General features: G+C 73.4%; 58 protein-coding genes and 2 tRNA genes (1 of these 60 running past the window's edge). 31 read left to right on the plus strand and 29 right to left on the minus strand.

The window, feature by feature from the left end:
- Window positions 1-160 precede the first annotated feature (160 nt).
- The gene (locus tag WIS52_RS20670) at window positions 161-1,150 is read right to left on the minus strand and encodes a 2-hydroxyacid dehydrogenase (protein WP_349299963.1); all 990 of its coding nucleotides are present in this window, start codon (window positions 1,148-1,150) and stop codon (window positions 161-163) included.
- A 143-nt stretch (window positions 1,151-1,293) separates the two neighbouring features.
- On the opposite strand from WIS52_RS20670, the gene WIS52_RS20675 reads away from it, so the two are divergent.
- Window positions 1,294-2,103 carry an IclR family transcriptional regulator gene (locus tag WIS52_RS20675; protein ID WP_349299964.1) on the plus strand — a complete coding sequence of 270 codons (810 nt, stop codon included), beginning with the start codon at window positions 1,294-1,296 and terminating at the stop codon, window positions 2,101-2,103.
- Between the two features lie 8 nt (window positions 2,104-2,111).
- On the opposite strand, the gene WIS52_RS20680 is transcribed toward WIS52_RS20675, so the two are convergent.
- The gene (locus WIS52_RS20680) at window positions 2,112-3,434 is read right to left on the minus strand and encodes an enolase C-terminal domain-like protein (protein WP_349299965.1); all 1,323 of its coding nucleotides are present in this window, start codon (window positions 3,432-3,434) and stop codon (window positions 2,112-2,114) included.
- Between the two features lie 113 nt (window positions 3,435-3,547).
- On the opposite strand from WIS52_RS20680, the gene WIS52_RS20685 reads away from it, so the two are divergent.
- The gene (locus WIS52_RS20685) at window positions 3,548-4,495 is read left to right on the plus strand and encodes a LysR substrate-binding domain-containing protein (protein WP_349299966.1); all 948 of its coding nucleotides are present in this window, start codon (window positions 3,548-3,550) and stop codon (window positions 4,493-4,495) included.
- On the opposite strand, the gene WIS52_RS20690 is transcribed toward WIS52_RS20685, so the two are convergent.
- Complete coding sequence (locus WIS52_RS20690; RefSeq protein ID WP_349299967.1) at window positions 4,449-5,351, minus strand: hypothetical protein; 903 nt, start codon at window positions 5,349-5,351, stop codon at window positions 4,449-4,451. The two genes, WIS52_RS20685 and WIS52_RS20690, sit on opposite strands and share 47 nt — an antisense overlap.
- A gap of 52 nt (window positions 5,352-5,403) precedes the next feature.
- Between WIS52_RS20690 and WIS52_RS20695 the strand changes: the two genes are divergently transcribed.
- Entirely contained in the window at window positions 5,404-5,571 is a 168-nt protein-coding gene (locus WIS52_RS20695; RefSeq protein ID WP_349299968.1) for a KOW domain-containing RNA-binding protein, read from the plus strand.
- Window positions 5,572-5,583: 12 nt separating this feature from the next.
- On the opposite strand, the gene WIS52_RS20700 is transcribed toward WIS52_RS20695, so the two are convergent.
- The 4 genes from WIS52_RS20700 to WIS52_RS20715 form a co-directional block, all read right to left on the minus strand.
- Window positions 5,584-6,750, minus strand: a complete 1,167-nt coding sequence (locus WIS52_RS20700) for a mandelate racemase/muconate lactonizing enzyme family protein (protein WP_349299969.1) — start codon at window positions 6,748-6,750, stop codon at window positions 5,584-5,586.
- A gap of 69 nt (window positions 6,751-6,819) precedes the next feature.
- Window positions 6,820-7,698 (minus strand): LysR family transcriptional regulator, encoded by an 879-nt coding sequence (locus WIS52_RS20705; protein ID WP_349299970.1) that lies wholly within the window; start codon window positions 7,696-7,698, stop codon window positions 6,820-6,822.
- A 16-nt stretch (window positions 7,699-7,714) separates the two neighbouring features.
- Complete coding sequence (locus WIS52_RS20710; RefSeq protein WP_349299971.1) at window positions 7,715-8,665, minus strand: aminoglycoside phosphotransferase family protein; 951 nt, start codon at window positions 8,663-8,665, stop codon at window positions 7,715-7,717.
- Window positions 8,666-8,935: 270 nt separating this feature from the next.
- A complete protein-coding gene (locus tag WIS52_RS20715) occupies window positions 8,936-9,133 on the minus strand; it encodes a hypothetical protein (RefSeq protein ID WP_349299972.1) in 198 nt (65 codons plus the stop codon).
- Window positions 9,134-9,495: 362 nt separating this feature from the next.
- Here WIS52_RS20715 and WIS52_RS20720 point away from each other — a divergent pair, with 362 nt between their 5' ends.
- Window positions 9,496-10,887 carry an FAD-binding oxidoreductase gene (locus WIS52_RS20720; RefSeq protein WP_349299973.1) on the plus strand — a complete coding sequence of 464 codons (1,392 nt, stop codon included), beginning with the start codon at window positions 9,496-9,498 and terminating at the stop codon, window positions 10,885-10,887.
- A 124-nt stretch (window positions 10,888-11,011) separates the two neighbouring features.
- A complete protein-coding gene (locus WIS52_RS20725) occupies window positions 11,012-11,656 on the plus strand; it encodes a hypothetical protein (protein WP_349299974.1) in 645 nt (214 codons plus the stop codon).
- A 5-nt stretch (window positions 11,657-11,661) separates the two neighbouring features.
- Here WIS52_RS20725 and WIS52_RS20730 read toward each other — a convergent pair whose 3' ends face one another.
- The 4 genes from WIS52_RS20730 to WIS52_RS20745 form a co-directional block, all read right to left on the minus strand.
- Window positions 11,662-12,339, minus strand: coding sequence for a response regulator transcription factor (locus tag WIS52_RS20730; RefSeq protein WP_349299975.1), 678 nt, complete (start codon window positions 12,337-12,339; stop codon window positions 11,662-11,664).
- 34 nt (window positions 12,340-12,373) lie between these two features.
- A complete protein-coding gene (locus WIS52_RS20735) occupies window positions 12,374-13,531 on the minus strand; it encodes a sensor histidine kinase (RefSeq protein ID WP_349299976.1) in 1,158 nt (385 codons plus the stop codon).
- A gap of 150 nt (window positions 13,532-13,681) precedes the next feature.
- Window positions 13,682-14,134: a winged helix-turn-helix transcriptional regulator gene (locus tag WIS52_RS20740; RefSeq protein ID WP_349300267.1), complete on the minus strand. Its 453-nt coding sequence runs from the start codon at window positions 14,132-14,134 to the stop codon at window positions 13,682-13,684.
- 281 nt (window positions 14,135-14,415) lie between these two features.
- Window positions 14,416-14,877 (minus strand): ArsI/CadI family heavy metal resistance metalloenzyme, encoded by a 462-nt coding sequence (locus tag WIS52_RS20745; RefSeq protein WP_349299977.1) that lies wholly within the window; start codon window positions 14,875-14,877, stop codon window positions 14,416-14,418.
- A gap of 71 nt (window positions 14,878-14,948) precedes the next feature.
- Between WIS52_RS20745 and WIS52_RS20750 the strand changes: the two genes are divergently transcribed.
- From WIS52_RS20750 to WIS52_RS20765, 4 genes are all read left to right on the plus strand, one after another.
- Window positions 14,949-15,338, plus strand: coding sequence for an ArsR/SmtB family transcription factor (locus WIS52_RS20750; protein WP_349299978.1), 390 nt, complete (start codon window positions 14,949-14,951; stop codon window positions 15,336-15,338).
- Window positions 15,335-16,405: an ACR3 family arsenite efflux transporter gene (gene arsB, locus WIS52_RS20755; protein ID WP_349299979.1), complete on the plus strand. Its 1,071-nt coding sequence runs from the start codon at window positions 15,335-15,337 to the stop codon at window positions 16,403-16,405. The genes WIS52_RS20750 and arsB overlap by 4 nt, the downstream gene beginning before the upstream one ends.
- A 168-nt stretch (window positions 16,406-16,573) precedes the next feature.
- Complete coding sequence (locus WIS52_RS31770; protein WP_379611320.1) at window positions 16,574-16,738, plus strand: hypothetical protein; 165 nt, start codon at window positions 16,574-16,576, stop codon at window positions 16,736-16,738.
- Between the two features lie 28 nt (window positions 16,739-16,766).
- Complete coding sequence (locus tag WIS52_RS20765) at window positions 16,767-17,846, plus strand: serine hydrolase domain-containing protein (protein WP_349299980.1); 1,080 nt, start codon at window positions 16,767-16,769, stop codon at window positions 17,844-17,846.
- 34 nt (window positions 17,847-17,880) lie between these two features.
- On the opposite strand, the gene WIS52_RS20770 is transcribed toward WIS52_RS20765, so the two are convergent.
- Window positions 17,881-17,954 (minus strand) — tRNA-Pro (locus WIS52_RS20770).
- A 182-nt stretch (window positions 17,955-18,136) separates the two neighbouring features.
- Here WIS52_RS20770 and WIS52_RS20775 point away from each other — a divergent pair.
- The 3 genes from WIS52_RS20775 (at window position 18,137) to WIS52_RS20785 (ending at window position 20,667) form a co-directional block, all read left to right on the plus strand.
- Window positions 18,137-18,835, plus strand: a complete 699-nt coding sequence (locus WIS52_RS20775; RefSeq protein ID WP_349299981.1) for a CHRD domain-containing protein — start codon at window positions 18,137-18,139, stop codon at window positions 18,833-18,835.
- Window positions 18,822-19,436 (plus strand): class F sortase, encoded by a 615-nt coding sequence (locus WIS52_RS20780; protein WP_349299982.1) that lies wholly within the window; start codon window positions 18,822-18,824, stop codon window positions 19,434-19,436. Before WIS52_RS20775 ends, WIS52_RS20780 begins: the two co-directional genes overlap by 14 nt.
- 73 nt (window positions 19,437-19,509) lie before the next feature.
- Window positions 19,510-20,667, plus strand: coding sequence for an FtsW/RodA/SpoVE family cell cycle protein (locus WIS52_RS20785; RefSeq protein ID WP_349300268.1), 1,158 nt, complete (start codon window positions 19,510-19,512; stop codon window positions 20,665-20,667).
- On the opposite strand, the gene WIS52_RS20790 is transcribed toward WIS52_RS20785, so the two are convergent.
- On the minus strand, window positions 20,660-21,307 hold the full coding sequence (locus WIS52_RS20790; RefSeq protein ID WP_349299983.1) for an anti-sigma factor family protein: 648 nt from the start codon (window positions 21,305-21,307) through the stop codon (window positions 20,660-20,662). The genes WIS52_RS20785 and WIS52_RS20790 overlap by 8 nt on opposite strands.
- Window positions 21,308-21,327: 20 nt before the next feature.
- Window positions 21,328-21,867, minus strand: a complete 540-nt coding sequence (locus WIS52_RS20795) for a sigma-70 family RNA polymerase sigma factor (RefSeq protein ID WP_349299984.1) — start codon at window positions 21,865-21,867, stop codon at window positions 21,328-21,330.
- A 149-nt stretch (window positions 21,868-22,016) separates the two neighbouring features.
- Here WIS52_RS20795 and WIS52_RS20800 point away from each other — a divergent pair.
- A tRNA-Gly gene (locus WIS52_RS20800) sits at window positions 22,017-22,087 on the plus strand.
- Between the two features lie 242 nt (window positions 22,088-22,329).
- The gene (locus WIS52_RS20805) at window positions 22,330-22,746 is read left to right on the plus strand and encodes a zinc-binding dehydrogenase (RefSeq protein ID WP_349299985.1); all 417 of its coding nucleotides are present in this window, start codon (window positions 22,330-22,332) and stop codon (window positions 22,744-22,746) included.
- 15 nt (window positions 22,747-22,761) lie between these two features.
- Here WIS52_RS20805 and WIS52_RS20810 read toward each other — a convergent pair whose 3' ends face one another.
- Together WIS52_RS20810 and WIS52_RS20815 are read right to left on the minus strand one after the other, a co-directional pair.
- Window positions 22,762-23,154: a MerR family transcriptional regulator gene (locus WIS52_RS20810; protein ID WP_349299986.1), complete on the minus strand. Its 393-nt coding sequence runs from the start codon at window positions 23,152-23,154 to the stop codon at window positions 22,762-22,764.
- Window positions 23,155-23,157: 3 nt separating this feature from the next.
- Window positions 23,158-23,769 (minus strand): TetR/AcrR family transcriptional regulator, encoded by a 612-nt coding sequence (locus WIS52_RS20815; protein ID WP_349299987.1) that lies wholly within the window; start codon window positions 23,767-23,769, stop codon window positions 23,158-23,160.
- Window positions 23,770-23,898: 129 nt separating this feature from the next.
- On the opposite strand from WIS52_RS20815, the gene WIS52_RS20820 reads away from it, so the two are divergent.
- The 5 genes from WIS52_RS20820 (at window position 23,899) to WIS52_RS20840 (ending at window position 29,317) form a co-directional block, all read left to right on the plus strand.
- Window positions 23,899-24,840, plus strand: coding sequence for a CPBP family intramembrane glutamic endopeptidase (locus WIS52_RS20820; RefSeq protein WP_349299988.1), 942 nt, complete (start codon window positions 23,899-23,901; stop codon window positions 24,838-24,840).
- Window positions 24,841-24,978: 138 nt separating this feature from the next.
- Complete coding sequence (locus tag WIS52_RS20825) at window positions 24,979-25,269, plus strand: hypothetical protein (protein ID WP_349299989.1); 291 nt, start codon at window positions 24,979-24,981, stop codon at window positions 25,267-25,269.
- Window positions 25,262-25,465, plus strand: a complete 204-nt coding sequence (locus WIS52_RS20830; RefSeq protein ID WP_349299990.1) for a hypothetical protein — start codon at window positions 25,262-25,264, stop codon at window positions 25,463-25,465. Before WIS52_RS20825 ends, WIS52_RS20830 begins: the two co-directional genes overlap by 8 nt.
- A gap of 115 nt (window positions 25,466-25,580) precedes the next feature.
- Window positions 25,581-26,420, plus strand: a complete 840-nt coding sequence (locus WIS52_RS20835) for a glycosyltransferase family 2 protein (protein ID WP_349299991.1) — start codon at window positions 25,581-25,583, stop codon at window positions 26,418-26,420.
- 131 nt (window positions 26,421-26,551) lie between these two features.
- Window positions 26,552-29,317 (plus strand): AAA family ATPase, encoded by a 2,766-nt coding sequence (locus WIS52_RS20840; protein WP_349299992.1) that lies wholly within the window; start codon window positions 26,552-26,554, stop codon window positions 29,315-29,317.
- A 32-nt stretch (window positions 29,318-29,349) separates the two neighbouring features.
- Here the strand turns inward: WIS52_RS20840 and wrbA are convergent, their stop codons facing one another.
- The 3 genes from wrbA to WIS52_RS20855 all read right to left on the minus strand — a co-directional run bounded on the left by wrbA (window position 29,350) and on the right by WIS52_RS20855 (window position 31,736).
- Entirely contained in the window at window positions 29,350-29,949 is a 600-nt protein-coding gene (wrbA, locus tag WIS52_RS20845; RefSeq protein WP_349299993.1) for an NAD(P)H:quinone oxidoreductase, read from the minus strand.
- 97 nt (window positions 29,950-30,046) lie between these two features.
- Window positions 30,047-30,997, minus strand: a complete 951-nt coding sequence (locus WIS52_RS20850; RefSeq protein WP_349299994.1) for a DUF5996 family protein — start codon at window positions 30,995-30,997, stop codon at window positions 30,047-30,049.
- Window positions 30,998-31,010: 13 nt separating this feature from the next.
- Entirely contained in the window at window positions 31,011-31,736 is a 726-nt protein-coding gene (locus tag WIS52_RS20855) for a flavodoxin family protein (RefSeq protein ID WP_349299995.1), read from the minus strand.
- Window positions 31,737-32,071: 335 nt separating this feature from the next.
- Here WIS52_RS20855 and WIS52_RS20860 point away from each other — a divergent pair, with 335 nt between their 5' ends.
- Window positions 32,072-32,407 (plus strand): GNAT family N-acetyltransferase, encoded by a 336-nt coding sequence (locus WIS52_RS20860; RefSeq protein ID WP_349299996.1) that lies wholly within the window; start codon window positions 32,072-32,074, stop codon window positions 32,405-32,407.
- 100 nt (window positions 32,408-32,507) lie between these two features.
- Window positions 32,508-33,401 carry a universal stress protein gene (locus tag WIS52_RS20865; RefSeq protein WP_349299997.1) on the plus strand — a complete coding sequence of 298 codons (894 nt, stop codon included), beginning with the start codon at window positions 32,508-32,510 and terminating at the stop codon, window positions 33,399-33,401.
- Window positions 33,402-33,405: 4 nt separating this feature from the next.
- Here the strand turns inward: WIS52_RS20865 and WIS52_RS20870 are convergent, their stop codons facing one another.
- The gene (locus WIS52_RS20870) at window positions 33,406-34,590 is read right to left on the minus strand and encodes a low temperature requirement protein A (protein WP_349299998.1); all 1,185 of its coding nucleotides are present in this window, start codon (window positions 34,588-34,590) and stop codon (window positions 33,406-33,408) included.
- Between the two features lie 62 nt (window positions 34,591-34,652).
- On the opposite strand from WIS52_RS20870, the gene WIS52_RS20875 reads away from it, so the two are divergent.
- Window positions 34,653-35,807, plus strand: a complete 1,155-nt coding sequence (locus WIS52_RS20875) for a low temperature requirement protein A (protein ID WP_349299999.1) — start codon at window positions 34,653-34,655, stop codon at window positions 35,805-35,807.
- Between the two features lie 9 nt (window positions 35,808-35,816).
- Here WIS52_RS20875 and WIS52_RS20880 read toward each other — a convergent pair whose 3' ends face one another.
- Window positions 35,817-36,119, minus strand: coding sequence for a hypothetical protein (locus tag WIS52_RS20880; protein ID WP_349300000.1), 303 nt, complete (start codon window positions 36,117-36,119; stop codon window positions 35,817-35,819).
- 340 nt (window positions 36,120-36,459) lie between these two features.
- On the opposite strand from WIS52_RS20880, the gene WIS52_RS20885 reads away from it, so the two are divergent.
- Complete coding sequence (locus WIS52_RS20885) at window positions 36,460-37,638, plus strand: DUF6236 family protein (RefSeq protein WP_349300001.1); 1,179 nt, start codon at window positions 36,460-36,462, stop codon at window positions 37,636-37,638.
- A 37-nt stretch (window positions 37,639-37,675) separates the two neighbouring features.
- Here the strand turns inward: WIS52_RS20885 and WIS52_RS20890 are convergent, their stop codons facing one another.
- The 5 genes from WIS52_RS20890 to paaA form a co-directional block, all read right to left on the minus strand.
- Window positions 37,676-38,896, minus strand: a complete 1,221-nt coding sequence (locus tag WIS52_RS20890; protein WP_349300002.1) for a CoA transferase — start codon at window positions 38,894-38,896, stop codon at window positions 37,676-37,678.
- A gap of 178 nt (window positions 38,897-39,074) precedes the next feature.
- The gene (gene paaD / locus WIS52_RS20895; RefSeq protein WP_379611389.1) at window positions 39,075-39,578 is read right to left on the minus strand and encodes a 1,2-phenylacetyl-CoA epoxidase subunit PaaD; all 504 of its coding nucleotides are present in this window, start codon (window positions 39,576-39,578) and stop codon (window positions 39,075-39,077) included.
- 20 nt (window positions 39,579-39,598) lie between these two features.
- A complete protein-coding gene (paaC, locus tag WIS52_RS20900) occupies window positions 39,599-40,495 on the minus strand; it encodes a 1,2-phenylacetyl-CoA epoxidase subunit PaaC (protein ID WP_349300004.1) in 897 nt (298 codons plus the stop codon).
- A complete protein-coding gene (paaB, locus tag WIS52_RS20905; protein WP_349300269.1) occupies window positions 40,492-40,797 on the minus strand; it encodes a 1,2-phenylacetyl-CoA epoxidase subunit PaaB in 306 nt (101 codons plus the stop codon). Before paaB ends, paaC begins: the two co-directional genes overlap by 4 nt.
- Before the next feature lie 59 nt (window positions 40,798-40,856).
- A complete protein-coding gene (paaA, locus tag WIS52_RS20910) occupies window positions 40,857-41,807 on the minus strand; it encodes a 1,2-phenylacetyl-CoA epoxidase subunit PaaA (RefSeq protein WP_349300005.1) in 951 nt (316 codons plus the stop codon).
- 158 nt (window positions 41,808-41,965) lie between these two features.
- Between paaA and paaZ the strand changes: the two genes are divergently transcribed.
- Window positions 41,966-44,005: a phenylacetic acid degradation bifunctional protein PaaZ gene (gene paaZ / locus WIS52_RS20915; RefSeq protein WP_349300006.1), complete on the plus strand. Its 2,040-nt coding sequence runs from the start codon at window positions 41,966-41,968 to the stop codon at window positions 44,003-44,005.
- A gap of 90 nt (window positions 44,006-44,095) precedes the next feature.
- Here paaZ and WIS52_RS20920 read toward each other — a convergent pair whose 3' ends face one another.
- Window positions 44,096-44,665: a putative immunity protein gene (locus WIS52_RS20920; protein WP_349300007.1), complete on the minus strand. Its 570-nt coding sequence runs from the start codon at window positions 44,663-44,665 to the stop codon at window positions 44,096-44,098.
- A gap of 185 nt (window positions 44,666-44,850) precedes the next feature.
- On the opposite strand from WIS52_RS20920, the gene WIS52_RS20925 reads away from it, so the two are divergent.
- Both WIS52_RS20925 and WIS52_RS20930 read left to right on the plus strand, forming a co-directional pair.
- Window positions 44,851-46,338 carry an alpha/beta hydrolase gene (locus tag WIS52_RS20925; RefSeq protein WP_349300008.1) on the plus strand — a complete coding sequence of 496 codons (1,488 nt, stop codon included), beginning with the start codon at window positions 44,851-44,853 and terminating at the stop codon, window positions 46,336-46,338.
- A gap of 102 nt (window positions 46,339-46,440) precedes the next feature.
- On the plus strand, window positions 46,441-46,800 hold the full coding sequence (locus WIS52_RS20930) for a VOC family protein (protein ID WP_349300009.1): 360 nt from the start codon (window positions 46,441-46,443) through the stop codon (window positions 46,798-46,800).
- A gap of 7 nt (window positions 46,801-46,807) precedes the next feature.
- Here the strand turns inward: WIS52_RS20930 and WIS52_RS20935 are convergent, their stop codons facing one another.
- Together WIS52_RS20935 and WIS52_RS20940 are read right to left on the minus strand one after the other, a co-directional pair.
- On the minus strand, window positions 46,808-47,590 hold the full coding sequence (locus tag WIS52_RS20935) for an SDR family NAD(P)-dependent oxidoreductase (RefSeq protein WP_349300010.1): 783 nt from the start codon (window positions 47,588-47,590) through the stop codon (window positions 46,808-46,810).
- 8 nt (window positions 47,591-47,598) lie between these two features.
- Window positions 47,599-49,038 (minus strand): aldehyde dehydrogenase family protein, encoded by a 1,440-nt coding sequence (locus tag WIS52_RS20940; protein WP_349300270.1) that lies wholly within the window; start codon window positions 49,036-49,038, stop codon window positions 47,599-47,601.
- A 151-nt stretch (window positions 49,039-49,189) separates the two neighbouring features.
- Here WIS52_RS20940 and WIS52_RS20945 point away from each other — a divergent pair, with 151 nt between their 5' ends.
- The 5 genes in view from WIS52_RS20945 to WIS52_RS20965 are tightly spaced (at most 16 nt apart) and all read left to right on the plus strand, a layout consistent with a single transcriptional unit that may run on beyond the window.
- Window positions 49,190-50,686: an ABC transporter substrate-binding protein gene (locus tag WIS52_RS20945; RefSeq protein ID WP_349300011.1), complete on the plus strand. Its 1,497-nt coding sequence runs from the start codon at window positions 49,190-49,192 to the stop codon at window positions 50,684-50,686.
- A gap of 16 nt (window positions 50,687-50,702) precedes the next feature.
- A complete protein-coding gene (locus tag WIS52_RS20950) occupies window positions 50,703-51,653 on the plus strand; it encodes an ABC transporter permease (protein WP_349300012.1) in 951 nt (316 codons plus the stop codon).
- Window positions 51,650-52,498 (plus strand): ABC transporter permease, encoded by an 849-nt coding sequence (locus WIS52_RS20955; protein WP_349300013.1) that lies wholly within the window; start codon window positions 51,650-51,652, stop codon window positions 52,496-52,498. The genes WIS52_RS20950 and WIS52_RS20955 overlap by 4 nt, the downstream gene beginning before the upstream one ends.
- Window positions 52,495-54,261: an ABC transporter ATP-binding protein gene (locus WIS52_RS20960; protein ID WP_349300014.1), complete on the plus strand. Its 1,767-nt coding sequence runs from the start codon at window positions 52,495-52,497 to the stop codon at window positions 54,259-54,261. Before WIS52_RS20955 ends, WIS52_RS20960 begins: the two co-directional genes overlap by 4 nt.
- On the plus strand, window positions 54,258-54,494 hold the 5' end (the start) of the coding sequence (locus WIS52_RS20965) for an amidase (protein ID WP_349300015.1). The gene runs 1,194 nt beyond the window's last position; 237 of the gene's 1,431 nt are visible here — the first part of the coding sequence; the start codon lies at window positions 54,258-54,260; the stop codon falls past the right edge of the window. The genes WIS52_RS20960 and WIS52_RS20965 overlap by 4 nt, the downstream gene beginning before the upstream one ends.

Consider the following 54,494-nt stretch of genomic DNA (forward strand, 5'->3'; position numbering starts at 1 on the left):
AAACCGACCGCGAGATCCGCCGCTGCCTCAAGCGCTACATCGCCCGCCAGCTCCACCGCCAGCTCGAAACCCCACCCACCCGGCCCAACACCCCGCTGACCATTGACAGCCCATAGGAGCGTCGCTTGAGTCCGGCATGCCCGGACTGAAGCGTCATGAGTCAGGCCCCGGAGGGGCCGCGGACGACGTTCCGGAGGGGGCGGTCCTCGGCGAGGGCGTCGACGGCATCGGCGATGTCACCGGCCCGGCCGCGGAAGACCTCCTCGGTGTGCCCGGACTGGTGCGGGGTCAGCACCACGTTGGCGAACCCGCTGAAGTCCAGGTGCGACGGCGGCGGCGCGTCCGGGTCGCGCGGGTTGCGCCACCAGACGTCGATGCCGGCCCCGCCGATCGTGCCCGCGGACAGTGCGTCGTGCAGGGCCTGCTCGTCGACGACCGCGCCCCGGGCCACGTTGACCAGGATCGCGTCCGGGCGCATCGCGGCCAGTGCCGCGGCGTCGACCAGGCCCCGGGTGTGCTCGTTCAGCGGGATGGTCACGACGACCACGTCGGAGGCCGCCAGCAGCTCGTGCAGCTCCGACACCGGGCCGACCTGCTCGACGGCCGCGGGACGCGGCGCGGTCGGGTCCCGGCGCACCGCGCGGACCCGCATCCCCATCGCCGCGGCGAGCTCGGCGACGGCCGAGCCGATCTCGCCGAGCCCGATCACGCCGAGCGTGCGGCCGGCCAGCACCCCGCCGAACGGGTACGTGTCGTCGACGATCACGTTGCGCCACTCGCCCCGGCGCACCGCGGCGTCGCCGGCCGGGATCCGGCGCAGCAGCATCATCGCGACGGTGACGACGTGCTCGGCGATCGAGCGGCCGTGGTGGAAGGTGTTGGCGAGCGCGGCGGCCGGCGGCAGCGCGTCGAGCGCGATCTTGTCGATCCCCGCGCCGGTCACGTGCACCAGCCGCAGGTTGGGCGCGGCCCGCAGCAGGGCGGGAGCGGCGGACGAGCACACCAGGACGTCCGCGGTGCCGGCGTGTCCGAGCGCGGCCTCGCCACGCGCGAAGATCCACTCGTGAGGTCCGGTGCCGGACCGGGTGAGGGTGTCCCGGAACCTGTCCATGATCGGTTCGGTGACCAGGACGCGCAGGCTCTCGCCCATCGATACTCCCTCCATCGGGTTCCACTAGTGTGCATGATGTCTGCATATGAGGACAAGCCGACGGCGCGTCGGTATCCCGGCCACGTCCGTGGACGGCGGGTCGGGGCCTGGCTAGTCTGAGATGTCGGTTAAGGGGGAGTCGGATGACAACGGAACCGGCCGCCGAGGCGGTGAACGGCGTCCGCGAGGTCAAGTCGGCCGCGCGCACGGTCGAGGTGCTGGAGTTCCTGGCCGCGCGGCAGAACCGGCCGGTGCGGCTGCGCGAGCTCAGCGAGGCCCTCGGTGTGCCGCGCAGCAGCCTGCACGCGCTGCTGCGCACGCTGGCGAAGTACGGCTGGGTCCGGGCCGACACCACCGGCACCCTCTACGGCATCGGGATCCGCGCTCTGCTCGCCGGGACCAGCTACCTGGACTCCGACCCCTACCTCCCCCTGGTCGGGCCCTACCTCGACGAGCTGCGCGAGCAGCTGGACGAGACCTTCCACTTCGGACGGCTCGACGGCACCGACGTCGTCTACCTGGCCACCAAGGAGTCCGGCCAGTACCTGCGGCCCTACAGTCGGGTCGGCCGGCGGCTGCCCGCCTACAGCACGTCGCTGGGCAAGGTCCTGCTCGCCGCGCGCGACGGGGCGGAGCGCGACCGGCACATCCCGGCGGCGCTGACCGCGCTGACCCCGCACACGCTCGTCGACCGCGCCGCGCTGGACGCCGACCTCGCCGCGACCCGGGAGCGGGGCTACGGGGTCGACAACGAGGAGAACAGCCTCGGCCTGCGCTGCTTCTCCGTCGCGCTGCAGTACGCGGACCTGCCCACCGACGCGATCAGCGCCTCCATCCCGATCGCCCGGCTCGACGAGAGGCGCGAGCGCGCGGTCGTCGACTCGCTGCGCCAGGTCGCGGACCGGGTCGCCCGCGTCGTCGGGCCGCTGCACAGCGCCGGGGGCTGGGTCTAGCAGCCGCCTCAGCGGACCAGAGCCGGCTGCTTCGGGTCGAACGACCAGCCGGGCAGCAGGAACCGCATCGCGGTCGCGTCGTCGCGGGCGCCGAGCCCGTGCTCGCGGTAGAGCTCGTGCGCGGCCTCGACCCGGTCCCAGTCCAGCTCCACGCCCAGGCCGGCCTTCGCCGGGAGGTCGATCCCGCCGCCGACGATCGGGAACGGGTCGGTGGTGAGCCGCTGGCCGTCCTGCCAGATCCAGTGCGTGTCGATCGCGGTGATCTCGCCGGGCGCGGCCGCGGCGACGTGGGTGAACATCGCCAGCGACACGTCGAAGTGGTTGTTGGAGTGCGAGCCCCAGGTCAGGCCCCAGGCGTCGCAGAGCTGGGCGACCCGGACCGAGCCGGCCATCGTCCAGAAGTGCGGGTCGGCGAGCGGGATGTCGACGGCGTCGGCGCGGATCGCGTGGCCGAGCTGGCGCCAGTCGGTGGCGACCATGTTGGTCGCGGTCGGCAGCCCGGTGGCGCGGCGGAACTCGGCGAGCACCTCGCGGCCGGAGTAGCCGTTCTCGGCGCCGCACGGGTCCTCGGCGTAGGCCAGCACGTCGGTGAGCGACCGTCCGATGCGGACGGCCTCGGCGAGCGTCCAGCCGCCGTTCGGGTCGAGGGTGATGCGGGCGTCCGGGTAGCGCTCCTTGAGGGCGCGGACCGCGGCGGCCTCGTCGTCGGGCGGCAGGACCCCGCCCTTGAGCTTGAAGTCGGCGAAGCCGTAGCGGGCCTGCGCGGCCTCGGCGAGCCGGACGACGGCCTCGGGGGTCAGCGCCTCGTCGTCGCGCACCCGGAACCAGTCGTCGCCGGGCTCGCCGGCGCGGTAGGGGAGGTCGGTGCGGGTGCGGTCGCCGACGAAGAACAGGTAGCCCAGGACCGGCACCCGGTCGCGCTGCCGGCCGTCGCCGAGCAGATCGGCGACCGGCACGTCCAGGTGCTGGCCGAGCAGGTCGAGCAGCGCCGACTCCAGGGCGGTGACGGCGTGCACGGTCACCCGCAGGTCGAAGGTCTGGGCGCCGCGGCCGCCGGAGTCCCGGTCGGCGAACCGGCGGCGGACCTCGTTCAGCACCGCGTGGAACGCACCGACGGGACGGCCGACGACCAGGTCCCGCGCGTCGTCGAGGGTCGCCCGGATGGCCTCGCCGCCGGGGACCTCGCCGACGCCGGTGCGGCCGTCGGAGTCGGTGAGCACGACCAGGTTGCGGGTGAAGAACGGGGCGTGCGCACCCGAGAGGTTGAGCAGCATGCTGTCCCGTCCGGCGACGGGGACGACGCGCAGCTCGCGGACGACCGGGGAACCCATCACGACACCTCTCCGCCCGGCCTCGTCACCGGGCTGCACGCGGCCACGGTAGGCAGCTCCATATATGCACGTCCAACACTTGTTGTGGATGCACCGATGCATAGACTGGATCGATGTTCACGCTGGCCCAGCTCGAGGGGTTCGTGGCCGTCGCGGAGGAGCTGCACTACGGCCGCGCGGCCGAACGGCTCTCGCTGACCCAGCCTCCGCTGTCGCGGCGGATCCAGCTGCTCGAGCAGTCGCTCGGCGTCGCGCTGTTCGACCGGGTGGGCCGGGGCGTGGTCCTGACCGCGGCCGGCCGGCGGTTCCTCACCGACGCGCGGCGGCTGCTCGAGCTCGCCGAGTCCGCGGTGCACGCGGCCCGCCGTGCGGGCAGCGGGGAGGAGGGCACGCTGGTGCTCGGGTTTACCGCGGCGACCGCGTACTCCTCGCTCGACGACGTGCTCGCCGGCTTCCGGGAGGCCGCGCCGCTGGTCGACGTCGTGCTGCGCGAGCAGGTCAGCGGCACCCAGTTCGACGGCCTGCTCTCCGGCGAGCTCGATCTCGGCCTCACCCGCCCGCCGGTACCGCCGGAGCTGGCCTCGCTGCCGCTGTCCCGCGAACCGCTGCGGGTCGCGGTGCCGGAGTCGCACCTGCTCGCCCGGGAGACCGGCCCGGTGGCGATGCCGGCGCTCGACGACGAGCCGATGCTCATGTACTCGCCGATCGAGGCCCGGTACTTCCACGAGATCACCGTTGCCGCGATCCGCCGCGCCCGGATCACCCCGCGCTACGTCCAGTACGTCGGGCAGGTGCACACCGCGCTGGCGCTGGCCGCGGCCGGCGCCGGGATCGCGCTGGTGCCCGCCGCCGCGGAACGGCTCGGCCTGCGCGGGGTCGTCCTGCGCCCGCTCGACGACGACGGCGGGTTCCCGGTCGAGCTCGTCGCGGCCTGGCGGCCGGGCAACGACAACCCGGTCCTGCCGGCGGTGCTCGAGGCGCTGCGCGCCTGGGCCGGCGAGGCGGCTCCGCCGCTCACGAGCGCGAGGCGCCGAGCCGCCCGTGGGCCCGCAGCGTCGTGAGGGCGCCGACGGTGGCGTAGCCCCGCCACTCCAGGGCCGCGGCGGGGGAGAAGCTGCCGAAGTCGACGGCCCACCCGCCGTCGTCGCGCTGCCCGGCGGCCAGCTCGTCCAGCTCGGCCTCGATCACCCCGGCATCCAGCAGGGCACTCGCCGGGCTGCCGGGGAACGGCGCGAAGTCCAGGGCGCGCATCGTCTCGCCCTCGGCGCCGCCGGCGACCGGGACGCGGCCGTCGCCGGGCACGAACCGGCCGAGCCGCTCCAGCAGCGCCGGCGCCTGCGGGTAGCGGTCGTGCGCGGCGTCGAGGAACCGGACCGCGAACGACAGCGCGATCGCGTGCGGCGCCTCCTCGAGGGCGGCGACGGCGTCCAGGCAGTAGCGGGCGGCCCGGTCCAGCCAGGGATGTCCGGCGACGACCGGGTCGTGCGCGGCCACCCGCAGCGCGGCGCCGGCGGTGAAGGCGGTGCTCTGCAGGGTGGAGACGGCCGGGTCCGCGCCGGCCCAGAACGGTGCGCAGGCGGCCCGGTCGGCCACCGGCAGGGCGAACGGCAGCCCGCCGTCGGGCAGGCTCACCGCCTCCAGCCAGTCGCAGAGCTCGACCGCCCGCGGGGTGGTCGCCGGCCCGATCTTGGCGAACACCTCGAAGGCGTGCAGCGCGCCGGCGGGCTGGCTCTCCGGGGCGCGCAGGTCCGGCTCGATCCCCCAGCCGTAGCCGCCGTCGTCGTTGCGGTGGCCGTCGACGGCGGCGAGCACGGCGTCCGGCCCGGTCCGGTCCAGCAACAGCTCGGCGCGGCGACGGTCGAGCAGCCGGCCGTGGCCGGCGAGGAAGGACAGGGCGGCGGCGACGTCCGGGCTCACGGGTGGTGAGGATGGCAGACGGGGTTGCCCGAATCGTCCTAACATCGTCGGTATGGACGAGTTCGCGATCGGTGACACCGTGCAGATCACCGGGAGCCTGATGACCGGACAGGTGGGCACCGTCGTCTACCTGGACGAACCGAACGGGAAGTACCTGGTCCGCGTCGGCGGGTTGAGCCAGAACTACTTCACTGCCGACGAGATCGAGAAGTTCGGCTGACCCGGACCGGGGTCAGTCGTGCAGCGCGCGTAGCACCTCGTGGAACGCCGCCTTCTGCTCGAACCCGATCCCGGGGGTCTCGGTCAGCCCGACGCGGCTGTTCTCGACCACCGCGCCGTCGGCGAACCCGCCGGTGGGCTGGAACTCGCCGGGGTAGGACTCGTTGCCGCCGAGCTTGAGCGCGGCCGCGATGTGCAGGGAGAACTGGTGCCCGCCGTGCGGGATGCAGCGGCGCGAGGACCAGCCGTGCTGCGCGAGCATGTCCTGGACGCGCAGGTACTCGGTCAGGCCGTAGCCCAGGGCCGGGTCGAACTGCAGGTAGTCGCGGTCGGGACGCATGCCGCCGTAGCGGATCAGGTTGCGCGCGTCCTGCAGGGAGAACAGGTTCTCGCCGGTGGCGATCGGGCCGCGGTAGTGCTCGGACAGCGTCGCGTTGAGCCGGTAGTCGAGCGGGTCGCCGACCTCCTCGTACCAGAACAGGCCGTAGGGCTCGATGGCCTCGCCGTAGGCCAGCGCGGTGGCCAGGTCGAACTTCCCGTTGACGTCGACGGCCAGCCGGGACCCGTCGCCGTCCAGCACGTCGATGACGGCCTCGATCCGCCGCAGGTCCTCGGCGAGGTCCGCGCCGCCGATCTTCATCTTGACCACGCGGTAGCCCTGGTCGAGGAACCCGCGCATCTCGTCCTGCAGGTCGGAGGTGGTCTTGCCGGGTGCGTAGTAGCCGCCGGCGGCGTAGACGAACACGTCCTCGTCGGGCTCGCCGTCGCCGTAGCGGTCGGAGAGCCAGCGGTACAGCGGCTGCCCGGCGATCTTGGCGGCCAGGTCGAACAGCGCCATGTCGACGACGCCGACGGCGACCGAGCGCTCGCCGTGCCCGCCGGGCTTCTCGTTGGTCATCACCACGTCCCAGGCCCGGGCCGGGTCGAGCTGCCCGTCCTCGGCGAGCAGCGAGTCCGGGGACGCGTCGAGCAGGCGCGGGACGATCCGGCGGCGCAGGATCTCCCCGGCGCTGTAGCGGCCGTTGGAGCTGAAGCCGTAGCCGACGACCGGCTCGCCGTCCCGGACCACGTCGCTGACCACGGCCGCGATCGAGCAGTCCATGGCGCTGAAGTCGATCCAGGCGTTGCGGATCGAGGAGCTGATCGGGACCACGCCCTCGTGCACCGACACAATCTTCATGGCGACCATTGGGCCGCATCCGCGCCCGCACGTCCAAGACCGGAAGACGATCCCGTCGATAGGTGGGGCCTATCGGTCGGTCGCGATCCGCGCGAACTCCTCCGCGGCCGGGCTCGTGCGCCGCGGGTGCAGGACGAGCGCGGTGTGCAGGTTCTCGTCGATCTCCAGCGGGCGCGCGGTGAGCCCGGCGGACTCGGCGAGCCCGCGCCAGGAGTCGGCGACGACGGCGACCCCGAGCCCGGCCAGTACCAGCGGCAGCAGGGCCTCGCGCTGCTCGATCTGCACCGCGACCCGGCAGTCGGTCACCGACAGGATCGTCTCGGCGACCCGGCGCATGCCGGTACCCCGCTGACCGACGATCAGGTCCAGGTCGCGCAGGTCCTCCGGGCGCAGCGCCCGGTCGTCGGCGGGCAGGACGCCGGGATCGCCGGTCACGACGACGAACCCTTGCACGAACAGCGGTTCGGTCCGCAGCCCGGACTCCCGCAGCGGCCCGTTCGACGTCGCGAGCAGCCCGACCTCGGCTTCGCCCTCCCGGACCGCGGCGCACACCTCGTCCGGACCGGTCGCCGTCGCGACCCCGATCTCGACCCCGGGATGCGTTCCGCGGAACGCGGCGACGAGCGACGGCAGCGGGCTCACCGCCTGCGACGGCATCGAGGACAGCAGCAGCCGGCCGCCGCGCAGGCCGTCGACGGCCTCGACCGTGGCCCGCGCGGCGTCGCGGGCCCGGACGAGGTCGCGGGCCGGTTCGACGAGCGCGCGCCCGGCCGCGGTCAGCACCAGCCGGCGACCGGTGCGCCGGAACAGCTCGCTGCCCAGGTCCTGCTCCAGGCGGCGGAGCGCCTGCGAGACCGACGGTTGCGCGACGAACAGCCGGTCCGCGGCGGCGTGCACCGTCCCGGTCTCGACGACGGCGAGGAAGTACTGCACCTGACGGATGTCCACACCGACCTCCTGCGGATCAGCCGGGCACGCCGCCCGCGAACGGCATCGTCCGCCACGCGTCCACCGCGGGCCCGACGAAGTCCACGACGGCCGGCAGCTCGGGAGCCATCGACAGGACGGCGATCGCCCGGAGCATCCCGACCGCGTTGGTGAACCCCAGCACGGCGGGGTCGAGCGGGCGGCTGCCGAGGCGCCGGGCGCCGCGGTCGTAGGCGGTCTCGCACCCGGCACCGAGCCCGGCGACGTCCCACTCGACCGGGCCGAGGGTGATGAGCTCGAAGTCGGCGAAACGGTCCCCGCCCACGCCGGAGTAGATGTTGGCGGGCGGCGAGTCGCCGTGCACGGGCCGCAGGTCGATCCCGGGGAACCTCGCCTCGAACGCGGTGCGCGACCGGACGAGGGGCTCCAGCACGCGCCACTCCCGCCGGGCCCGGTCCAGATCGGCCGGGTCCAGCAGATCCGGACGCCCACCGAGCACGTCCAGGCCCGCGGTGACGAACCCCGGCTGGGCGGCGGACAGGAACGTCAGCGGGCCCGGGTAGTCGCGCAGCGCGGCGTGCAGGTCCGCGGTGCGCTCCGACCGCGCCTCGTAGTCCGGCTCGGCACCGTGGTCCTGGTCGACGAACTGCCAGAAGGTCATCGAGAACCCGTCGCGGCGCACCGGCTCGCACGGCACCAGCGGGCTGGGCGGGAGCACCGGGACACCGCGGGCGTCGAGCCAGCGGGTCACGTCGAGCTCGGAGCGCTGGCGCTCGGCCAGCGCGTCGAGGGTCTCGTCGGGCGGGAGGAACGTCGGGATCCGGGCGACGACCGGGGCGGGGGCGAGATGCACGACGACCGAGAACACGTCGTGCAGCACCGTGGCGTCGGTGACGGTGAGGCCGAGGTCGCGACCGGCTCCGACGGCGGCGTCCAGCGCCGCGGCGGCACGACGGGTGGGCTCTGTCCGCGAGATCGAGTCCGACATGTCCGGAGCGTTCCACGGCCCGGGCGCCCGGCCGACGCCACCCTCGATCACCGTCCCGGGTCACGACCGGTGCCACGGATGGCACCGGCCGTGACCCGGATGGTGATCATGGAGGGTTGCCGGCCGGGCGGCGGCGCGGCCGGGTCGGAGATCATCAGCCCGGTGCTGACCGGTGCCGCGGATGGCACCGATCCGCACCCGGACGGCGATCACCCCGGCCGGTCAGCGCGCCACGCGGCCGGTCGGCGCGCCAGGAGGCGTCTCGGCGCGCTACCCGGCCACTGCGACGGCGGCCCGCCGGCGCGGGAGCTGCGGCCGGCGCTGCCCCGGAACCTTCGCCCGGTCCGGGACGCCGCGGTCCTTGCCCTCGGGCCAGGTGTGCGGTTCACCGGCGTAGCCGTCCAGGGCCAGCTTGCCCAGCCCGAGCGCGGTCAGGGCGGCGAGGGCGATGCCCGACAGGTAGATCATGTGCGTGTCTCGCTTCCGGTCGTCGTGGGGAGCTCGACGCGGCCGGCGAATGGGGGAGCGCGGCGCGTCGAAGGGGGAGCCGACGAGCACACGGCGACGGAGACGTCCTGGGGAGACCCACCGTCGTCGTGCCGCCCACGACTCTGACAAGCGTCTACATCGGCCGCCAGGGATCCCTGCCATCCCGGAAGCTTTCCGCCCGATTCTGAGACGAATGAACACCCAGGCACGACGGTCGGCAGTCCCGGGGTTCCGTGACACCGTTGCGCGGCGTAACTTCGCGCGGGCCCGAACGCTCCCCGGACACCGCGTGACAAGGACGTCGCATGACAAGGACGCCGACAGATGGAGCCGGAGCGACGATGACCTCACGAGTCGACACCGACCGCACGACCGAACCCCTGCTCGCCGACCTGCGCGCCGCGATCCCCGCGGAGCGCGTGCTGCGCAGCGGCCCCGCCTACGACGCGAGCGTGCGGCAGTTCAACGACGCGATCCGCACCCGGCCCGCCGTCGTCGTGCGGTGTGCGGCGACCGCCGACGTGCAGGCCGCGGTCCGGGCGGCCCGCCGGAGCGACGTGCCGCTGTCGGTGCGCGGCGGCGGGCACGACTTCTGGGGGCGTGGCCTGCGCGAGGGCGGCGTGGTCGTCGACCTGACCGGCATGCGCGAGGTCCGGGTCGACGGCGCCGCGCGGGTCGCCGAGATCGGCGGCGGGGCGCTCTCGTCGGACCTGGTCGGCGCGGCCGAGGAGCTCGACCTGACCGCCGTGACCGGCACGGCCGGCTCCGTCGGCGTCCTCGGCCTCGCCCTGGGTGGTGGTTACGGGCCGTTGATCGGGCGTCACGGGACGGCGGCGGACAACCTGCTCGGCGCCGACGTCGTCCTCGCCGACGGCTCACGGACCGTCACCGACGCCGAGCACGAACCGGACCTGCTCTGGGCGCTGCGCGGGGGAGGCGGGAACCTCGGGGTGGTCACCTCGGCACGCCTCCGGCTGCATCCCGGCGCGACGGTCGTCGCCGGGACGGTCCTCTACCCGCTCGCGCAGGCCGGAGACGTGCTCCGCGCGCTCGACGACGCCCTGCACCCGGCGCCCGACGAGCTGTCCGTCGACGTCGGGTTCGTCACCGCGCCGGACGGCAGCCCGGCCGTCCTCGTGTCGCCGACCTGGTCGGGGGACCCGGCCGTCGGGCTCGCCGACGACGGGCCGGTGCACGCGCTCGCCCGGCTCAGCACACCGCTGATGGCCGAGATCGGTCCCGTCCCGCGCTCGGTGACGCTCGACGCCGTCGACGCCCTGTACCCGTTCGGCCGGCGCGGGGCCATCCGTACGCGCACCGTCGCCGGGTGGACGGACCCGCTCGTCGACGTCCTCGAGGAGTCGGCGCGGTCGGTCACCTCGCCGTACTCGGCGATCCTGCTGCACCCGTTCCACGGCGCCGCCACCCGCGTGCCGGTCGGCGACACGGCGTTCGCGGCCCGCGCGCCGCACCTCATGATCGAAGTGGTCGCGCTGTGGGAGTCCGACGACCTCGACGACGACCGGCACCTGGCCTGGGCCGATCGGGCGCACGCGGCGCTCGCCCCGCTCTCGGTGCCGGGCGGCTATGTCAACGTGCTCGGGCCCGAGCACGTCGACCAGGTCGACGCCGCCTACGGCCCCAACACCGAGCGCCTGCTCGCGGTGAAGGCCGCCTACGACCCGGACTCGGTCTTCACCGCCACTCCGCTGCCCGGGCGAGCCGTCCGCTGAGCGGGGAGGACCCCGGGATCCTCCCCGCTCCTACTTCGGTCGGCGAGGTCGATCCTGTCGACCGATCCGGAGGGCCGGGTGTCGTCCCTAGCGTCGGGACCGAACTCGACGACGGGAGAGCACCGTGTTCGCCACCTACAAGCGCAACCGCCGGCTCGCGAAGGTCAAGGCCGGCGACGGCAGCCCGATCCAGCGCTACCGGTTCTGGCAGCTGTTCGCGCGGTCGGTGTTCGCCATCCGGTTGCCGGACGGAGCCGGCGGCGAGCACCTCTACGAGGTCGACGTCCGGCACGGCGCGGACAGCACGTCGAAGCGTCCCCCGGCCGCGCTGTACCGGGACGGCGTCCAGGTCGCCCGCGCCACGCTGCCGGTGACCTTCCCCGTGCCCGGCGGCCTCATCGAGGTCGCGACGAACCAGTACGGCCTCAAGCGCATGCACTACCTGCGCGACGACCGCACCGAGCACCTCCTGACCCCGCTCGCCCACTCGACGGAGGGGCTGCGGGCCAGGTTCGGCGAGCGGTTCCCGTTCGCCAGTGCCGTGCTCGGCGTGGTGGCGGTGGTCCTGCTGGTGGGGGTGCTGGCCGTACAGGCCATGAGCGGGCTGGACGCCCTGACGAACATCGAGGCCGTCGCCGCGCACACCGGCGACTTCACCACCCCGCTGCCGCTGACGTGGCAGGTCAACTTCGCTCTGATCGGTGTCGGGCTCGTCGCCGGGTTCGAGCGCGCCGCGACGATGCGGCACAACCGTCTCCTGGGCGGGTGAGGTGGTCAGCCGTCCGCGTCGAGGCCCGCGTCGTGCACGAGCAGCGCCACCTGGACCCGGTTGTTGAGGTCGAGCTTGGTGAGGATCGACGAGACGTGCGTCTTCACCGTGGCGATGCTGAGGTGGTGGCGGGACGCGATCTCGCTGTTGGACAGGCCGGCGCCGAGATCGAGCGCGACGGTGCGCTCCCGGTCGGCGAGCTCGTCCAGCCGGCGTCGCGCCGCGTCCCGTGCGGTGTCCTGTTCGGACCCGACGGCGACGCGGTCGATGAGCCTGCGGGTCACCTCGGGGGAGAGGACCGGACGTCCGGCGGCGGCGTGCCGGACGGCGAGGACCAGCTCGTCGGGCGGGGTGTCCTTGAGCAGGAACCCGGCGGCCCCGGCGCGCAGCGCGCGCAGGACGTGCTCGTCGGCGTCGAAGGTCGTCAGCACGACGACCTGGGGCGCGTCCGGGCGGCGGCGCAGCCTCTCGGTCGCGGTGAGCCCGTCGGTCCCGGGCATCCGGATGTCCATGAGCACGACGTCGGGGGAGTGCTGCGCGGCGAGCTCGATCGCCTCGGCACCGTCCCCGGCCTCGGCGACGACGTGCAGGTCCGGAGCGCCGCGCAGCATCATGGTGAGTCCGAACCGGACGACCGGGTCGTCGTCGACGACCAGCACGGAGACGCTCGGCTCGGTATTCATGCCGCCTCCGCGGGAGGAAGTGCGTCGGCCCTACTCATGCCGGCCACGGTAGCCGCATCCCGACCTTCCACCCGCCGGCAGCGGTCGGACCGTGATCGAGACGGCCGCCGACGAGCGTCGCCCGCTCGGCGAGGCCCCGCAGACCCTCACCGGAACCCGGCGGCAGCGTGGCCGGGTCCACCGGCCCGGACGGCGGCGCGTTCTCGACCTCGGCCAGCAGGATCTCGCCCGGGTCCCCGGTGATCCGCACCGAGACCGGCGCGCCCGGTGCGTGCTTGCGGGCGTTGGTGAGTCCCTCCTGGACGAACCGGTAGAGGGTCCGGCCGGCGGTCTCGGGGACGGCGTGCCGGCCGGTCAGGACGCCGTGCTCGTCGTCGATCTCGACCGGTGTCCCCGCCTGGCCCGCCTCGTCGATCAGTTCGGCGACGTCGACGACGCCGGGTAGCGGGAGCTCGCCGACCGGGGCCCGGAGCACCCCGATCACCTCGCGCAGGTCCTGCAGGGCCCGGTGGGCGTTGTCCCGGATCACCTCCGCGGCCTGCGAGGTCTCCTCCGCCGTCGCGTTCCGGTGGTAGGTGAGCGCGCCCGCGTGCACGCTGAGCAGCGACAACCGGTGCCCCAGGACGTCGTGCATCTCGCGGGCCAGGGTCTCGCGGGCCTCGTGCTGGGAGCGTTCGGCGCGCAGCCGGGCCTCGCGCTCGGCCATCGTGGCCCGCTCCCGCAACGATGCGACGAGCTCGCGACGGCTGCGGATGGCCAGTCCCCACGCGACCACCGCGACGTGCAGGGTGAGCAGGAAGCCGACCAGGAACAGCAGGTTCTCGTCGGGCACCGGGCGCAGCGTGTAGAAGACCAGGTAGGCCAGCAGGTTGGCCGTGGTCAGCACGGCCGTGGCGCGGATCGAGCAGTGGATGGCCACGGTGAACAGCGCGAGCGTCGAGGCCACGTGGACCGACTCGAAGCCGAAGGCGAGCACGGCCAGGCCCGATGCGATCAGCACCGGGAACCGGCGTCGCCACCACAGCGAGAGGGCGCCGGCCACACCGAGGACGGCGTCCAGGGGCACCAGCCAGGACGGCAGCGTGCCCCAATCGGCCGCGCTGATCCGGAGACCGCTCAGCCCGATCCCCGCCGCGATCGCGATCATGAGGACGTCGGTCGCCCGGGGATGCCACGTCCACGACCCGTTCATGGGCGGAGCCTAGAGCGGACCCGGTGTTCGGTTCCTCATCCTTGTGGCGGTGCCCGCTCCGACTTCGGTCGCGTGATGTCGAACCGCTCGACCGATCCGGACCGGACGACGGCCGCTCGGGCCGCCGGGCCGGCAGCGACCGGCGTCGGGTCAGTCTGCGCCGGCTCGGCTCCGCGTCCCGGCGTACCGCGCACGCATCTGTGTCCCGGCCGCCGGGCCCGCGGTGAAGACGAAGCGCGGATCCGACACGGTCAGGCCCGTCCCGGGGTCGATCACGGCAGGCGTCACCTCCCGGCCGGTCTCGGCGTCGACCAGCACCATGGCCCGCTCCTCGGGCGCGAGCTGCGCATTGCGCCACGCCGCCATCGCGACCAGGACCGGCCGCAGCGACCGCCCGAAGTCGGTGAGCACATACTCGTACCGCACCGGACGCTCCTGGTACGCGCGCTTGGTCAGGATGCTGTTGTCGACCAATGTCCTGAGCCGCGTGGTGAGCATGCTCGAGGACAGCCCGATGTTGACCTCGAACTGGTCGAAGCGGGTGTAGGGCGACTGCTGATGTAGCAGCCGATGTGACTGCTGAAATCGAAGTAACACCGTCATCGACACGACGGAGTGGGTCGGGAGATCGTCGACCGAGTTCAGCTACACGAGCACCCGCATCGGGCAGCAGGTCTCCGACGACACCCACTCGACCGTCCAGGTGAGACTGGACGGGAACTTCCCCGGCGGCACCGTCGTCCTCCGATTCCGGTTCGAGCACGACGGCGGTCGCATCCACCGCCTGACGATCGGGATATGACCGCCTCGGGCGTACGGATCGGCAGGGTTCTCGACGACGATCTCGGGTCCGGGTGACCCCCGGTATCGCCGTCGGGCCCGGATCAGCTGGCCGCGCAGCAGGCTGCCGGGCGCCCGTCCTCGTCGGCCGCGGTGGGGACGGCCATGGCGGCGACGGCGCCGTCCCGGCCGTACCCGGGTGAGTCGTCCGTGACGGCGTAGACCTCCCAGGGCTCGTTGCCGGGGCCGTGGACCCACACCTTGTCCTGACGGGCGTAGCAGCAGGTGGTGTCGTTCTCGACCTGGGTGAACAGCCCCAGTGCGGAGAGTCGTTCGGTGGCCTCCTGGACCTGTCCGGTCTCCTCGACCTCGACGCCCAGGTGGTCGAGCACGGTCGGCCGGTCCGGCTCGCCCTGGATGAGCACGAGCTTCAGCGGGGGCTCGGCGACGGCGAAGTTGGCGTAGCCGGGTCGATGCTTGGCGGGTTCGACGCCGAACAGCGACCGGTAGAACTCGATCGATCCTTCGAGGTCGGACACCCGCAGCGCGAGCTGTACCCGTGACATCGATCCTCCTTGTTTCGACGACTGTCGAGACAGAGGTTGCTCCGTGATTCGATGCTTGTCAAGATAGGCGCATGTCGAAGCAGGATTCCGGGGAGCAGCTCCTCGCCGGCACCGTCGAGTGCTGCTCACCCCTCGTCGCCGAGCCGCTGTCCGGCGAGCAGTCGGCCGACCTGGCGCGGGTGTTCAAGGCGCTGGGGGACCCGGTCCGGCTGCGGCTGCTGTCACTGATCGCCTCGCACGCCGGCGGCGAAGCGTGTGTCTGCGACCTGACCGACGTCTTCGACCTGTCCGGACCGACCATCTCGCACCACCTCAAGGTCCTGCGCCAGGCAGGTCTGATCGTGGGGGAGCGGCGCGGGACCTGGATCTACTACCGGGTCCTGCCCGACGTGCTCGGCCGCCTCGCCGACGTGCTCTCGCCGACCGGCACGCACCGCGGCGTCGGACACCTCGCCCCGTGAGTGCGGACCGCTCCACGGCGACCGGCGACGATCGGGTCGTCGGCAGGCTGTCGACGCTCGACCGGTTCCTGGCCGTGTGGATCGTCGCGGCCATGGCCGCCGGGCTGCTGCTCGGCCGCCTGGTCCCCGGGCTCGCTCCGATGCTCGACGCGCTGGCCATCGACGGCGTCTCGCTGCCGATCGCACTGGGGCTGCTGGTCATGATGTACCCGGTCCTGGCCAAGGTCCGCTACGACCGCCTCGGCACCGTCACCGGCGACCGCAGGCTGCTGATCACCTCACTGGCGCTGAACTGGGTACTCGGTCCGGCGCTGATGTTCGCGCTGGCCTGGCTGATGCTGCCCGACCTGCCCGAGTATCGGACCGGGCTGATCATCGTCGGGCTCGCCCGCTGCATCGCCATGGTCGTCATCTGGAACGACCTGGCCTGTGGGGACCGCGAGGCCGCCGCCGTGCTCGTCGCGCTGAACTCGGTGTTCCAGGTCGTCATGTTCGGCGTGCTCGGCTGGTTCTACCTGTCGGTGCTGCCCGGCCGGCTCGGTCTCCCGGTGGCCGACCTCGACGTGTCCACCTGGGACATCGTGAGGTCGGTCCTGGTCTTCCTCGGTATCCCGCTCGTGGCCGGCTACCTGACCCGCCGGATCGGGGAGCGGCGCAGGGGGCGTGCCTGGTACGAGGAACGGTTCCTGCCGCGGATCGGGCCGTTCGCGCTCCACGGGCTGCTGTTCACCATCGTCCTGCTGTTCGCGCTGCAGGGTGAGGCGATCACCTCCCGGCCGCTGGACGTCGCCCGGATCGCGCTGCCGCTGCTGGTGTACTTCGCGCTGATGTGGGCCGGATCGTTCGCGATCGGCCGGGCGGTGGGGATGGGGTACGAGCGCACCACCACGCTCGCGTTCACCGCCGCGGGGAACAACTTCGAGCTCGCCATCGCCGTCGCGATCGGCGCGTTCGGTGTCACCTCCGGCCAGGCGCTCGCCGGGGTCGTGGGGCCGCTGATCGAGGTGCCCGTCCTCGTCGCGCTGGTCTACGTCTCGCTGTGGCTACGCCATCGCCTCTTCCACTGATCAGGAGTTCCTCCGTGACGCACGTCCCCCGGGGTGCTGTCCGGCGGAGACGATCGATCCCGCGGTCCGCGAGGTGATGGCCGATGTCGGCATCGACCTGGCCGGTGCCGTCCCGGCGACGCTCGGTGTCGACGACGTCGGGGCCGCCGACGTCGTGATCACGATGGGGTGCGGCGAAGCCTGCCCGGGCGGCGCCACCCGGACTGGCCGCTCGACGACCCGGCCGGGCGCGGGGTGGACGACGTCCGGCCGATCCACGACGAGATCGACCGCAGGGTGCGGGGTTCGCTGGACGAGCTGTCGGGCGACACATCCGGTGCGGAGGATCGCTGACCCCACCGGTCAGGGCTAGATTCGGCGTGTGGCCCGCCGAGTCGTGTGGATCCCCGCGGTCACGGCCGTCGCGCTGCTGGTGTTCCTCCTGGCCATGGGCGGCTGGGACGCCCGGTACGTGACCCGGGTGCTGTGGCACCGCGGCTCGGACGTCTCGGACGTCGAGTGGAAGGCGCACGTCGCCGTCGCGCCTGCCGCTCCGCGGCCGTGGCCGACCGGGGACTGCCCGGTCACGGACCCCCCGACCGGGAACGCCCAGAGTCTGGTGATCGTCCACGGTGGACGGATGGTCTGCCAGTGGTACGGCCCGGACAGCGGCCCCGAGCGCCCGGCGCCGGCGTTCTCGGTGTCGAAGACCGTGCTCGCACTACTGATCTCCCGCGCCGTCGAGGACGGCGAGCTGTCCGGGCTCGACCTCTCCCTCGGAGAGGCCGTTCCCGAACTGACGCAGCGGGACCCACGGTTCGCCGACATCACCCTCGCGGACCTGGTGGACATGCGGTCCGGCATCACCTTCAGCGAGTCCGTGCCGTTCCCGTGGGTGAACCAGGACCAGGCCGCCGTCTACTACGCGACGGACCTGCGTCGCACCGTGGTGGAGCGTCCGCAGGTGACGAGCACGCCGGGCCCGTTCACCTACAACGACTACGCACCGAACCTCACCGGGCTCGCCTACGAGCGCACGACCGGTGCGCTCGTGACCGATGCACCGCTGGAAGGGCTGTGGCGGGATCTCGGAGCCCAGGACCCGGTGCTCTGGTGCGTCGACGACCAGGGCTTCCCGTACCACGAGAGCGGGCTGGTGGTGACCGCCCGCGACCTGGCCCGGATCGGACAGCTCGTACTCGACGACGGCGACGACCCCTTCGTCGCCCGCAGCCTCACGCCGTCCGGCGCCGCGACCACCCTGGGGCCGATCGATGTCGGCTATCGCAACGGGTGGTGGGTCCTTCCCGGCGGTGACCTCGCGGCCATGGGGGCGCACGGCCAGATCATGGTCGTCTCGCCGACCACGGACACCGTCGTGGTGCGGATGGGGGCCGACGAGGGCCCCAACATCGAGCTCGCCACCCGCCTGCAGGCTCTCGCCCACCGCTTTCCGACCTGACCCGAACCGGTCCGCTTCTGCAGTTCCTCTGCGGTCGGGGTGGCGGGATTTGAACCCACGGCCCCTCGCTCCCAAAGCGAGTGCGCTACCAAGCTGCGCCACACCCCGTCTGCCGGCGAGTCTAGCCTGCTCCGCCCGTTGGTCCACGCGGGCGGTGGATCAGCGTCCACGGCGCAACACAAGGTCTCCCGGAAGTTCTTCGGCACCCGATCGGGTGATGCGTGAACGCGGCCACACGGGTCCCCGTAGGTACCGGCATCAAGGACGAAGCACCAGGAAGGGACTCCCAGATGCGCCGCAACCTCCCCCGTCTCGCCGCCGTCACCGCGGCGAGCGCGCTCGCCCTCACGGCCACCGCAGGCATCGCGATGGCCCAGGAGACGGAGGTGCCGGAGCCGGACACCTTCACCAGCATGTTCACCGTGATGGCCACGCCCGACGAGGTCATCGACAACGACGGCAACCCGGCGCCCGGCGAGCCCGGCGCCACCGGCGAGTTCAACTTCCGGATCAACAGCGACGAAGAGATCATCTGCTACGACATCACCCTGAACGGTGTGACCGGCGAGTACGAGAGCCCGGCCAAGACCGCGACGCACATCCACGAGGCCGCCGCCGGTGAGCCCGGCCCGCCGCGGCTGGCGTTCCCGAACCCGGAGGGTGAGGGCGACACCCGCACCTCGTCGGGTTGCATGCAGGGCCCGTTCACCACGGGCCTCGAGGGTGACAACGGCGAGGACACCGCCACCGGCTTCACGCTGGCGCAGATCGAGGCCAACCCGGCCGGCTTCACCGGTGACACCCACACCGCCGAGTACGCCCCGGGCACCGTGCGCGGTCAGCTGATGGAGGTCCCGATGGGTGGCGTCGAGACCGGCGCCGGTGGCGCTTCCGACAACTCCGCTGCCTACGCCCTCGGTGCCGCCGGTATGGCCGCCGCCGCGGGTGCCGGCGTCATGCTGGTCCGCCGGAGCCGTGCGCAGGGCTGAACAGCTGCGTGACCGACGCCCGGGAGCCCTGCTGCTCCCGGGCGTCGTCGCGTTGCTGCTCCTTTTCGTCACGGCATGCGGGGCGCCGGCTGCGACCGACGCCCCCGACGCGCCCGAGCCGCCCGCTGCTCCGTCCACACAGGAGCCGGTCGTCGCCGCCCCGGGCGAGGTCGTCCCGACGTCGCTGCGCATCCCGGCGATCGGTGTGGACGAGCCCGAGCTGCTCCGCCTCGGTGTCGCCGAGGACCGCACCGCCGAGGTGCCGGAGGACTTCTCCCGCGTCGGCTGGTTCGACCGCGACGGCAACCCGGGGGCGACCGTCCTCATGGGACACGTCGACTCCCGTGACGGTCCCGCCGTGTTCTTCGACCTGCGCGATCTCGCTCCCGGCGACGTCATCGAGGTCGGACGGAGCGACGGCACGGTGGGCCGCTACGAGGTCGAGCGCACCCAGCAGATGCCCAAGGACGAGTTCCCGACGTTCGAGGTGTTCGGGGCGACGTCCGACGACATCGTGCGGCTGGTGACCTGCGCCGGCGACTTCGACCGCGGCGAGCGCAGCTACATCGACAACCTCGTCGTGCACGCCCGCGCGCTCTGACCACCGTTTCGGGACGCGCCGTGCGCTCCGGTTCCGCGGTCCGCGGCCGTGGTGGGAGGACACTGATCGGGTGATGTCCCCGCGGCCGACAACGGCGTCCGGGCCGGACGGCCGGTCGCGGATCCGCGCCGCCGTCACCTGGTTCGGGCGCCTCCCGCCGCTGCACCTGTTGCTGGCGGTGACCGGCACGCTGCTGCTCGTCGGCGTCGTGATGGTGCTGTCCGCGTCGGCGGGCGGCCGGACCGTGGCCGACGGGATGGTGCTCACCGTCTTCGTCCGGCACCTGATCTTCCTGGTCGGGGGAGTGGGCGCGTTCGCGGTGGGGATGGTCCTCTCGCCGGCGCGGTTGCGGGCCTTCACGCCGTTGTTGCTGTTCGCCTGCCTGGCCGCGCTGGTCGCGGTGCTGATCCCCGGCATCGGGGAGGTTCGCGGCGGCGCGCGGCGGTGGATCTCGGTCGCCGGGTTCACCGTGCAGCCCGGCGAGATCGCCAAGATGGTGCTGCTGCTGTGGGGCGCGCACGTGCTGGCCCTGCGCGGACGCGCGGTGCGGCACGGCCGGTACGCGGTCCTGCCGCTGGTCCCGGTCGCGCTGCTGATCGCGGCCCTGCTGATGCTGCAACCCGCACTGAGTACGACGGTCGCGCTCGGCGTGATCATGTTGGCGCTGTTGTGGTTCGCCGGAGCTCCGCTCGGACTGCTCGCCGGCCTCTCCGGCGGAGCGGTGCTCGGTGCGGTCGTGCTCGGCTGGACGTCGGAGTATCGGCGGGAGCGGATCACGACGTTCCTCGGCGCCGGCGACGAGCTCGGCGCCGGCTACCACTCCCGGCAGGCGCTGCTCTCGCTCGCCGATGGCGGGGTGCTCGGCACCGGCCTCGGCCAGGGCCGGGCGAAGTGGGACTACCTGCCCAACGCCGCCAACGATTTCATCTTCGCCGTCGTCGGCGAGGAGCTCGGGCTCGTCGGCGGCCTCGTCGTCCTGACGTTGTACGGGCTGCTCGCCTGGGTCGGCCTGCGGATCGCGGCCCGGACCAAGGACACGTTCCTGCGGCTGGTGACGGCGGCGACGGCGACCTGGGTGGCCGCCCAGGCCGCGATGAACGTCGGCTACGTCGTGGGGCTGCTGCCGGTGACCGGGCAGCAGCTCCCGCTGGTGTCCGCGGGCGGGACGGCGCTGGTCAGCACGCTGTTCCTGCTCGGCGTGGTGGCCAATGCCGCCCGCCGGCTCAGGTAGCGGTGAGGTCGCCGCGCAGCACGGTCGCCCCCGAGGTGTCGACGACCTTGAAGCCCTCCGCGTCGCCGCGCAGCACCGACGAGTTCATGTTGCAGACCATCTTGCTCTCCCCGGTCCCGATGAACTCGCCCGCACCGACCTCACGCCCGTCCTTCGACTCGACGACCATCCGGTAGGTCGCACCGGAGGCGAAGCCGTCGCCGTCGAGCACGATCTCGACGCCCCAGGTGTGCGGGATCGCGACGGCACTGACCTCCACCCCGGGCTCCATCGCCTGCACGGCGACGGGTTCGCGCGGGATGCCGTCGTAGGCACCGGCCGCGTAGCCGCCGGCGCCGCCGACCAGCAGCGCGACCGCCGCGGCCGCCGCGAGCGTAAGCCGGCGGGGGGTGCTGCGGCCGCGCTCTGCGGCCCGTCCCTCCGCGCGGGCCGCGGCCACGATCCGGTCGCCCAGGTCCGGCGATGGCACGGGTGCGTCGCCGAGCCGGGCAGCGTCCACGGTGGACAGCGGCCCGAGGACCGAGGAGACCTCGGCCAGTTCCGCCCGGCAGTCGGCACACCCGTCGAGGTGGGCCTGCACGGTCGCGGCCTCCTCGGCGTCGAGGCGGCCGATCGCGAAGTCCCCCAAAGACTCCCGCATCGTGCGGTGCTCCTCCTGTGTCACGGTTCCACCCCCATCTCGTCCATCGCCAGCCGCAGTGCCTTGAGGCCGTAGAACACCCGGCTGCGCACCGTGCCGACCGGAACGCCGGCCTCCGCCGCGATCTCCGCGTACGGACGCCCGCGCAGGTAGGCCTCGACGATCGCGTGCCGGTGCTCCGGGCGCAGCCGCCGCAACGCCTCCTCGACCAGCCAGGAGTCGACGAGCGCGTCGTCGGCCGGGCCGATCGAGTCCTTCCCGGACTCGGGCTCGTCGGTGAGCTCGCGACGCCAGGGTCGCACGGTCAGCCGCCGGATCTCGTCGATCACCACGTTCCGGGCGATCGCGAACAGCCACACCCGCAGGCTGGCCAGCGACGGGTCGTAGGACCCGCCCCGGCGCCATGCCCGCAGGAAGACCTCCTGCACGACCTCCTGCGCCCCGCCGTCGTCACCGAGCTGTCGCAGCGCGTAACGGTAGATCTCGGCCCCGTGCGCGCCGTACGCGGCCCGTAACCCGGCCTCGGTGTCGAGGCCCGGCTCCGGCGGTGGGGTCTCCACCGGCCGGAGGCCGCGTCTGCGCGTCATCATGGGTGTCCGATACCTCCGCTACGCCGTGTTCTGGCAGGACATACGTACCCGGGGGCGAAGGTGTTCACGGGCGCGTCGTGGGATACGCTGGCGGGGCACGGCCGGTGACGGCCGGGCATGCGGGCGTAGCTCAATGGTAGAGCCCCAGTCTTCCAAACTGGCTACGCGGGTTCGATTCCCGTCGCCCGCTCAGGTGGTTCTACCAGCGGAAACGGCGCCTACTCCCGGTCTTGGGAGTGGGCGCCGCCGTCGTTCTGTGCAACTGACGTGCAAGAGGCCGTGGCCGGGTTCGCCGAAGCCCCCGGGCCGCAGACGGCGAGACGTTGTGGAAGTCTCGGACCCACCGTGCCGAGCTCGGACAGCCGCAGCCGGGATTCGGCGTGTGCTCCCGCGTCGACGAGACGGTCCAGGAGCGCGCGGGACCGTGGCTTGATGGTGGCCGGCACCGACAGTGCGGCCAAGCGGGACCGTGCGACGGCCAGCGGGGCGAGCTTCGTCGACTACGCCGCCGGGGACGTCGTCGAGCGGCTCCGGGTGCACGCCCCGGACGGGTTCGACGGCGTGGTCGACACGGTCGGGGGCGAGTCCCTGCGCCGCGTCGCCCCGCTGGCCGCTAAGCCGGACATGCTCGTGTCCGTCGGGGACCGGTCGGTGACCGAGCTCGGTGGGGAGTTCGTCCGTCGCCGCCTCGACCGGAGCAACCTCGAACGCGTCGCCGCGTTCATGGTCGACGGGCGGCTCGACCCGGACATCACCGCGACCTACCCGCTCGCGCGGGCGGCGGAGGCGCTGGCGCTCGTCGAGTCCCGCCACGCGTCGGGCAAGCTCGTCATCGACATGCGGCTCTGATCTCGTGCCCTGACCTCAGGAACCCGCGCCGAGCCGGTGCCGGGTGTTCGCCTCGATCACGGCGTCGAGGGCGTCCCGGGCCTCCGCGATCCGGGCGAGATCGGCGGTCAGCCGGTCGCGCTCGTGCACCATGGTGCGGAAGGCGTCCTCGGCGACGCCGACGTCGTCGCTGTCCACACAGGGCAGCAGCCGTGCGATCACCGAGCTGGTCAGCCCGGCGTCGAACAGCTGCCGGATGATCGCGACCCGCGCGACCCCGCTCTCGGTGTAGTGGCGCTGCCCGCCGTCGGACCGGGTGCTGTGCAGCAGGCCCTGCTGCTCGTAGTACCGCAGTGACCGGGCGCTGACCCCGGTCCGCCGGGCCAGCTCGCCGATCCGCATCGTCGCGCGCGGGGGAGTCGTGGGCATCGGTCAGGTCCTCCCGGGGTTCAGGACACAGTCGACGGCCATGTAGAGCGTGTCGGTCTCGGAGGCCAGGACCGACTCGCCGGCCGGCAGCGCCCGCTCGAGTCCGAGTCCGTTGAGGACGGTGAGCAGGAACCTCGCGCGACGGGTGTTGTCCCCCTCGGGCAGGGCGCCCTCGTTGGTCAGCACGGTCAACCAGTACTCCACCCGGCTGCGCACCTGCTGCTCGATCGCGGAGTAGGTGGCCGAGATCTGTTCCGTCGGTTCGGGGACGACGAACTCCTCGACGGCGCGGCGGGTGGCCTCTCGTGCCCGGGCTCCGACCCCGATCTCGGTGAGCACCTGTCCGAGGGAGCCGGCCAGGCGGTCGCGGGCCGGTACCGACGTGTCGGCGATTCGGTCGCCGGGGACCGCGCGATCGTAGATCCGCGTCAGAACCTCGTCCTGCAGTTCGCGCTGGGTCGGGAAGTGGTGCCGCAACGACCCGGTGCTGATCCCCGCCCGCGCCGCGACCGCACGCACGCTCAGGGCGGCCGCCGGGTTCTCCTCGAACATCTCCAGAGCGGCCAGCAGGGCCTTGTCCCGGCTGCTGAGCTTCTGCCGCTCCGCCTCGTCCATCGTCGAACGCTAACACGCCGTACTGGGGCGCCGAGCTGCGCTGACAGTTGCTAGTACGCTGTACTAGTACAGTGTGCTACCGTCGCACTCGATCTACTAGTACAGCGTGTTGGTCGAGGAGGGGCTCCCATGATCACTGACATGAAGCGACGCCGGGGAGCGGCGACCGTGCCGCCCGGCGTCGAGTACCACCGGGTGCTCGCGGGTGAGGAACGCCGCATCGGCCGCGGCATCCTCGCGATCGTGCTCCTGCTCGGAGGTCTGGCCGCGTTCTACGCGGTGCTCCTGGTGGGCGCGGCCGCGCTCGACGCCGCGATCGGGACCGAGGACCGGCTGTCGTACACGCCGCTGGTCCACGCCGCGGGGATGGTCGCGGTCGCCCTGCTCCTCCCGTGGAGCATGTTCATCCAGCGCCGGCTCTACGGCGTCCCCGGCGCCTCACTGCACTCGGTGCTGTCCCGGTTCCGGTTCGACCTCTTCGGGCGGGCCCTGCTCCTGATCGTCCCGGTCTGGGTCGCCGCGCTCGTCGTCGAGCACCTGACCCCGCTGCCGACGGCCGTCTGGACGCACGCCGACGTGCTCTGGATCATGGTGGTGACGCTGCTGCTCACTCCGCTGCAGGCGGCCGGCGAGGAGTACGGCCTGCGCGGGCTGGTCTTCCGGGTCGCGGGCGGATGGGCCCGCGACCCGCGCGTCGGACTCGTGATCGGGGTACTGGTCTCCAGCGTCGTCTTCGCCGCGATCCATTTCTCGAGCGACGGCTGGCAGAACCTCTGGTACCTCGTGTTCGCGATCGGGACGGCGCTGATCACCTGGCGGACCGGCGGGGTCGAGATCGCGGTCGTCCTGCACGCGGGGTACAACACCCTGGCCTTCGTCCTCGCCGCCGCGCTGCGCGCCGACGTCGGGAACGTCGTGTTGGACCGCTCGGCGGGCGCCGGGACGGCGGCCGAGCTCGTCCCGATCGCGGTCATCGTGATCACGACGGTGGTGGTGTGGATCCGGACCCGTCGCGGCCCGGCCCGCACTCCGCAGCCCACCGCCCCGGTGGCCGCGGAGTCCCTGCGGTGACCACGGTCGATCCCGGGTGCGGAGGTGCCCGACACGGTCCGCGATGAGCGGAATGACCGCGATGTGGCCACGTGGCCCGACGCCACGTGGCCACATCGGCGGTCTCGGCGACCGCGTGCGGGGAGGACCGTGGCCCTCATGACGCATCCCGACGAGCAGATCGCGAACAATCGCCGCTTCGCCGACACCGACGCCAAGGATCACGTCCCGCAGATCCCCTCCGTCGGCGAACAGGCAGGCCTACATCGCCACCTGCATCGATCCGCGGGTCGATCCGCCGATGTCTTCGGCCTGTCGTTCGTCGCCGCCGGTCAGGGCGGACTGCTGCCGGCGACGACCCGGCGCGACATCGCGCCGTTGGCGGCCGCGCTGAACGTCGTCATCGACCGCGCCCCTGGAACCCGGTCCCGAGGAGGACGGCATGGCTGACGGCGACGACGAAGGGCGGCGCGACGACGAGCTCGCCGCCGCGGTGGACGAGGCCGTGGCCGACGAGCTGAAGCGCCGCAGGGCCCGGTTCCTCCAGGAGATCATGGGCGCCGACCGGGAGGAGGGTGTCGGCCGCCGGGACGGCGAGCGGGAGGACCGCTTCCTCCGCGGCCTCGACGACGACCCGCCCGGCTGAGCCGGCGCCCACCCCGGCGTCGCCCGAGTGGTCCGGGTCACGACGTCTTGAGTGTGCCGCTGCGTCATGCGTCGTACTGAGCATCGAGGTTCGGCACGACGAGAACGGAGCGACCATGTACCCCAGGCAGCACCACGCACGCAGCGCGACGCGGGCCGGTCCCCACCCGGCCGTGAGCGTCGTCGTCCCCGTGCGCAACGAGGCGAGGAACCTCGAGATCGTCCTCCCGGCGCTCGCCGAGCTGCGGCCCGCGCTGCACGAGATCATCGTCGTCGACGGGCACTCGACGGACGGCTCGCTCGAGACGGCGCGGCGCGTGCTGCCCTCGGTGCGGACCCTGACCCAGACCCGGAAGGGCAAGGGCAACGCCCTGGCCTGCGGCTTCGCCGCGGTGACCGGGGACATCGTGGTCATGTTCGACGCCGACGGCTCCGCCGACCCCGCGGAGATCCCCGCCTTCGTCGCCGCACTCACCGCCGGCGCCGACGTCGCCAAGGGCAGCCGGTTCACCGCCGGTGGCGGCAGCGACGACATCACCCCGCTGCGCCGGGCCGGCAACTTCGGTCTCAACACCGTCGCGAACGCGCTGTTCGGCACGTCCTACACCGACCTCTGCTACGGCTACAACGCCTTCTGGGCGGACCTGCTGCCGGCGCTGGACCTCCCGGCCACGGACGCGCCCGCGCCGGCCGGCGGCATGCTGTGGGGCGACGGGTTCGAGATCGAGACGGTGCTGAACACCCGGATCGCGGTGGCCGGCCTGGCGGTCACCGAGGTGCCGTCGGTCGAGCGCCGCCGGGTGTTCGGCGACACCAACCTGCGGACGTTCGCCGACGGTGCCCGGGTGCTGCGCACACTGTTCGCCGAGCGCCGTCGGCGGTCCGTGGGACCCCGGCCGACCGCGACGCCGGGCGCGACCGGCCCGGTCCGCACCGAGCGCCCCACGGCCGCCTGAGCCCGGGCGCGCGAGGCGGCACACCGGAGAGGAGCGGGTAGCTGTCCGTCCCGGTGACGATTACCTAGTCTGGTGTGGAGGGACCCCAAGGGACCAGACGGACTGAGACGGGAACGACGCTGACGGACCTCGTGGGCCGGCGCGCGGAGCGCAAGGCGGTCGAGCACCTGCTCGCGCAGGCACAGTCCGGGCGCAGCGGGGTCCTCGTCGTGCGCGGGGAAGCCGGTATCGGCAAGACGGCGCTGATCGAGCACGCCCGTGACAACGCGGCCGCGTCGGCGTTCCGGGTGGAGAGCTCGGTCGGGGTGGAGTCCGAGACCCAGTTCGCGTTCGCCGGCCTGCACCAGCTGTGCGCACCACTCCTGGACCGCGCGGACGCGCTGCCCGACCCGCAGCGGACCGCTCTGGGGGTGGCGTTCGGGTTGCACGGCGGTGCCGCGCCGGACCGGTTCCTGGTCGGTCTGGCCACCCTCAACCTGCTGGCCGAGGTCGCCGAGAAAGCGCCGCTGCTGTGTCTCGTCGAGGACGCACAGTGGCTGGACGAGGCGTCCGCGCAGGTGCTCGCGTTCGTGGCACGACGGGTGGTGGCCGAGCGGATCCTGCTGGTGTTCGCGCTGCGCGACCCCACCGACCGGGACGTCCGCGCGTTCGCAGGCCTGCCCGAACTGCGGGTGCACGGCCTCGGCGAGGCCGAGGCCCGCGCGCTGCTGGCCGCCGCGGTCCGCGCGCCGCTGGACGACGGGGTGCGGGACCGGATCGTCGCCGAGGCGCGCGGCAACCCGCTGGCGCTCCTCGAGCTGCCCCGCGGTACGCAGCCGGCACAGCTGGCCGGTGGGTTCGAACTTCCCGACGTGCCCAGCGTCCCGCGCCGCGTCGAGGACGGCTTCCGGCGCCGCTCGGACGACCTGCCCGCCGAGACCCGGACGCTGCTGCTGGTCGCGGCGGCCGAGCCGACCGGCGACGTGGACCTGCTGTGGCGCGCGGCCGCCCAGCTGGGGATCGCGCGCGACGCGGCCGCGCCCGCGGAGACCGCCGGCCTGCTGGAGATCGATACCCGCGTGCGGTTCCGGCACCCGCTGGTGCGGTCGGCGGTCTACCGGGCGGCCGCGCCACCGGGCCGTCGCGCTGCGCACGGCGCGCTGGCCGCCGCCACCGACCCGCGGACCGACCCCGACCGGCGCGCCTGGCACCGTGCGCAGGCGGTGTCGGGCACCGACGAGGACGTCGCCGCGGAGCTGGAGCGCTCGGCCGGCCGGGCGCACGCCCGCGGCGGGTCGGCCGCTGCAGCCGCGTTCCTGCGGCACGCGGCGGAGCTGACCCCGGACCCCGCGCTCCGCGCGAGCCGGGCGCTGGGGGCCGCGCACGCCACGCACGAGGCCGGTGCGTCCGAGACGGCCTCGGAGTTGCTGACGGTCGCCGCGGCCGGGCCGCTGGACGCCCTGGCGGGCGCTCGTCTGGAGCTGCTGCGCGCCCGGATCGCGTTCCACCTGACACGCGGCAGCGAGGTGCCGGGGATGCTGCTGGACGCGGCCAGGACGCTCGCCCCGCTCGACGCCGCGCTGTCGCGCGACACCTACCTGCACGCGCTCGACACGGCCATCATCGCGGGCGGCCTCGGCCCCGGCCGCGGTGTGTCGGAGGTGGCCGAGGCCGCCCGGGCCGCCCCCGCACCACCCGGACCGCCGGGGCCGGCCGACCTGCTGCTCGACGGGCTGGTGACCCTCTACACGCAGGGATACGCGGCCGGCGTCCCCGAACTCCGCCGTGCGCTGGAGGCCTTCTGCGCCGACGATCCGCCCGCCCGGGCTGCCGCCGCCGACGACGACACCCGCCGCTGGTTGTGGCTGGCCAGCCGGACCGCCCTGGCACTCGTCGACGACGAGCTGCTCGTCGTGCTGGCCCGGCGGAACGTCCGGCTCGCCCGCGACGCCGGCGCGCTGGCCGCGCTCCCCGCGGCGCTGCTGTTCCTGTCGTCCGCGTCGGTACTCGCCGGCGAGCAGGGGCGGGCCGCCGAGCTGATCGCCGAGGAGGCCGCGATCACGCAGGTGACCGGGGGTGTGTCACTGCGCTTCGGCCGGCTCGTGCTGGCGGCCTGGCGCGGGCACCGGTCCGAGGCCGTCGAGATCCACGCCGCTGCCGTCCGGGAGGCGACCGCCCGCGGGAACGGTGCCGAGGTCTCACTGGCGCAGCACGCTCTGGGGGTGCTCCACAACGGACTGGGCAACTACGCGGCCGCGCTGGAGGCCGAGGAGCGGGCGTGCGAGTCCCTGGAGCCGCCGCACATCAACCTGGCGCTGCCCGAACTCGTCGAGGCGGCGTCGCGCGCCGGTCGGCCGGAGCGCGCGGCCGTCGCGCTGGACCGGCTCAGCGCGCGGGCCCGCGCCGTCGGGACCGAGTGGGCGCTCGGGCTGGCGGCGCGCTCGCGCGCGCTGGCCGGCACCGGCCCGGGCGCCGAGGACCACTACCGCGAGGCGATCGAGCGGCTCGGACGCTGCCGGATGGTCGTCTACCTCGCCCGGACGCACCTCGTCTACGGCGAGTGGCTGCGCCGCGAGGGCCGCCGCCGGGAGGCTCGCGACCAGCTCCGCACCGCCCACGAGCTCCTGTCGGAGGCGGGCGCCGAGGCGTTCGCCGCGCGCGCGGCCCGTGAGCTCCGGGCCACCGGCGAGACCCCACGCGCGCGCAACACCCGGCCGACCGACGCGCTCACCGCACAGGAACTGCACATCGCCCGGTTGGCGGCCGGCGGGGGCACCTCCCGGGAGATCGGCGCGCAGCTGTTCCTCAGCCCTCGCACGATCGAGACCCATCTCCGCAACGTCTTCCGCAAGCTGGACATCACCTCCCGCCGGCAGCTCAGGGAGCTGAGCTCGCTCCGGACCGAGAGCAGCCCGTAGCCGTCGCCGCCGGCGCGGGGGAGGAGCGCTGCTCAGCCCGCCAGCCGCTCCGCGACGGTCACCACGCGGGTGGCCAGGTGGTGCAGGGCGGCGATGTCGGCCTCTCCGAGCTCGGCGTCGTTGTCCGGGCCGGTCACGTGCGAGGCGCCGTAGGGGTTGCCGTCGACGAACTTCGTCGGGTCGGTGTAGCCGGGCGCCACGACGATCCCGCCGAAGTGGTGGATCGTGTTGTACAGCGCGAGCAGGGTGGACTCCTGGCCGCCGTGCAGGGTCTGGCTGGCGGTGAAACCGGCGTAGACCTTGTCGGCCAGCAGGCCCTGGCCCCACTGCGGTCCGAGCGAGTCGATGAAGGTCTTCAGCTGCCCGGCGATGTTGCCGTAGCGGGTCGGGGAGCCGAACACGACCGCGTCGGCCCACACGATGTCGTCGGGGGTGGCGGGTGCCGTCTCGGCCTCGGCCTGCGCGGCCTGGGAGTCGGTGGCCCGGCGGTCGCCCTGCGACGCCTGGCGGGTGACGCGCCGTACCCGCACCTCGGCGCCGGCCTTCTCGCCGGCCTCGGCGGCGTGCCGGGCCATGGCGTCGAGGGTGCCGGTGGCGGAGTAGTAGACGATCGCGAGCTTGACGGCGCTCATGGGTGCTCTCCTGGGGGCGTTTCTCGTGCTCGGGGGATGGACGTGAACGGACGACGCCACGCGGGCTCCGCGCGGCGTCGTCCGAGGGGGGATCAGGTCAGGAGACGCGCGGCGTCTCGGTTCCCGCCCACCGGGAGGGGTCGTCCTCGAGGGCGGCCCGGTCCCAGTCGGCGAGGTTCGCGGCCGCCTCGTAGGTGGTCTGCAGGAACTGGGCGACGGCGCGGTCCGGGTCGGGCGCGGCGCGGGCGACCTCGTAGGGCAGCAGGAACTGTCCGAACTCGGCGCTCCAGAACGCGCCGTCGGGCCCGATCGGTGCGTCGGCGAACCCGTCGGGGCCGGGGTAGGCGTAGGCGTAGAAGGCGCCCTCCTCGCCACCGCCCGGCCAGAACCCGCAGCTCGACAGCTCGCGGGAGTAGCCCTCGACCATGACCCAGTCCCCGCAGTTGGGCGCCCCGCCCGGGTGCGGGGGAGCGGGCCGGCCGGAGAACCGGGTGCAGGCCAGGTCCATCGCGCCCCAGAAGAAGTGCACGGGAGAGACCTTGCCGACGAAGTGCGACCGGAACTCACCCATCACCCGGTTCGCCTGCAGCAGCTGGCGCCAGAACAGGGTGGCGGCCTCGCCGTCGTAGGAGGAGTGCACGTGGTCCTCGGCGAACGGGATCGCCGGGTCGACCTCGTTGGGCGACGGCCGGATCGGTGCCTCGATCCCGAGCTGCCCGAGCAGGTCGAGCAGCCCGGCGTAGAACTCGGCGACCGGCATCGGCCGCAGCGGCAGGCTCCGCGTGCCCCCGTCGCTGCTGCGGACCTCGAGCTGGTGGCCGATGAAGTCGAACTCGATCTCGAACGCCCCGGTGCGGTGCGGGATGGTCGAGGTCGTCAGCCCGCGCGGGCTGACGTAGAGGGTGACCTGCCACCAGTGGTTGACCAGTGGGGCGTGCGCCATGCGGATCTTGCCCACGATCTGGGTCCACATGTGCAGGGTGTCGCGGGTGGCGGTCCAGTCCGAGACCCGCAGGCTCGGCCAGCTCGTCGTCGTGGGGCTGCTCATCAGCTCCCCCTCCTCAGCGGTACTCGGGATTGGCGTGGTCGGGATCGCACCCGGCGTCCCAGGCCGTGCGCTGGTTGCCGTAGGCCGGGAACCCGCCGGAGCGCCGGATCATCGACGCGAGGTGCAGCAGGTTGTAGGTCATGAACGCGAGGTTGCGGTTGGTGAAGTCGTTCTCCGGACCGCCGGAACCCTCGTCGAGGTAGGACGGGCCGGGGCCGACCTCACCGAGCCACCCCGCGTCGGCCTGGGGCGGGACGCTGAACCCGATGTGTTGCAGGCTGTAGAGGATGTTCATCGAGCAGTGCTTGAGACCGTCCTCGTTGCCGGTGAGCAGGCAGCCGGCGACGCGTCCGTAGTAGGCGTACTGGCCGTGCTCGTTGAGCACACCGGAGTAGCCGTACAGCCGCTCGATCACACGCTTGGTCACCGAGCTGTTGTCGCCGAGCCAGATCGGTCCGCCGATGACCAGGATGTCGGCGGCCAGCACCCGGGGGAGCAGCGCGGGCCACTCGTCGGTGGCGACCCCGTGTTCGGTCATGTCCGGGCGGACGCCGGTGGCGATGTCGTGGTCGACCGCGCGGATCTGGTCGACGGAGACCCCGTTCTTCTCCATGATCGCCACGCTGCGGTCGATCACGCCCTGGGTGTGGCTGCGGCCTGGGGAGCGGTTGAGGGTGCAGTTGATGTACATCGCGCGCAGACCGGTGAAGTCGGGCTTCTCGGTCACGGATGCGGTCATGGGGTCCTTCCGGGTCTTCGGTCCTGCAGCGCCCCGCGGCGCCGATCTCCTCGGCGCGCGCGAGTCCGCTCCGCTGCGAGTGTCGAGTGCCGGGGCCGCGGCCGAATCGGTCGGGCAATCGGTCGGCCCGTCGTGGCCGGGACGGCGGACGACGGTCCGACGTCGTCGGCCGCACGGGGTTTCCCGCGCATCCGGTCCGGGCACGCCCGCACCCGGTCGTCGGCGTGCGCCGGCGCGATGACCCATTGCGTACCCGATTCGCTCGGACCCGGACCTTCGTAGCGTCGACGCCACGCGCGCCACGGGTGCCGACACCGACGACGAAGGAATCGGACATGGACGACACAGCGGGCGCGCCCGAGGTCTCACAGGCGGCCGGGGCGAGCCGTTACGAGGTGCGGGTGGACGGTGAGCTCGCCGGGCTCGCGGCCTACGTCGACCGGGACGACCAGCGGATCTTCTACCACACCGAGATCCGCGACGAGTTCGGCGGACGCGGGCTCGGCGGCGTCCTGGTCTCCCGGGCCCTCGCCGACGCCAGGGCCGCGGGGCGCCGGATCGTGCCGATGTGCCCGTTCGTCGCCAGGTGGGTGAAGACGCACCACGACGTCGACGACGTGCTGGACCCGGTGACCCCGGAAGCGATCGCGGCCGTCCGCGAACGCGTCTGAGAGCTCCCGGGAGGACCTCGGCCGTGCAGTTCGACCTCGACACCGACCTGATGCGCCTCGCCACCGGCGGCGCGTCCCGCCCCGATCGGAACGGAACACGATGAACGCACGCGCCATCACCGTCGGAGTCGACGGATCGGAGACCGCACGACAGGCCGTCCGATGGGCGGCCCGGGAGGCCTCGCGGCGCGGCGCTCCGCTGGTCCTCGTGCACGCCTTCGACACCATGCACCTGCGCCGGAGCGCGGGAACCGAGATGTGGATCGACGATGTCGAGAAGAAGCTGGCCGCCGAGTCGACGGCCGTCCTCGACCAGGCCAGGGCGGACGCCGCCGAGATCGACAGCAGCGTCGCGGTCGAGGCGGACTGCCGCTGGGACCGTGCCGACCCCGCCGTCGCGCTGCGCGCCGCGTCCCGCGACGCCCTGATGGTCGTGCTCGGCTGGACCGGCCGCGGAGCCCTCGGGACGGCGCTGGGCTCGGTGACCCTGGCCGTCGCGTCGCACGCCGAGTGCCCGGTCGTCGTCGTCCGGGGCTCGGTCTCCGACGAGTCCCGGCCGGTCCTCGTGGGTGTGGACGGCGGCCCGCTCTCGGACATCGCGCTGGCGCACGCGTTCGACGCGGCCTCGCACCACGGGGACCCGCTGCGCGCCCTGCACGTGTGGACCGACGCCGACACCAGCCGCGCGCACCTCGGCACGATGTTCGCCAGCCCGTGGGAGACGATGCGCGAGGCCGAGGAGCGCGCGCTCGCCGAGCGGCTGGCCGGCTGGCGGGAGCGCTATCCCGACGTCGAGGTGGAACGCGTCCTGGAGCGGGCCGACCCGCGCAAGGCGCTGGTCGAGCAGAGCGGCACGGCCAGGCTCGTCGTCGTCGCCACCCGCGGGCGCGGCGGGTTCGCGGGGCTGCTGCTCGGGTCGACCGGCCTGGCGCTGATCCAGCACGCGGACGCCCCCGTCATGCTCGTCGGACCGGAGGCCGCCCACCCCGCCTGACCGGCTACCTCGACGGCGCGCGCGGCCGCCCGGTGTCCCGCTCCGTCAGCTCGGTGGTCACCGCCAGCCCGACGACCACCGCCAGCACCACCAGCCCGATCACGATCGCCGGCAGCGCAGGCCCGGCGAGCAGCGCCGCCGCCGCGGCCACGACGAGCACCGCCGTGGCCACGTACCGGGACGCCCCGGCGGCACCGGTGCGTCCCCGCAGGTACAGCGCGTTGCCCGCGAGGTAGAGCAGCGGGCCGGCGACCGAGGCCAGCACCAGCGCCGTGGAGTTCACCGGGTCCGTGAGGTGCAGCTCGATCGCGACCGCGAACACGACGGCGCCGGCGATCATCAGGCCGTGCGCGTAGGCGAACGCCGCACGGGCGGCGCGGGTCGAGCCGTCGCCATCGCTCGCCCGGGAGCCGTGCCCGGCCAGCGCGAAGTAGGACCACCACAGCGCGACCAGGCCGGTGAAGCCGAGCAGGGTGATCAGAACCGCGTACGGGGTCACGACCTCCAGGTCGGTCAGCGTGAAACCCATGATCAGGATCGACTCGCCGAGCGCGATGAGGAACACCAGCCGGTTGCGCTCGGCCAGGTGCTCGACGTCGACCGGCCACGTTCCCATCGGGGTACGTCCCAGACCGGGGACCCGGAACTCCAGACGCGGGCCCGCGACGTCGACGGCGATGGCGACCGCCCAGACCACCAGCCGCGCCACCGGCGGGAGGAACGCTCCGGCGACGAACAGTGCCGATGCGCCCGCGCTCCACACCAGCAGGTTGCGGTAGTTGCGCGCCACGACGTGCCCGCGCAGCGCGATCACCATGAACAGCGGGCGGCCGATCTGGGCCGCCGCGAAGCACAGCGCGAACAGCAGCCCGCCGTCGCCGAACGCGCTGGGCAGGGTCAGCGCCATCCCCAGCGCCGCCAGCATCAGCGCGGCGTTCAGCAGCCGTACCGACGGCCGTGCCGGGTCCAGGTAGTTCATCGCCCAGGCCGAGTAGTTCCACAGCCACCACACGGCGCCGAACAGCACTGTCGTCTCCAGCGCACCGAGCGGGGTCAGGTGGTACAGCAGGGTGTGCGAGACCTGGATGATCGCGAAGACGTAGACCAGGTCGAAGAACAGCTCGATCGGGGCGACCTCGGAGTCGCCCGGCCGCCGCAGCAGCCGCGGCCGGATGTCCTGTGTGGTCATCGTCGTCCCCTTCTCCCGTCCCGACCGGGCCGAAGAGTAGTGCGAGGCGCAACCATGGTGGCGTGAACCTCGGTCTGCGCCCGATGAGCCCGCGCGACCCGGCCGAACGGCACCGCGTCGCGAGCCCGCTGGAGCTGTTCTTCGACCTGGTGTTCGTGGTGGCGGTGTCGCTGTCGTCGGCGAGCCTGCACCACACCGAGACCGGCGGGGAGATCGGCGCCGGCGTCGGCTCCTACCTGCTGGTGTTCTTCGGGATCTGGTGGGCCTGGATGAACTTCACCTGGTTCGCCTCCGCGTTCGACGTCGACGACTGGCTCTACCGGGTCACCACCCTGGTGCAGATGGCCGGGGCGCTGGTCCTGGCCGCCGGCACCCCGGCGGCGATGACCGGGACCGGCTACGGCGTCGTCGTCACCGGGTACGTGATCATGCGGCTGGCGCTGGTGGCGCAGTGGCTGCGCGCTGCCGGCTCGCACCCGGACCTGCGCACGACCGCGCTGCGCTACGCCGGCGGGATCGTCGTGCTGCAGGTGCTGTGGGTCGTCTGGGCCGTGTGGTTCCCGGGGACGGCCGGGTTCGTGGTCCTCGCCCTCGGCGAACTCGCGGTGCCGATGCTGGCCGAGCGGGCGCGGCCCACGCCGTCGCACCCGCAGCACATCGCCGAGCGCTACAGCCTGTTCACCCTGATCCTGCTCGGCGAGTCGGTCCTCGCGTCGACCACCGCCGTCGTCGACGCGCTGTCGACCGCGGAACACCTCGCGCCCCTGCTGCTGGTCTCCGGGTGCGGCCTGGTCCTGGCGGCGGGGATGTGGTGGATCTACTTCGCCCGCGAGCGGCACGAGCACCTGCGGGACACGCGACGAGCGTGGGTGTTCGGCTACGGCCACTACCTGGTGTTCGCCGCGGCCGGCGCGTTCTCGGCGGGGATCGCGGTGGCCGTCGACGTCGACACCTCCGCGACCGGGCTGCCGGCCGCCGCGGCCGGGGCGACGCTCACGGTGCCGGTCGCGGTCTTCGTGCTGGGCGTCTGGGCGCTGTCGCTCCGTCCGGCGCTGGCCGCCGGTCGCAACGTCGTCGTCGCGACCCTCGGCGTGCTGCTCGGGCTGTCGGCGTTCGCGCCGTTCACCCCGGTCGTCGCCGCGGTGCTGATGGTGGCGACGGTCGCGGTGATCGAGACGGCGCCGGAGCCGCGGACGTCCGTGGAGGCCCCCCGGTAGGAGAGGGGATCAGCTCGCGTTTCCCGCGGCCGCGTCGGCCAGGCACTCCGCGGTGGTCATTCCGGTCTGCTCGCGGCACGCCTGCAGCGCGTTCTCCTGAGCGATCTCGATGGCACCCGGGCCGTTGACGTAGTAGTCGTACTGCGCCGACCCGGAGGTGGCGTACCGGCGCTGTGCCTGCTCGCCGGCGGCGGTGGCACGGGCCGCGAGTACGTCGTCGACCGCCGTTCGGGCGGCCGTGACCGCGTCCACGGCCGACGTCGAGGCAGGCAGCCGCAGCGTCGGCGAGCCCGCCGCCGCGGGGACCGTCACCGGTCGATCGACGGTCGGCGCGGTCGCTGCCTGCGAGGCGTACGCCGAGCCTCCGCCCGCAACCGCGACGGCTGTGACGACCGCACTGATCAGAAACCGGACGGTGCTCTGCATGAGGTGTTCCCAGGGCTGGAGACGGACGCTGGTCGCCGACTGAATCGGCGCCGCCGGAAGGCCGTTAGCCGCGGCTGTTCGGACTCACCAGAACTGGTGAGGCACTCCGTGCAGAGGCGCCGTTCGCGGTCCTGTCCGGAACCGCCCTGATCCGGATACCCGATCCTGACGATTGCGCGGAACGATCGTCGACGTGCACCCTGCGGCAGTGGCCGGGTTACCGCCTGTGACGCTCTACTACCCGCACGCCTACTTCCTCACCGATGCCTGGCTGAAGACGGCGCTGCTGACACACGGCCACGTCGCCCGGATGCGCCCGACCGGCTACCCCGAGCCGGAGAGGCCGGTCGCGGCGGCGGTCCGTCGGGAGCTCCCGACGTTCCTGACCGATCTCACCCCCGAGCCGGAGGATCTCGACGCGGCCGCGGACGGGCTCCGGGAACTGCTCGGCTCCACGCCGAGGGTCCGCTCGATCTGGTCGACCGATGCGAGGCCGTGGGAGTACCGGGAATGGCTGTTCAACCACGTCCGGGCCCCCTGGGTGCACGAGGCGCCGGGTGCGACCTGGATATGGACGCCCGGTGAGGCCCGCATGAACACCGGCCTCCGCGAGGAGTTGCTCTCCGCGCGACTCGCGTACTGCAACGAGCGTGAGAACCCGGAGTGGCTCGCCGTGCACCCGGCCCTCGCCGAGATCTACATCGCCCTGCTCACCCACAGCGTCGCCGCGCGGAACCGGTTCGACGCGGCGACCGACGATCCGCTGGCACACCGGGCCTTCGGCGACGCGTCCGCGAACCGGATGCTCGACGTCCTCGGCATCCAGCTCGACACGGTCGACACGTTCCGTCCGGCCGTGACCGCCCGTACCGACGAGCTCCAGACCTTCTACATGCAGATCTCGGTCGAGGCCGCGCTGACGCCGACCGGACTGGACGAGGTGCCGGTCGAGCGCATCGTCGAGTTCCGCGCCGACCACGACGCGCAGCTCGCCGCGTTCCGCAGCCATGTCGCGTCGCTGCGGCCGACGATCGAGGAGATCGCCCGGATCGACGGGGTCCAGGGCGCGACCGTGCACCTGCGGGAGCTGTACCGGACCGAGACCCGCCCCCGGGTGGAGGAGTTGCGGGCCGCGCTGTCCGGACGCCGGATCGACACCGCGCTCGGGATGCTGAGCCTCAAGTTCGAACCCGCCACCGCCGCGGCGGCGGGCCTGGGGCTGGCCACCGCCGCTGCGGCCGCGGCCGCAGCCGACCACACCGGTGTCGGCAGCTTGTTCGTGCTGCCGGTGTCCGCCGCGCTGACCGTGCTGCCCTACCTGCGCCGGCGGCGGCAGGAGCGCCGGGACGCGGTCCGCGACTCGCCGGTCTCGTACCTGCTGAGCCTGCGGCGCGAGATGCGGTGACCCGGGCTCCGCCGTCCCGAACTGCCGGAGGGCAGGTTCAGCCGACGACGCCCCGGTCGTGCAACGCACCGATCTCGGCCGCCGACAACCCGAGCTCGCCGGCGAGGACCTCGTCGGTCTCCCGTCCCAGCCGGGGAGCCCCACCGGCCTCACCGTGCGCACCGTCCCAGCGGATCGGGGAGCGGGCGGTGATGCCGGTGCCCCCGCCCGGCAGGGCCAGGTCGGCGAGCAGCGGGTGGGCGCCGTCCCGGTACTGCCCGGCGACCCTGCTCATGCCCTGGTAGCGGCCCCACAGCACCCGGGCGGCGTTGAGTTCGGTCTCCACGGTGGCCGAGTCGCGGGCCCCGAACCACGGTCGCAGGACGGCGGCGATGGTCTCGCGCAGCCGGTAGCGCTCGGTCTCGTCGGTGAGGTCGGCGTCGAGGGCCTGCTCGAGCGCGGCGAAGACGGCCTCGGTCTTGGTGACGGTGAGCAGCGCGTTCCACTGGCCGGGGGTGAGTGCGACGACCATCACCCGGGCCCCGTCGGAGCAGGCGAAGTCGACGCCGAAGCTGCCGTAGACGTGGTTGCCGTGCCGGGGGCGCTCGTGGCCGTGCTCCTCGGCCTCGGACAGCCAGCCGAGGTTGGCGACGCCGGCGAGCGCGACGTCGGACAGCGCGATCTCGGAGTACACACCCCGGCCGGTGCGGGCGCGCTGGTGCAGCGCGGCGAGGACGGTGGTCGAGACGGTGAGGCCGGTGACCAGGTCCCACGCGGGCAGCACGTGGTTGACCGGGGCGGCGCCCTCCTCGGCGCCGGTGATCTGCGGGATCCCGACCTCGGCGTTCACCGTGTAGTCGACGGCCGGGCGTCCGTCGGGATAGCCCTGCACGCGGACGTGGACGAGGTCCTCCCGGCGGGCGGCGAGCACGTCGTTGGACATCCAGCGCCGTCCGACGACGTTGTCGACCAGCACCCCGCGGTCCGGGCCCGGGGCGGTCGCGAGGCCGACGACGAGCTCGCGGCCCTCCTCGGAACGCATGTCGACGGTGATCGAGCGCTTGCCCTTGTTGAGCGAGGCCCAGTAGTAGGAGTCACCCGTGCCGTGCCCGGCCGCGGGCCAGCGCCCGTGGTCCGGCCCGCCGCCGACCGGGTCGATCCGGATCACCGAGGCGCCGAGCTGGGCGAGGGTCATCCCGCCGGTCGGGCCGGCGACGAAACTCGCGCACTCGACGACGTGCAGCCCGTCCAGCGGGCGGGGGGAGTTGCTGCCGGTCACGTTCGATCGTTCTCCTCGGTGAGAGTGCTCAGCGGCCCGGACGACGGCGGTCGGGATCCCGCGTCGACCCTACGGAACCCGGCGTTCCCGCACCCTCAGATCTCCTTGCTGGTCCGGTCGATCATCGGGCGCGCTCCGCTCCTCGCTCGCCGGGGCTCGCTGCGATGCTCACGCACCCTCAGATCTCCTTCATGTGCTGGAAGGGCTCCTGGCACGACGTGCACCGGCGCAGGGCGGTGCACGCGGTCGGGCCGAACCGGGAGAACTCCTCGGTCGCCGGTGAACCGCACTGCGGACAGCGCACGGTGTGCGACGGCAGGTCGAGGGTGAGCGGGATCGGGCCGGACGGACGGGCGGGCGACGGTCCGGGCGGGGCGACACCGGCCTCGGCGAGCTTGCGCCGGCCGTCCTCGCTGATCCAGTCCGTGCTCCATGCCGGCGAGAACACCGTGGTGACCTCGACCGGCCCGTAACCGGCGTCGGACAGGCCGCGGGCGATGTCGGCGCGCATCTCCTCGATCGCCGGGCAGCCCGAGTAGGTGGGGGTGATCGCGACCCGGACCGCGACCCCGGCCGGGGTCGCGGTCTCGGTGACCGACCGGATCACGCCCAGGTCGGCCAGGGTCAGCATCGGCATCTCGGGGTCGGGCACGGAGTCGACCACGGTGCTCGCGTCGACCACGGTGCGCGCGTCGACCCCGGTCACCACGTCGCCTCCGGGTGCTTGCGGGCGAGGCTCTGCATGACCGCCAGCGCGTCCTCGAGCTTCTCGGTGTGCACACCCTGACGGCCGCCGCGGCCGCCGAGCGTGCCCGCCGGGCGCACGTCCGGGCGGGTCAGGGTCGCGCGCTCGAGGACCTGGTCGATGACGGAGTCGACCTCGTCGCGGGTGTCGGCGGGGTCGGCCGCGACCCCCGCCGCGACCAGCCGGCGTTCCTGGTCGGTGGTGCGGAACAGCTCGTCCAGGTACGGCCAGGCCCACGCCAGGCCGTCCTGCATCCGGCCGTGCGACTCGGCGGTGCCGTCCCCGAGGCGCAGCGTCCAGCGGGCCGCGTAGTCGCGGTGATAGGTGACCTCCTTGACCCCCTTGGCGGCGACGGCGGCGATCACCGGATCCGCCGAGCCCTCCAGCCGGGCGAGCAACGCCAGCCGCCACGTGGAGAACATCAGCAGCCGGGCGATCGCGCGGGCGAAGTCCAGTTCGTCCGAGGGCTCGACCAGCCCGACGCAGCGGAACCCGGCCGCGTCGCGCCGGTAGGCCAGGTCGTCCTCGTCCCGGCCGGCTCCCTCCACGTGCCCGGCCCGGGCCAGCAGGACCCGGGCCTGGCCCAGCAGGTCGAGCGCGATGTTGGCCAGCGCGACCTCCTCCTCCAGTTCCGGGGCGTTCGAGACCCACTCGGTGAGCCGGTGGCTGAGGACCAGGGCATCGTCGCCGAGCATCTGGCAGTACGCGGCCAGGTCCGCCGGCTCGGCGCCGTCGGGGACCGGGGCGACGATGTCGGCCTCGGACTCGGCGAACCCGGAGCCGAACGCCCAGCGCGGGTCGTCGTGCCCGGTCAGGCCGTCGTAGACGCTCTCGTCGTCGTGCCCGCCGCTCACAGGTGCGGCACCTCCTCCGGGATCGCGTAGAAGGTGGGGTGCCGGTAGACCTTGTCCGCGCTCGGGGCGAAGAACGGGTCCTTCTCGTCCGGGCTGGAGGCGGTGATCGCGTCGGCGCGGACCACCCAGATGCTGACGCCCTCGTTGCGGCGGGTGTAGACGTCGCGCGCGTTGTGCAGGGCCATCTCGTCGTCGGCGGCGTGCAGCGACCCGACGTGGACGTGGTTGAGCCCGCGCTTGCCGCGCACGAACACCTCGTAGAGCGGCCAGCCGCGCCGGGACGGCTTCTCGCCGGCACCGATCTCGACGCCGGTGGTGGGGACGGCTCCGTGGCCGCCCTCGGCGGTCAGCTCCTGCTCGGTCACGCCCGCGCCTCCCGCTTGTCGGCGTAGGCCCGGGCGGCCTCGCGGACCCAGGCCCCGTTCTCGTGCGCGCGGCGCCGGTGCGCCAGGCGCTGCTGGTTCGCCGGCCCGGCCCCGGAGATCACGGCCTGGAACTCCGACCAGTCCGGTTCACCGAAGTCGTGCGCCTGCCGCTCGTCGTTCCAGCGCAGCGCCGGGTCCGGCAGCGTGACACCCAGGGTCCGCGCCTGCGGGACGCTCATGTCCACGAACCGCTGGCGCAGCTCGTCGTTGGTGTGCCGCTTGATGCCCCAGGCCATCGACTGCCGGGTGTTGGGGGAGTCCCCGTCGGCCGGGCCGAACATCATCAGCGACGGCCACCACCACCGGTCCACCGACTCCTGGACCATCTCCCGCTGCGCGTCGGTGCCGTTGACCAGCGCGAGCAGGGACTCGTAGCCCTGCCGCTGGTGGAACGACTCCTCCTTGCAGATCCGGATCATCGCCCGGGCGTAGGGGCCGTAGGAGCAGCGGCACAGCGGTACCTGGTTGGCGATCGCGGCGCCGTCGACCAGCCAGCCGATCACCCCGATGTCCGCCCAGGACAGCGTCGGGTAGTTGAAGATCGACGAGTACTTCTGCTTCGCGTCGATCAGCTTCTCGGTCAGCTCCTCGCGGTCCACGCCCAGGGTCTCCGCGGCCGCGTAGAGGTACATGCCGTGACCGGCCTCGTCCTGCACCTTCGCCAGCAGGATCGCCTTGCGGCGCAGCGACGGGGCGCGCAGCAGCCAGTTGCCCTCCGGCTGCATGCCGATGATCTCGGAGTGCGCGTGCTGGGCGATCTGGCGGATCAGGGTCTTCCGGTAGGCCTCGGGCATCCAGTCCCGCGGCTCGATCCGCCGGTCCGCCGCGATCGTCGCGTCGAACTGCGCCTCCAGGTCGGCGGGGGGCCGTTCGTCGGTCGCCGTCATCGCTCCACCTCTACTACCGAATGTTCGTTCGTCTGAGCATGGCGCCCGGGTGCGCTGATCGCAAGAGCGGCGACCCTTCCCGGCCGGACGCGGGCGGTGCTAGCTTGCCGAAACGACCGAATGGTCGTTCGTCCGTCGTGCGAGGAGGCGCGAGCTCGATGACCACCGCACTGCTGCGCAGCTACGTCTCCGGCGACTGGTACACCGCCCCCGACGAGGGCCGTCCGGTCTACGACGCCGTGACCGGCGAGGAGATCGCCCGGGTCTCGACCACCGGCCTCGACGTCGCCGCCGCCCTGGACCACGCGCGCCGGGTCGGCGGCCCGGCGCTGCGCGAGCTCACCTTCCACCAGCGCGCCGCGCTGCTCAAGGCCGTCGGGCAGTACCTGCGCGAGCACCGCGAGGAGCTCTACGCCGCCTCGAAGCGGACCGGTGCGACCCTGGCCGACTCGCGCTTCGACGTCGACGGCGGCATCGGCGTGCTGCTCGGCTACGCCTCGAAGGCCAAGCGGGAGCTGCCCGACGACACCGTCTACGTCGAGGGCACGGTCGAGCCGCTCGGCAAGGGCGGCACATTCCTCGGCCAGCACGTCCTGACCCCGCTCCGCGGTGTCGCGGTGCAGATCAACGCGTTCAACTTCCCCGTCTGGGGCCCGCTGGAGAAGTTCGCGCCGGCCTTCCTGGCCGGGGTCCCGACGCTGGTCAAGCCGGCCACGCCGACCGCGGCGCTGACCGCGGTGCTGATCGAGCGGATCGTCGCGTCCGGCCTGCTGCCCGAGGGTTCCCTCCAGTTCGCCGCCGGCTCGCTGGGTGACGCGTTCGAGCACCTGACCGGGCAGGACCTGGTGGCCTTCACCGGGTCCGCCGCCACGGCGCAGACCCTGCGCGGCCACCCCGCGATCGTCCGCAACTCGGTACGCTTCACCGCCGAGGCCGACTCACTCAACCTCGCCGCCCTGGGCCCGGACGCGGGCCCCGGCACCGAGGAGTTTGACCTGTTCGTGAAGACCCTCACCACCGAGATGACGGTCAAGGCCGGGCAGAAGTGCACCGCGATCCGGCGCGCCTTCGTGCCCCGCGAGCACGTCGACGCCGTCGTCGATGCGGCGTCGGCCCGGCTGGCGACGGTGGTCGTCGGCGCGCCCGACGCCGAGGGCGTCCGGATGGGTGCGCTGGCGAGCCTGGACCAGCGCGAGGAGGTCCGGCGCAGCGTGAAGGCGCTGGCCGACGCCGGCCGGATCGTGTTCGGCGATCCGGACCGGGTCGAGGTCGCCGGCGCCGACGCCGACCGCGGCGCGTTCGTGAGCCCGCTGCTGCTGGTCGGGGACCCGGAACGAGCCGAGCCGCACGAGGTCGAGGCGTTCGGACCGGTGGCGACGGTGCTGCCCTACGACTCGACCGCCCAGCTGATCGACTACGCGGCGCGGGGCCAGGGCTCGCTGGCCGGGTCGATCGTGTCCGCCGACCCGGAGTTCGTGCGCGAGGTGGTGCTGGGCATCGCGGCGTTCCACGGCCGGCTGCACGTGCTCAACGCCCGGGACGGGGGCGAGTCGACCGGGCACGGTTCCCCGCTGCCGCAGCTGGTCCACGGGGGACCCGGACGGGCCGGCGGCGGCGAGGAGATGGGTGGCATCCGCGGGGTGCTGCACCACATGCAGCGCACCGCGATCCAGGCCGACCCGGATTCGCTGGCGGCGATCACCGGCCGCTGGGTCGCCGGCGCCGAGCGCCGGGAGTCCGATGTGCACCCGTTCCGCAAGCACCTCGAGGAGCTCCGCCCCGGCGACGCGCTCGTCGCCGGGCCCCGCCGGGTCACCCGGTCCGATGTGGAGCACTTCGCCGAGTTCACCGGGGACACCTTCTACGCACACATGGACGAGGCCGCGGCCGCGGCGAACCCGCTGTTCGGGCAGCGGGTGGCGCACGGCTACCTGGTCGTGTCGCTCGCGGCGGGGCTGTTCGTCGACCCGGATCCCGGCCCGGTGCTGGCGAACTTCGGGGTCGACGGGCTGCGGTTCCTGACCCCGGTCCGGTTCGACGACGAGCTGACCGTGACGCTGACCTGCAAGCAGATCACCCCGCGCGAGTCCGCCGGCTACGGCGAGGTCCGGTGGGACGCCGACGTGACCCGCCAGGACGGCGAGTCGGTCGCCCGCTACGACGTCCTGACCCTCGTCGCGAAGAAGGACGGGCAGTGAGCCGGTGAGCGCACTGCGGGTCGGCCGTGCGGGCGCGGCCGGAGCGCGCCGACCGATGAGCGCGGCGCGCCCGGCCGACCGGACGGACGGCTACGGCTGCCGGAGGAGCTCGTCCAGCGCGCTGGTCAGCTGAGCCACCCGGTTCCTCCCGGCCGCGATCCGCGGGTACCGCCGGACGACGTCCACGAGCCCGGGCGACGCCCGCCGGAACGACTGCTCGACGTGGCGCGCACCGACGCCGTGATCGTCGCCCGCCCGTAGCTCGGCCACCCGGGCGGCGTGGGCCGCGGCCCGCAGGACGTGCCCGACCTGCGTCTCCCTCGCGCGCGCCGACGTCCAGGTCCGGACCTGCTCGGGCGGATGGAGGTAGGCGGCCGCCGCCGCATCGCCCGCAGCGCGGGCCGCGCACCTCGCCTGCTCGTCGTCGACCTCCCGAGCGGCCCGGTGTGCGGCGAGTGAGGTGACCCGCTGCAGGCGGGACCGTGCCGCACCGTCGACGAAGAGCCGTGCGGCGTCGACGGCAGCGCGGGGGCGTGGGTCCTCCCGGTTCGCCGCCTCGAAGACGGGCAGGATCTCGTCGGCGCTCACGAGCACGTACCGCGTCACCAGACGCAGCTCGTCCATCGTGATGCCGAGATCGTCGGCCGGGGCGCGCGCCACGAAGACGATCCTCCCGTACTGCACCCGCTCCGTCCGAAGTCGGAGCCGGACTACGTCTTCGGTCGGTGAGCGGAGCCGCTCGACCGATGTGTCCCGCCGGCCGGCGTCCCTACCGTCCACCCGGAGTCGATCATCCGAAGGCAGGGGGAACGGGAACGATGCGGGGACGACGGAACCTACGGCGCATGGGCGCGCTGGCCGTGCTGGCGGGACTGGCCGGAGGAGTGATTGCGACTCCGGCGGTGGCCGGGGAACCGGCGGCGCCGGCGCAGCGAACGGCGGTGCCGGAGCAGGCGGCGGGACCGGAGTGGGGGCCGTGCCCACCCGACGTCGTCGCTCCGCTGGTCGCCCTGCAGTGCGCGCAGATCCCGGTCCCGCTGGACTACGGCGAGCCGGACGGCGAGCAGATCCAGATCATGGTGTCGAGATCGGCGAGCCGGAAGCCGGAGAAGCGGCGCGGCGTGCTGGTGCTCAACCCGGGCGGTCCGGGTGGCTCCGGTCTCTCGTTCGCGAACGACCTCGTCGAGCGTGGCCTGCCGGCCGGTGTGCAGGACGGCTACGACCTCATCGGCCTCGACACCCGCGGGGTCGGGCACTCGGCCCCGGTGAGCTGCGGCTTCACGACCGAGCAGGACTACACCGGGAACATCCCGCCCTACGCCGCCGACGACGCGGCGGTCCTCGCGCAGGCCGAGATCGCGCGGGAGGTGGCGCAGCGCTGCGGCGAGCACGACGACAACGGCCACCTGCGGCACGTGACGACGGCGAACGTGGCCCGCGACATCGACCGGATCCGTGCCGCGCTCGGCGAGGAGAAGGCGAGCTTCCTGGGGTTCTCCTACGGCTCGGCGCTCGGCGCGGCCTACGCGTCGATGTTCCCGGAGCGGGCCGACCGCGTCGTGCTCGACAGCAACATCGGGGACACCCACCTCGATCAGGACGGGATCCGGCGCTACGCCCTCGGCGCCGAGGAGACCTTCGACGACTTCGCGCGGTGGGCCGCGGACCGGCACGACACCTACGGGCTGGGGGCCACACCGGACGAGGTGCGCTCCACGTACTTCACGCTCGCCGGACGGCTGGACGAGCAGCCCTCCGGCGGGATCGACGGGCGCACGTTCCGGCTGCTCACCTTCGTCGGTCTCTACGGCGAGACCGCCTACGGCCGGACGGCCGCCGCCTGGGAGTCGGTGCTGAGCGGCGACGCCGCCGCGCCACCCGTACCGCCGCCGGGCGGGCCGTCGCCGACCGACAACGCGTTCTCGGCGTTCATCGCCACGACCTGCAACGACGTCGCGTGGCCGCGGGACGTGGCGGTGTACCAGCGCGCGGTGGCCGAGGACCGCGAGAAGTTCCCGATCTTCGGGGCGGCGAGCGCCAACGTCCTGCCCTGCGCGTTCTGGCCGTACGAGCCTCCCGAGCCGCCCGTCGAGGTGCTCGACGAGGGCCCGGCGAACGTGCTGGTCGTGCAGAACCGGTACGACCCGGTCACCCCGCTGCGCGGTGCCGAGCTGATCGACGAGAAGTTCGGTGACCGGTCCCGGCTGGTGGTCGCGAACGGCAGCGGCCACGGGGTCTACTCCGGCCTCGGCGTCAGCCCGTGCGCCCTCGGCGCGACGACGGCCTTCCTCGTGCGCGGGGAGCTGCCGGATCAGGACGTGTTCTGTCCCTGACCCTTTCCTGTCCTTCCGTCCGGTCGGTCCCGTACCGATGACTTCGCGACGGTCGGTCGGTCACCCCTCATGACCGACCGACGACCCGGGGAGCACACCGCCATGACCACCCAGCCGCAGCACGAGATCGTCGGAGTCCTCGCCGGACTGGCCACAAGCGACATGGACCGCGGCATCGACTGGCTGACCATGGTCCTCGGCCGGGAACCGACCGCGCGGCCCATGCCGATCCTCGCCGACTGGGCCCTCGGCGCCGCGGGAACGCTCCAGCTGGTCCACGACGCCGAGCGGGCCGGCGGCAGCATGGTGACGCTCCAGGTCGCCGATCTCGCCGCCGTCGCCGAGCGGCTCGCCGACCGGGGGCTGGAGTTCCCCTACGACGAGACGACCTCGCAGCGGGTGAAGTTCGCGCAGCTGACCGACCCCGACGGCAACAGCGTGACCCTGGTCGAGGCCAAGTGAGCGGGGGTCAGGTGGGCGGGGTGAACCGCCCGTCGACGGCCGTCCAGCCCCCGTCGACCATCAGCGTCGATCCGGTGACGAAGCTGGCCGCGTCCGAGGCCAGGTACACCACCGCCCCGACGAGCTCGGACGGCCGGGCCCAGCGGCCGAGCGCCCCCTTCTGCGCGTAGGCGGCGTACCACTGCTCGTCCGCCTTGATCTGGCTGGTCAGCGGGGTCTCGACCACCCCGGGGGCGATCGCGTTGACCCGCACCCCGTCCTCGCCGAACTCGACCGCCGCGGTCTTGACCAGCCCGATCGCGCCGGCCTTGGTCGCGGCGTAGACGGACTGGCCGGGCTCGACGACGAGGCCGCGGATCGAGGAGAACACCACGATGCTCCCCGTCCCGCGCTCGACCATGCCGCGCCCGAAGGCCTGCAGCACGGTGAAGGTGGCCTCCAGGTTGAGCCGGGTGACCTGCCGGAACTCCTCGGTCGTGTAGTCGAGGATCCGCTTGCGGACGTTCATGGCCGCGGTGAGCACCAGGACGTCGACCTCGCCGAGTGCTGCCGCGGCGTCGTGCACGGCCGCCGCGTCGGTCACGTCGAGGGTGAGTGCCTCGCCGCCGACGGCCTCGGCGGCCTCCGCGGCGGTCCCGGCGTCGCGGTCCACGCAGATCACGTGCGCCCCGTGCGCGGCGAGACCGCGGACGACCTCGTGGCCGATCCCGCCCGCGCCGATGACGACGGCGCGCTTCCCGTCGAGCCGGAACAGGTTCCCGTAGTCGTTCAGACTGGTGCAGTCGTTCATGCTGCTACTCATTCCGGCCGGATGACGGCCATGCGGGTGACGGTCAGTTCCTCGATCGCGAAGCGGGGGCCCTCGCGCCCGGTCCCGGAGTCCTTCACCCCGCCGTAGGGCATGACGTCGGACCGGAACCCGGGCACCTCGTTGATCACGACGCCGCCCACCTCCAGCTCCTCGATCGCGGCGAAGGCGGTGGCCAGCGAGCGGGTGAAGACACTGGCCTGCAGGCCGTAGCGCGACCGGTTCACGGCCTCCAGCGCGGTCGGCAGGTCCGGCACCGACCGGATCGCGACGACCGGGGCGAAGATCTCCTCGCACCACGCCTTCTCCGACTCCGGGACGTCGAGCAGGATCGTCGGTTCGACGGTGCGGTCGACCACCCGCCCACCGTGCAGGACCGTCGCCCCCGCCCGCTCGGCCTCGGTGATCCACTCCAGGACCCGGTCGGTGGAGGCCTGGTCGATCAGCGGCGCGACCCGGGTGGCCGGGTCGCGGGGATCGCCGACGGTGAGCTCGCCGATCCGCGCGCCGAGCTTCCCGACGAACTCCTCGAGCACCGGGGCACACACGATGACCCGCTGGACGGCGATGCAGGCCTGGCCGTTGAAGTAGAAGCCGCCGCGCAGCACGGCGTCCGCGGCGCGGTCCAGATCCGCGTCGGCGTCCACCACGAGCGCGGCGTTCGACCCCAGCTCGAGCAGCGTCCTGCGGGGTGCGGCGTCGCGGGCGATCGCGTGCCCGACCGCGGCCGAGCCGGTGAAGGACACGGCGCCGATGCGGGGGTCGGTGGTGAGCCGGGACCCGACGTCCGGCGGGCCGGTCACGATCTGCAGGATCTCGGCGGGGGCGCCGTGCCGGACCGCGGCCCGGCGCACGATGTCGGCGAGCCAGAGGGTGGCCAGCGGCGTCGCGGGGGCCGGCTTGCACACCACGGGGCAGCCCGCGGCGATCGACGGCGCGATCTTGTGGCTGGCGAGCAGCAGCGGGGCGTTGAACCCGGCGATGCCGATGACCAGCCCGATCGGCTTGCGCTGCCAGAACCCGATCATGCCGCGGCCGGCCGGCTGCAGGTCCAGCGGCACGGTCTCGCCGTGGGCGTGTGAGACTTCCTCCGCGGTCGCCGACCAGGTGAACACGGTGCGGTCGAACTCCACGGCGCAGTCCGACCGGGTCTTGCCGGTCTCGGCGACGAGCAGGTCGATCATCTGCTCCCGCAACGGCACGAGCTCGCGCTCGACGTCGAGAAGGATCGCCCGCCGCGCGGCCGCGGTGAGCCGGCCGGCCGGACGCACCGCGGCCAGGCCCGCCTCGAGCGCGGCCTCGGCGTGCTCGACCCGGCCCACCGGGGCCTGGGCGACGATCGACCCGTCGTACGGGAACACGACCGGCGCGAGGTCGGTGTCGTCGACCCAGCCCGGTCCGATGGGCAGGCCGGCGGGGTGATCGGGCAGGGCGGGAGCCGCCGGATCCGCCACGTCTTCTCCTCCTCGTCGTCGTTCCGGGCCGGGAACCCGGCAGTTCGGACGATTCCAGGTCTGGCGGGACATGTCACGTCACTGGTAAGACCAGTCAGCACCTCCGACAGCAGGGAGAGGTGATCCGATGCCGGCGTCCATCGCCGCCGCGCGGCTCCTCGCGCTCGCCGTCGCCGCGCTGGCGCTCGCCGGGTGTGCGGCGGGCCCGGCGGCCTCGGGATCGGCACCCGGCGAGGTCACCGTCGCGCTCAGCCGCGCCCCCGCGAGCCTGGACTACACGCGCAACGCCGGCGTCGCGATCCCGCAGGCACTGCTCTACAACGTCTACGAGCCGCTGGTGAAGATCGACTCCGAGGGGGCCGTCGTCCCGCTGCTGGCGAGCTCGTGGACCGTCGACGACGCCCGCACGAGCTACACCTTCACCCTGCGCGAGGGCGTCGAGTTCGCCGACGGCCGCCCGCTGACCGCCGACGACGTCGTCGCCAGCTTCGACGCCCTGCCGGACTGGACCAACGCCGTGGCGGGGCAGCTGTCCGGCATCGTCGCCACCGAGGCGGTCTCGCCGCAGGTGGTCCGGGTCGAGCTCGACGAGCCGGACAACGCCTTCCTCACCGCGCTCGCCGGCCCGGCAGGCACCGTCTTCGCCGCCGGCGGCACCGACGACCTCGCGACCCGCACGCTGGGCACCGGGCCGTACACGGTGGAGTCCTACGACAGCGGCGTCAGCATGCGGATGGTCGCGCACGAGGGGTACTGGGGCGGCCCGCCGCCGATGGAGCGGATCACGCTGGACTACTACACCGACCCGACGGCGCAGACCAACGCGCTGATGACCGGGGGTGCCGACGCCGCGCTCGGGGTGGACGCACCGCAGCTGCTCCCGCAGTTCGAGAACAGCCCGGACTTCACCGTCACCACCGGCAGCACCGACGCCGAGATGGTGCTGTCGATGAACAACGCGGCGGCCCCGTTCGACGACGTGCGCCTCCGCCGGGCCGTCCGGCACGCCGTCGACTCCGACGGGGTCCGCGAGGTCGCCGCCGAGGGCTACGGCATCCCGCTCGCGACGATGGTCCCGCCCACCGACCCCTGGTACGAGGACCGGCCGGACCCGTATCCCTACGACCCGGAGCGGGCCCGGGAGCTGCTGGCCGAGGCCGGCGACCCGCACCCGGCGATCTCGTTCAAGGTGCCGAACCTGCCGCAGTACGTCCGGGTCGGGCAGACCGTCCAGTCCTACCTGGAGGCGGCCGGGTTCCGGGTGGACATGCGCATCCTCGAGTTCCCGGCCGTCTGGCTGGGCGAGGTGCTCACCGGCCACGACTACCAGCTCGCGGTGATCATCCACTCGGAGCCGCGGGACATCGTGCAGTTCTCCGACCCGGACTACTACTTCGGCTACGACGACCCGGCCGCCGACGCGGTGCTGGCCGCCGCCCGCTCCGGGCCGCCCGGGGAGTACGCCGCCGGGATGCGCGACTACGCCCGGATGATCTCCGAGGGTGCCGCGGCGGACTTCCTCTACCTCACCCAGTGGATCAACGTGGTGTCGGCCGAGGTGTCCGGTGCGCCGGAGAACTCGACGTCGGAGTCCATCGACCTGACCCGCCTCGCGCGCGGCTGACCCGGAGGAACCGCTGATGGCCGTGTCCCTCGCCCGCCGCCTCGGGGCGTTCGTGCTGACCGCACTGGTCGCGTCGCTGGTCGTGTTCCTGCTGCTCTCGGTGGTGCCCGGAGACCCGGCCCAGGTGGCGCTGGGCGTCACGGCCACGCCGGAGGCGCTCGCCGCGCAGCGCGCGGAGATGGGCCTGGACCGGCCGCTGGTCGCGCAGTACCTGAGCTGGGTGGGCGGCCTGCTGCAGGGCGACTTCGGCGTCTCGGCGGTCACCGGCGAGCCGATCGCGACCGAGCTGTTCACCCGCGCGACGGTGACCACCTGGCTGGTGCTGTCCGCGATGGTCCTCGCGCTCGCCGTCGCGGTCCCGCTGGGCGTGCTCGCCGCGGTCCGCCGCCGTCGCGCGGACGGTGTGCTGCTGTCCGCGGTGAGCCAGCTCGGCATCGCGGTGCCCGCGTTCCTCGCCGGGCTGCTGCTGATCACCGTGTTCGCGGTCCGGCTGGGCTGGTTCCCGGCCGGCGGCTGGTCCCGTCCCGGCGAGGGACTGCCGAGCCTGCTCTGGCACCTCGCCCTGCCGGCGGTCGCCCTGGGGCTCGTCCAGGGCGCGGTCATCTCCCGCTACGTCCGCTCGGCCGTGCTCGACGTGATGGGCGAGGACTTCCTGCGCACCGCGCGGGCCAAGGGCCTCACCCCGGCCCGAGCGCTGGTCCGGCACGGCCTGCGCAACGCGGCGATCCCGGTCCTGACGATCAGCGGCGTCCAGCTCGGCGTGATGCTGGTCGGGGCCGTCGTCGTCGAGCGGGTGTTCGTCCTCAACGGACTCGGGTCGATGCTGCTGGAGAAGGTCGCGAACCGGGACATGGCCGCCGTCCAGGGCGTGGTGATGGTCCTGGTCGGCGCCGTCCTGCTGATCAACCTGGTCGTCGACCTGCTCTACGCGGTGATCGACCCGCGTCTCCGGGAGGCATCGGCATGACCGCTCCGACCACGCCCGCCCCGGTCCGCCGCCACCTCGGCGGCAACCTCGTGTCCGGCGCGGTCGTCCTCGCCCTGGTCGTGCTGACGGCGCTGATCTCGCTGGTGTGGACGCCGTACGACCCGATCCCGGTCTCGCCGGACGAGCGCCTGCTCGGCCCGGGCGGGCTGCACCTGCTCGGGACCGATCTCTACGGCCGTGACGTGCTCAGCCTGCTCATGGCCGGCGCCCGCATCACGCTGCTGGTCGGCGTCTCGGCGGTGCTGGTCGCGACCCTCCTCGGGGTGCCGGTCGGGATCTGGGCCGGGATCCGCCGCGGCTGGGTCGACGCCGTGCTCATGCGGGCCGTCGACGTCGTCCTCGCCTTCCCGGCCCTGCTGCTGACGATCGTGTTCGGCGCGGTCTGGGGCGCGAGCGCGACGACCGCGGCCATCGCGCTCGGGATCGGCGCGGCGCCGTCGTTCGCCCGGGTCTCGCGCAGCGGCACGCTGCAGGTCATGGCCCGTGAGTACGTGCTGGCCGCCCGCTCGGCGAACCGCGGATCCTGGTGGATCGCCACCCGGCACGTGCTGCCGAACATCTCCGGACTGGTGATCGTGCAGGCCTCGGTCGCGTTCGCGATCGCGGTGCTCGCCGAGGCCGCGCTGTCCTACCTCGGGTTCGGCACCCGCCCGCCGACGCCGTCCTGGGGCCGGATGCTGCAGGAGGGGCAGAGCTACCTCTACGACCATCCGACGCTGGTCCTGTTCCCCGGCCTCGCCATCGCGGTGACCGTGCTCGGGCTCAACCTGCTCGGCGACGGCCTGCGGGACCGCTTCGACCCCCGCTCGGAGGCACGCCGATGACCGCGGCCACTGTGGACGACCCGGCCGGGACCGCCGTCCGGGTCCGGGACCTGCGCATCCGCTCCGCGTCCGGGACGCTCGTCGACGGCCTCGACCTGGACATCGCGCCGGGCGAACGGGTCGGGCTGATCGGGGAGTCGGGCAGCGGCAAGTCGCTCACCGCGTACGCCCTGCTCGGCCTGCTGGACGACGAGCTGCGCGCCGAGGGCGACGTCCGGCTGCCCGGGCTCGCCGGGAACGTCCTCGACACCGACGAACGGACCCTGAGCCGCACCCGCGGCCGGGTCGCCTCGATCGTCTTCCAGGAACCGATGACCGCGCTGAACCCGCTGATGCGGGTCGGGGCGCAGGTCGCCGAGACCCTGCTCTGCCACGGCACCGCCCCGAGCCGCGCGGCCGCCGCGCGGGCCGCCGTCGAGCTGCTCGACCAGGTGCGGCTGCCCGATCCGGAGCGGGCCGCCCGGGCGTTCCCGCACCAGCTCTCCGGCGGCCAGCGCCAGCGGGTCGTGATCGCGGCGGCGCTGGCCAACGACCCGGCGCTGCTGATCTGCGACGAGCCCACGACCGCGCTCGACGTCACCGTCCAGGCCCAGGTGCTCGAGATCGTCGCCGAGCTGGTCCGGGCCCGCGACACCGCGCTGCTGTTCATCAGCCACGACCTCGCGGTGGTCTCCGCGGTCGCCGACCGGGTGGCGGTGATGCGCGGCGGCGTCGTCGTCGAGCAGGGGCCGGTCGCGGAGGTGTTCACCGGGCCACAGCACGAGTACACGAGGGCACTGCTGGCCGCGTCCGATCTGGACGGAGCCCGGCCGGAGGGCGCCGCGGCCGGGCCGTCGCCGGCCGTCGCCGCGCCGCGTCCGCACCTCGCGCTCGACGGCGGCACCGGAGACGGCGGCACCGGAGACGGTGACACCGGGTGCGCGGTGTTCAACCCGGTGACCGGCACCGAGCCGCTGATCCGGACCCGCGGGCTCGGGCGCGAGTACCCGGGCGCGCGGCGGGGGATCGGGCGCCGCGGTGAACCGGTGCACGCCCTGCGGGACGCCTCGCTCGACGTCGCCGAGGGCCAGAAGCTCGGCATCGTCGGCGAGTCCGGATCCGGGAAGTCCACACTGCTGCGCCTGGTCGCCGGGCTGGACCGGCCGACGTCGGGCACGGTCCGGGTCGGCGACGTCGACATCCCGGCCGCCGGAGCGGCCCGGGAGGACCTGCGCCGGCTGCGGCGCGACGTCGCCGTGGTCTTCCAGGACCCGATGGGCTCGCTGGACCCGCGGATGCAGGTGTCCCGGATCGTCGCCGAGCCGCTGCACGGGGTGAGCCGCGCCGAGGCGGCCGACCGGAGCCGGGAGGTCCTGGCCGCGGTCGGGCTCGACGGCGACGCACTCGACCGCTACCCGCACCAGTTCTCCGGCGGCCAGCGCCAGCGCATCTCCATCGCCCGGGCCCTGGTCACCCGGCCGCGGATCCTCGTCGCCGACGAGCCGGTCTCGGCCCTGGACGTCTCGGTACGTGCCCAGGTGCTCGACCTCGTCGCCGGGCTGGCCGACGAGTACGCGCTGACGCTGCTGTTCATCTCGCACGACCTCGGGGTGGTCCGGCACGTGTGCGACTCGGTGCTGGTGATGGCGTCCGGGCGGATCGTCGAGTCCGGCGCGACCGGCGCCGTCTACGCCGACCCCCGGCACCGGTTCACCGCCGACCTCGTCGCGGCGACCCCACGGCTGCGGTTCGCACCGTCCACGACCCCTGAGGAGAGCCGTTGACCACGCGGGTGCACAGCGATCTCACCGACCTGAGCGCGACCGAGCTGCTGGCCGGGTTCCGGGAGCGCACCGTCGACCCGGTCGAGGTGCTGGAGGCGGTGCTCGCCCGGATCGCGCGGCACGAGCCGACGCTGAACGCCTTCGTCCACCACGATCCGGACCTCGCCCGCGCACAGGCGGTCGCCGCGGCCGTCCGGTGGGCCGGGGGTGCGCCCGTCGGCGAGCTCGACGGG

Source organism: Pseudonocardia nematodicida, from assembly GCF_040105385.1.
Lineage (GTDB): Bacteria > Actinomycetota > Actinomycetes > Mycobacteriales > Pseudonocardiaceae > Pseudonocardia > Pseudonocardia nematodicida.

Excerpts from the sequence above, each read along its gene's own strand:
- WIS52_RS20950 (WP_349300012.1), top strand. The coding sequence starts at position 50,703 with ATGGCCGTGTCCCTCGCCCGCCGCCTCGGGGCGTTCGTGCTGACCGCA.
- WIS52_RS20720 (WP_349299973.1), top strand. The coding sequence starts at position 9,496 with ATGACCTCACGAGTCGACACCGACCGCACGACCGAACCCCTGCTCGCC.
- WIS52_RS20860 (WP_349299996.1), top strand. The coding sequence starts at position 32,072 with ATGGACGACACAGCGGGCGCGCCCGAGGTCTCACAGGCGGCCGGGGCG.
- WIS52_RS20825 (WP_349299989.1), top strand. The coding sequence starts at position 24,979 with ATGACGCATCCCGACGAGCAGATCGCGAACAATCGCCGCTTCGCCGAC.
- WIS52_RS20805 (WP_349299985.1), top strand. The coding sequence starts at position 22,330 with ATGGTGGCCGGCACCGACAGTGCGGCCAAGCGGGACCGTGCGACGGCC.
- WIS52_RS20810 (WP_349299986.1), bottom strand. The coding sequence starts at position 23,154 with ATGCCCACGACTCCCCCGCGCGCGACGATGCGGATCGGCGAGCTGGCC.
- WIS52_RS20775 (WP_349299981.1), top strand. The coding sequence starts at position 18,137 with ATGCGCCGCAACCTCCCCCGTCTCGCCGCCGTCACCGCGGCGAGCGCG.
- WIS52_RS20820 (WP_349299988.1), top strand. The coding sequence starts at position 23,899 with ATGATCACTGACATGAAGCGACGCCGGGGAGCGGCGACCGTGCCGCCC.
- WIS52_RS20955 (WP_349300013.1), top strand. The coding sequence starts at position 51,650 with ATGACCGCTCCGACCACGCCCGCCCCGGTCCGCCGCCACCTCGGCGGC.
- WIS52_RS20850 (WP_349299994.1), bottom strand. The coding sequence starts at position 30,997 with ATGAGCAGCCCCACGACGACGAGCTGGCCGAGCCTGCGGGTCTCGGAC.
- wrbA (WP_349299993.1), bottom strand. The coding sequence starts at position 29,949 with ATGAGCGCCGTCAAGCTCGCGATCGTCTACTACTCCGCCACCGGCACC.
- WIS52_RS20815 (WP_349299987.1), bottom strand. The coding sequence starts at position 23,769 with ATGGACGAGGCGGAGCGGCAGAAGCTCAGCAGCCGGGACAAGGCCCTG.
- WIS52_RS20935 (WP_349300010.1), bottom strand. The coding sequence starts at position 47,590 with ATGAACGACTGCACCAGTCTGAACGACTACGGGAACCTGTTCCGGCTC.
- WIS52_RS20785 (WP_349300268.1), top strand. The coding sequence starts at position 19,510 with ATGTCCCCGCGGCCGACAACGGCGTCCGGGCCGGACGGCCGGTCGCGG.
- WIS52_RS20930 (WP_349300009.1), top strand. The coding sequence starts at position 46,441 with ATGACCACCCAGCCGCAGCACGAGATCGTCGGAGTCCTCGCCGGACTG.
- WIS52_RS20855 (WP_349299995.1), bottom strand. The coding sequence starts at position 31,736 with ATGACCGCATCCGTGACCGAGAAGCCCGACTTCACCGGTCTGCGCGCG.
- WIS52_RS20960 (WP_349300014.1), top strand. The coding sequence starts at position 52,495 with ATGACCGCGGCCACTGTGGACGACCCGGCCGGGACCGCCGTCCGGGTC.
- WIS52_RS20680 (WP_349299965.1), bottom strand. The coding sequence starts at position 3,434 with ATGGGTTCCCCGGTCGTCCGCGAGCTGCGCGTCGTCCCCGTCGCCGGA.
- WIS52_RS20740 (WP_349300267.1), bottom strand. The coding sequence starts at position 14,134 with ATGACGGTGTTACTTCGATTTCAGCAGTCACATCGGCTGCTACATCAG.
- WIS52_RS20715 (WP_349299972.1), bottom strand. The coding sequence starts at position 9,133 with ATGATCTACCTGTCGGGCATCGCCCTCGCCGCCCTGACCGCGCTCGGG.
- WIS52_RS20945 (WP_349300011.1), top strand. The coding sequence starts at position 49,190 with ATGCCGGCGTCCATCGCCGCCGCGCGGCTCCTCGCGCTCGCCGTCGCC.
- WIS52_RS20750 (WP_349299978.1), top strand. The coding sequence starts at position 14,949 with ATGTCGAAGCAGGATTCCGGGGAGCAGCTCCTCGCCGGCACCGTCGAG.
- WIS52_RS20730 (WP_349299975.1), bottom strand. The coding sequence starts at position 12,339 with ATGAATACCGAGCCGAGCGTCTCCGTGCTGGTCGTCGACGACGACCCG.
- WIS52_RS20745 (WP_349299977.1), bottom strand. The coding sequence starts at position 14,877 with ATGTCACGGGTACAGCTCGCGCTGCGGGTGTCCGACCTCGAAGGATCG.
- WIS52_RS20870 (WP_349299998.1), bottom strand. The coding sequence starts at position 34,590 with ATGACCACACAGGACATCCGGCCGCGGCTGCTGCGGCGGCCGGGCGAC.
- WIS52_RS20830 (WP_349299990.1), top strand. The coding sequence starts at position 25,262 with ATGGCTGACGGCGACGACGAAGGGCGGCGCGACGACGAGCTCGCCGCC.
- WIS52_RS20790 (WP_349299983.1), bottom strand. The coding sequence starts at position 21,307 with ATGCGGGAGTCTTTGGGGGACTTCGCGATCGGCCGCCTCGACGCCGAG.
- WIS52_RS20700 (WP_349299969.1), bottom strand. The coding sequence starts at position 6,750 with ATGAAGATTGTGTCGGTGCACGAGGGCGTGGTCCCGATCAGCTCCTCG.
- WIS52_RS20670 (WP_349299963.1), bottom strand. The coding sequence starts at position 1,150 with ATGGGCGAGAGCCTGCGCGTCCTGGTCACCGAACCGATCATGGACAGG.
- WIS52_RS20685 (WP_349299966.1), top strand. The coding sequence starts at position 3,548 with ATGTTCACGCTGGCCCAGCTCGAGGGGTTCGTGGCCGTCGCGGAGGAG.
- WIS52_RS20735 (WP_349299976.1), bottom strand. The coding sequence starts at position 13,531 with ATGAACGGGTCGTGGACGTGGCATCCCCGGGCGACCGACGTCCTCATG.
- WIS52_RS20710 (WP_349299971.1), bottom strand. The coding sequence starts at position 8,665 with ATGTCGGACTCGATCTCGCGGACAGAGCCCACCCGTCGTGCCGCCGCG.
- WIS52_RS20925 (WP_349300008.1), top strand. The coding sequence starts at position 44,851 with ATGGGCGCGCTGGCCGTGCTGGCGGGACTGGCCGGAGGAGTGATTGCG.
- WIS52_RS20675 (WP_349299964.1), top strand. The coding sequence starts at position 1,294 with ATGACAACGGAACCGGCCGCCGAGGCGGTGAACGGCGTCCGCGAGGTC.
- WIS52_RS20835 (WP_349299991.1), top strand. The coding sequence starts at position 25,581 with ATGTACCCCAGGCAGCACCACGCACGCAGCGCGACGCGGGCCGGTCCC.
- paaZ (WP_349300006.1), top strand. The coding sequence starts at position 41,966 with ATGACCACCGCACTGCTGCGCAGCTACGTCTCCGGCGACTGGTACACC.
- WIS52_RS20695 (WP_349299968.1), top strand. The coding sequence starts at position 5,404 with ATGGACGAGTTCGCGATCGGTGACACCGTGCAGATCACCGGGAGCCTG.
- paaA (WP_349300005.1), bottom strand. The coding sequence starts at position 41,807 with ATGACGGCGACCGACGAACGGCCCCCCGCCGACCTGGAGGCGCAGTTC.
- WIS52_RS20865 (WP_349299997.1), top strand. The coding sequence starts at position 32,508 with ATGAACGCACGCGCCATCACCGTCGGAGTCGACGGATCGGAGACCGCA.